The sequence below is a fragment of the Paraburkholderia saeva genome (assembly GCF_907164555.1).
GTDB lineage: Bacteria > Pseudomonadota > Gammaproteobacteria > Burkholderiales > Burkholderiaceae > Paraburkholderia > Paraburkholderia saeva.
In genome coordinates this window covers 113,242-165,632 of sequence record NZ_CAJQZC010000006.1, presented here as the reverse complement: position 1 = coordinate 165,632, position 52,391 = coordinate 113,242, and the positions used below count along the sequence as shown (strand labels likewise).

The window sequence follows — 52,391 nt, the reverse complement described above, 5'->3', positions numbered from 1 at the left end:
AACGAGCATCTGCAGTTCTTTGTAGAACGTCATCTCGTCAGCGTCAGGAAGCTTGGCCCTGAGCTGCTTGGCCGTCATGCAAGTGACGCACTCGTTGAGTATCAGGATCAGGTGCTGCGCGATAGGAGAAAGGTTAGTGCGCATGATGCCTCCGGAAAACGCGGGACAGTCGCGAGCGCAGGAGCGGTCGAGCAAAGCTGAACGCACAGAACGCGGCGACGATAACGACGGCGATCTTGCCGGCGGACACGCCGGCGAAGAGCCAAAGGATGGAATCGGCCAGCCCGAAGAGGGCGCCGAACACGCGCTGGTGGGAGGGGCCGGTCAGGCACCAGACCGCAGCGCACGTTGTGATGGTGACGAGGAGACCGAAGATCATCGCGCCTCCGATGCCGGCACTCGGCACAGTTGCTTTGCGAATTCCTCGCTGCACTCGAGGCTGATCCGGATTCGCGTCTTGGGGCGGCGCAAGAGCACCTTGCTCATTCGGCCGTCGGGCTTTGCCTCGTCGACCACCCAGCCGCGCGCGAGGAATGCGGAGACCATGCGATCGGCGTACTCGCCCCAAAGGCTGTGGCTGATTCGCAGTGCCTTTTTTGCGGTGCTGTCCGTCGATGTGCTCCAGTCGACCAGGTACATTGAGTAGTCCCCGATCGAGTAGTAAATCCCCTGTGCCGCCAGCGCGGCGAGGTCAGGTTCGATCGCGGTGATCATCTTTGACGCGGCATTCAGTTCGGCGATGCGCTTGGCGTGCGCTCGCTTTGCCGCGACGACGATTTCTGCGTACGTCGACGGATGCTTGTATTGGAACGGGGAAGTCGAGCGGCGCGTCATACGGCCTCCTTCGCGCGCGCGGGACACGGCGTGCGCTTCTTCGCCTTCTCGATTGTGTCGACCGCCATCGAGGCGGCCAGTCGGCGTCGGTGCTTGTTGACCGCCGACGCGCAATCGGCCTCACTCGGGTACGAGATCGACGTGCCGACGATCTGCGTACCGTCGAGAATCATGTAGAGCGTGTGAACGCTGCCGTGCAGAGGGCGTCGCGCAACCACGTACTGACCGACCATGATCGGTGTCGTGGGGCGCGGTGCCATCGGGTCGTACGTGACGATGGAGCGCAGGCCAATCGTGTCCCGGCGTGTCGGCTCCGGCGGAGCCTTGAATTTTGGTCTTTGCATTTGGCGTTATTCGGTATCGCCAGCGGCGAGACGCTTGCCGTCTAGCGGTGGTTGGTCTGATTCGGATTGTTTTTTGCGGAGCTCGGCGCACGTGGCGAGACAGATCCGGAGAGCCGGATTGACGATCGCGGCAGACGCGGGGCCGGGAATGCGGCGAAGGCGGTGTTCCTTCGCGATCTCGGCATCCGTGACTGGGATCCGCTCGGCCATGTCGCGCTATACCGTCGCGTGTGCGGAGGCCGGCGAGACAGCGACCGGCGCCGGCGCGAACACGTTGATGCCGATCACGAAGACAGCGACCAGCAGGGTGATGCGCCATACCGGCGACTGTTCAAAGTCACTTTGCAGGGGCGTGAAGCCGTCCTGCATCTCTCGGAGGTAGGCCCGGCGGGCTTCTCCGTTCACATCAGGGATTGATTTCATGGGTTCTCCGTCACACGCAAGGAATTGCGTACGACGGAGAGTAACCAAATTTGGTGATATCAGTCAACCAAGTTAGGTTACTTCGACGCGATGCGATCGTGCCGGGAGCGAGGGAAGTGCGTCCGGATGTCTCGTTCTCGGTTAGTGTTCTGGCCGTCCCGCATCGCTCATCCAGTAAGCAATGGCGTGCGATCCAAGGCAGATAAGGGAATCAAGCCAGGGGAGGGTATTGATGTACGAGGCCGCCATAAGGGTCGCAGGCAACAAGATTGCAAGCGACGCCCAGCCGGATTGGGCTGCGACCCGTCGTCGCTGGGCGTGCCAGCGCGTCAGGCGTGAGAGGCGGTCTAACTCTGTCGCGAAGCGAGCGCATACCGCTGGCTCAATGCCGATTGCGGTCGTCTCAATTGTGCCGTCCGCTCGAAGGAAAACAGTCGCAGCAGCTATGGGGCTGTTTTCACCCAGATTTAGGCTGTCCCTGATCTTTTTCCGTAGATGTGCTTGATCCTGCGATATCTCGTGCGGAGCTGCTGCTGGCGATAGTTTCCGCTTGCGTGGAAAGTTAGTGACGTTTTTGGTGCCTTCTCGGGACGGTTTGGTCTTTGGTCTCATTAGCGGTTAGCGTCTGTTGGTTTAGTCTCTCATTTCCAACAGCGCTCTCGCCTTTCATCTCGTCCTCGGTCAGCCGGCCAATTTGAGTGAATTCCAATGTGTCGCGCTTTGCACCCTTGGCGCTGCTCTCAATGACGAACGCTATGAATGATTCGACCTTCTCCTTATCGGGGGTCGATAGGGCGGCGTATTGCTTCCGGTTGTAATCGATGTAGCTCGCGTCTCTCTCGGTAGTTAAGTCGCCCACGGTTACGCCCAGCGCGCGAGCAACGTCTTCGAGCAGATCAAGACGCGCCTCAACCTCGGCCCGAATTAACCGCCCAATCGAACTCTGCGCAACACCGGCTTTCTTTGACAGTCCCAGTTGCGTGTTTCGCGGCGGCGGTGCCGCCTCCATGAGCCGAAGAATGTTTTCCGCGACGATCAATTTGGTGGGCTTCGTTTTCATGCTTGGAATGTTGCCAAGCATGGTTAAGCAAGTGCGGCGACTTGGCCGGGTTTGTTGCTTGTCAAAGTAACCAAGATTGGATAACATCAGGGCTCATTTCCTCCTTGGAGACGGCGATGCCTGAGCAACGCGAAGAATGGATGGTGGTAGTGCGTCGCCGTCTAGCACACGAAAGAGGCAACCTGCGCACGGTTGCCAGAGAGGCGGGCGTGCCATATCCCACGCTCGCCAAGATTTCGAGCGGTGCGGTAACCGACCCGCGCGTATCCACCGTCCAAACCCTGTTCGATTACTTCGAGAGCCACCCCGAGCATCCGCAGGTGGCGCACTGACGTTTTCTTAAACATGGCGCGTTGCGCCGGAGGAGGGGTGATGAAACGACTGTATGGGCGATTGGTGCTGTGGCTGATTTCGCCTGCGCTCGAAGTAAAAGCGCAGGCCGACCGGATTGCCTCTGAAGAGCGCGCACAGCTGAGCAGGCAATTCCGACGCGAATGGAGACAGCGCTCTGCTGCGATGTGGCGTGAGAGCGAAGCACGTGAGGCTGCTACTGCGGACGAAGCTGCAGCTGGATGAATTCGCTGGTGTTGGCGGAAATCTCTAGGCGCTCCTCGTTGCTGTACTCCGAGTGTTTGCCGGGAGGGCTGCTTTCGAGCGAATCCAGCATCTTGTCGACATGTCCCTTGAAGGCAGATTTGAGTTGATCTGTGTTCACGCATGTACGGACCAACGCGGTGACAAGGATCTCCAGTTCCGCCAATTGCAGCTTTTGATCTTTTTGATTGTCCATGGGTGCCCCTTTCGTGTGGTTGATGGGTGTGGAAGCTGCTGATTCTCTCACGACCGTGGGCACTCACTTTTTGCAGCATGGCGGTAGCAGTAGTGGCGTTGGCGAGCCTGAATAGTAGGGGCGTCGGCGCCGGGTAAACAGAATGAAAAGCCGTATCTACAAAGATAAATTGGGGCGCGAATGACCTGCAGATATAGCGGCACTGACTGGCTCGACGTTCTCTATACGTCGGTCCGTAATACAACCGGGGGCGTTGCGGACGCAGCTGCGTTCCTGACCAATCGGCGCGGTAGGAACATCGGCACGGAATCACTGCGCCTGCGTCTTCGCGGTGAAGGTGAGAACCGCCTCTCGATGGAGATGTTCGAGCTGCTGACCGAGTGGATGGAAGAAAAGCGCGAACCGCACTACCTCGACGCTGTCCATGCGCTGAACGAGCGTTTCGGTTTGCGCGCAACCCGTATCGATGCGGTCATCGAAGATGACACGGTAAATGCGGTTGCGCTCCATGCACTCGATCTGGCTCGACACACGGGCATCGTTGCCGAGCAGGTGCATTCGGCGCTCGACGACGGGCAGATCTCGTCGCAGGAGGCTGACGATATCGTCGCGGCTGCACGTGGCAGTCAACGCATGCTCGACCGGCTCATGCGCACCGTCGTTCGCGTCAGCAACAAGAGCCGACGCTAACCATGCAGTGCCACGAAGGCATGTTCTGCTGCAACCGGTTTCGGGAGGCAGCAGGTCTCTCCTGCAGCCTGGGTCAGCAGATGGCCTGCGCGCAGCACGAGTTGATCCGGCTCGCCGAGCACGCGCCGGCAGGCGTATCGCGGTTTCACCGTGCGCTGCTCGAAACCTTTCCGGTCAATCCTGACTGGGTGGTTATGGCCGCAGCGCATGCCGGCACACTCGACGTCTTCATCAGGGATAGCGCACTTCATTGCGCGGCCCTTTCCACCAAAACCATCCGTAACGAATTCAGGATCCGCATCGCGGGGTATCTGAGTGCCGACCAGCTCGACCAGTTCGACCAGCTGATGTCGGCGGAATGGTCTCGTCTTCGTTCTACATAATTCGGGGATTCAAAGTGACTTTGTCCAATACTGCTTCAGCACTTCGAGCGCGGCATCCGATCGCGCGCAAGCTGGTTGCCGGCGCGGGTCGGTTTGCTGCTGGCCGCGCTCGGTGGCGCCGGCTGTTTGCCCGTGAGTCCGCACTGATCGCGGGTTGACGCATGGCATCACTCGATCAGATTGCAGCGCAGCTCGCGGCTGCGGGGCACCCCAAGTTGCCCGACGGTCATCCCAGGCCGGCTGAAACCGGCAAACCGCATCGCTACGGCCCCGGCAAGAAATTCTGGTACTCAATCCATAAGGTCGAGCGCAACGGTCGGATCATCGGCTATATCGGCGCGTTCGGCCGATGGGTCGGCGACGACAATGGCGCGCAGTCTTTTGCGTGGGAAGGCGAAGCCTTGGCGCCCGAGGATATGGCGGCCACGCGTGAGCGGCAGGCGAAGGCAGAGCGTGAGGAAGAACGTAAGCGCGAGCATGCTGCCCAGATGGCCGCTAACCGCGCGCGCTCGCAGTGGCAGGGCGCGGCAGTCGATGGTGCGTCAGCTTATCTCGACCGTAAGCAGATCACGCCGGAGGGCGTGCGCTTTGACGTCGACAGCACCATATTCGTGCCGATGTATCAATACGGTGGCGACGAAGCCCGCATGGTCGGGCTGCAGAAGATCACACCCGACGGTCAAAAGCGCTTCAACAAGGGCATGGAAAAGAAGGGCGCGAGCCTGCTGATCGGCACGATCGAGAGCGGCGACAAGGTCGCGATGATCTCGGAGGGCTACGCGACCGGCCGCTCAATCCGCATGGCAACAGACGAGCGGATTCCGATGCTCGTGTGCTTCGATGCGGGCGGCATCATGGCCGCAGTGATGTATCTGCGAGCGACGTATCCGGATCTGCATTTGCTGATCTGCGCCGACGACGACTGGAAGATCGAGCAACGCTTGCGCGACTTCCTCGCTGATGAATACGGCTATCAGGGCGAGTTTGTCATCGGGGCCGATGCGATCGAGATCGAGGCGAACAAAACGTCGTACATGATCCATGCGGAGTACAAGCAGATCAACGGCGGCGTCGGCTTCATCGAGCTCGCGGTATGGAACGATGTCATGCCGGAGCGCAAGCGTCGGTTCGAGAACACCGGGCGCAAGCGGGCCGAAGAGGCGATTGCGGCGGTGGGCAACGCCAGCATCGTGTATCCGCGGTTCGCAAACCGTGAAGACCGGAAGCTCACCGATTTCAACGATCTGCATTGCGAGGAAGGACTGCACGTCGTCAAGTCGCAGGTCGAGGCGGCGCTGCTCGCGGCGCTCGCCCCGGCCAATGAAGACATTCCGCCGTTCCCGCATTTGCACGCAGTCGAACCTCTCGTGGATCCGCTCTATGGCGATGCTGTGGCGCTCGTGCGGCAGGGCAAGCGTGCAACGGTGTCAGGCGTGCAACGCGGCCTGCGTATCGGCCTTAACCGCGCCGTGCGCCTCCTCGAGGAGATGGAGAAGGCGGGGGTTGTATCGGCTCCGGGTGTCAACGATGTTCGTGCCGTCATTCAGAAGCATTCCACCGGCGCCGCGACTTCGGCTGTCGCGGATGTAGCAGATGCGCCCGATGACGTCGAGAATGGCGCGCACTCCTGGCGTCGCGATCTGCGGCGCACGGATAAGGGCGCACTGCTGCCAAGCCTCGATAACGTCTTCGCTATCCTCTCGAACGACGAGCAGTGGCGCGGCGTGTTTGGCTTTGAGCAGTTCGCGCTTCGCATCGTCAAACTCAAACCGCCGCCGTTCGAAGGCGGCGAAGCGGGTGAATGGTCTGATCGCGACGATGCACGCTGCGTGCTGTGGCTGGGTCAGCGGTATTCGTTCAGCCCGCGCAGCGACGTCGTTGCCGATGCGGTGTTTCTCGTCGCCGATCGACACCGTTATCACGAAGTGCGGGATTACCTCGATGGTCTGCAGTGGGATGGCACGGAACGGCTGCGCACGTGGCTCATTCGCCATGCGCTCGCTCCCGACACGGAGTATGTGCGCCTCGTCGCGTACAAGTTCCTTCTCGGCGCCGTGGGGCGAGTGATGAAGCCCGGCTGCAAGATGGATAACGTCCTGATTCTTGAAGGCATACAGGACGCTGGCAAGTCTGGTTTGTTTCGCACGTTGTTTGGCGAGCAGTGGTTCACCGACGCTAATATCGTGATCGGCGACAAAGACACGTTTGCCGTCATGGCCGGCAAGTGGCTGATCGAGCTCGCGGAGCTCGACGCACTGAGCAAGAGCGACTCGTCGAACGCAAAGCGCTTTTTTACGACGGCAGTAGACACGTATCGACCGCCCTATGCGAGACGTGCTATCGACGTGCCGCGTCAGAGCGTCTTTGGTGGCACCGTCAACTTCGATACATACCTGAAGGACGAATCGGGCAACCGTCGTTACTGGCCGGTGAAGGCCGGCGCTCCGCTCGATCTTCCTGCGCTTGCTCGTGAGCGCGACCAGATCTGGGCAGAGGCCTATCAGGCGTATCGCGAATGGGAAACGGCGAAGGCGGAAGCGGCTGGTATCCTGCCCGCTCCGTGGCAGGTGTTGTCGCACGAAAAGCCACTGTTCTCCGTCGAGCAGGAAGCGCGGTATGAGGGCGATATTTACGAAACGATGATTGCCAGACACATCGAGATGCTCAGCAAGGTGACGATGGAACAGATCCTCGGCGACTGCCTGAAGCTGGAAATCTCGAAGTGGACGCCAGCGGAGCAGCGCCGGGTCGGTAAGGCAATGAAGTCGCTCGGCTGGGTGCGCAAGCGCGCATCGACCGGTAATCGCGAGTGGTACTACACCCCGCCAGATCCTGTCGACGCGCCAGCACCGACGTCGACGGTCAAGATTTCGCAAGCGGAGCATGACGATGATGCGCCGCTTTGATCGTCGATTCGTCGCGTTATGCTCGCTGTTTGCCGCAGGCTTTGGCGCGCGCGACAGCGTACTACGGCGCGCCTCGTCTTGCATTTCGGCGCGCCGTTATCCGTCCCGTGTCCCGACGTCCCAAGCGCATCGCCTCGCATACGTGCGTGTGATGCGTGCGACATGCGCGACGTGCAGGCGAGGGTGCGCATGTCGCGGGCGCCCGCGCACCGGCACGACCTTTTTTTCTTGGGACATTGGGACAGTAGGACATAGGAAGGGGAAACGATGATCGACCTCAAAGAGCAAGCCGGTGTGGCGATGAATGTTCGTGGTCAATTCTCCGACCCGATCGTCGATCCCAAAGTGACTTTGGGTGCGTTGGCGTTCGCAAACGATCTGGGGCGCGCGTTAGTCCGGATGAAAGCCGGTCAGGACACGCGTCCCGAGATCGTGCGGCGTGCGACGTTGCTACTCGCCCAGATGATTCGACGGTCCGGGAAATTCAATCGCGGAAAATTTACCGGGATGGACAGGGCGACGAAACGTGATCAGCGGGCGGGCCGCGAAGTCGAGCGTTCGAACGTCGATATCGTCGAGCGGTTCGCGTTGCGCCTGATCGTCGAGTGGATCGATGATCAATGTCCGCGATGTGATGGTCGCGGTGTGATCGGCCGCGCTCAAGCGCCGCAACCGGTTGCGGTTGTCTGTTCTAGTTGCAACGGCACGCGTCGAGTGTGCGTTTCGGAAGAGCGAATTCCGTTCGCTGCTGGTCGGAACGGACCTCGTGTGTATCGGGAATTCAGTCGCTGTGAGGCCTGCCTCGGGCGTGGAACGCAGCTCGTGACACCGCCGAAAAGCGAGGGTCGACAGATTTGCCGAAGCTGTGGTGGTGATGGTCGGCGCGCGATCGATGAGGCCGCGCGTGCGCAGGCGCTCGGTGTGCCGTTGCGCATGTATCGGGAACATTGGGTTGAGAGTTTTCAGTCGATGCTCGCGGTGCTCGATCAGGTCGACGGGCGCGTCGTCGACACCATGCGCCGGAAACTGCGTCCATGAAATCCTTGCAAACCAAGAATCGATGGAATATATTTCGGCCATCCTTTACCGAGTCACTGGATATTCGCTGGCACCGCGCGTTAGTCGTGCAAAGCTTTCCCCTTCAGCCATACAATGAGCTCCGCGAGCTGCGGACCCGATAAGATAAACCGGCTGCTGGGATGTGTTGGCGGGCGTGCGCCTTCACGAAACGTAAAACATCGAAGCCCTGAGTGCGAAAGCCTCGGGGCTTTTTGCATTGGAGTTCCCGTGCCGAAGAAAGCGCCGACGCAATGCCGTCACTACGGATGCGGCCGTCTCGTGCAGACACCTGGTTATTGCGAGGAGCATGCGGCCGACGCGATCGGCTGGCAGAGCGATCGCGTTCGTGGTTCGCGTCATCAGCGTGGCTACGGATCGAGATGGGAAAAGCAGCGCGCACGCATCCTCGCGCGAGACAACGGGCTGTGTCAGCCCTGCCTGCGTGATGGTCGCATCACCGCTGCGCGTCACGTCGACCACGTGATCGCGAAGGCGGAAGGCGGCACCGACGTCGACGTGAACCTCCAGTCGATCTGCGTGCGGTGCCACAAGGCGAAGACGGCCGAAGAGAGCGCGCGAGCGCGATCGATCGCGACCTGACCCGAGGTTCCACGGTTTTCCGGTGTTCCGGCGTTTCTGCCCAATTTTTAGGCAGGGGGGGCCGTTTTTTTCGGGCCGAAAGGCTTCCGGACCGTACGCCCAGCTTTATTTTTTGATTTGCACTTTTTGAAGGAGGGGGGGGTAAAAAGGCCGGCTCACAGTGCCTTTTGCGAAGTCCCGGCTCTCTTTTTTGACATGGATGAACAGGGAGCGCCCCTATGGCCTCGAATGACCCGCCCATGACGGTGATTCCCGGCGCGGCAGGCAGTGTCGGGTCGGACGCCGTTGATGATGTTTCCGGCCAGATCCCGGCTCCGCCTGGTGTGAAATTCACGCCGCGCGAGCGCAAGGTCTGGGAATACATCTGCGCGCGCTTGCGCGACGCCCAGCTGGAGCACCAGACGGCGGGCATTGCAATCTCGATGGTAGTGCGAACGTATGTCGGATGGCTCGAAGCGGAGGAGAAACTCCGGGAAGTCGAGGCAGCAAACGACGGTAGCCACTACATCAAAACTCCGAACGGACACGAGCAGCCGCATCAGGCGTTCTACGTGAGCCGGAATCTTCGTGCTGAACTTCTAAAGTGGTTACCTGAATGCTGCCTGACACTCCCGTCGATCGCGTCGGTGCGCTCGAAGCTGGGCGAGCAGGGGCAGCAGGACGACCTGTTCAACGCGCTCGCCGGCCACGCAAGGTCTCACCCCAGCGGCTTAAACAGCTAACGCCGGTCGCGCGACATCCGTGGGACGACTACGGCTTGCGCGTGATGGCGGGTCAGGAGGTCGTGGGTGAGCTGACGTTTCTCGCGGTCGTGCGGCACTACGAGGATCTGCGGCACGGCGCGAAGCGCGGCATCGTGTTCAGCCCGGCTCACGCGTCGCATTGCATCGATTACATCCAGAGTCAGTTCCACCATATCAAGGGAACGCTGGCGGGCAAGCCGCTCGTGCTGGATCCGTGGCAACTCTTCTGGACGGCGGTGCTGATCGGCTGGCGCCGGGTCGACACTGGTTTGCGGCGCTTTCGTACGGGCTACGAGGAGGTCGCTCGCAAGAATGGCAAGTCGACATGGAAAGCGGCGCTGGCCGACTACCTGTTCCTGATGGACGGTGAGGGTGGGCCGGAGGTCTACACGATGGCGACGACACGTGAGCAGGCGATGAGCGTGTTCAAGCCGGCGCTGGAGAATTACAAGCATCGTGTGCGGCGTTCGTCGAAGTTCAAGCGTGCCGTCAAGGTGCATGACGGCACGAATCAGGAGCGCATTGTGTTCGGTGGCGGCACGTTCCGGCCGCTGCCGGCGAACGCCGATTACCTCGACGGCCTGAATCCCTCGGCGGTCATTGTCGACGAGCTGCACGCGCACCCCAGCCGCAAGGTGTGGGACGTGATGGAGTCGGCGCTGGGCGCACGCTCGCAACCGCTGATTGATGCAATCACGACGGCTGGCTACATCCTCGACGGGATCTGCACGGAGATCCGTGGTTACCTCGTGATGATCCTGCGCGGCAAGAAGGTCGACGACGCCTTCTTCGGGTACGTGTACACGCTCGACGAAGGCGACGATCCGTTCGACGAACGGGTGTGGCAGAAGGCGAACCCCGGCCTGGGTAGCGCGAAGACCATCGCGTACATGCGTGCGGTCGCGACGAAAGCGGCAGAGTTGCCCAGCGCGAAGGCCAACTTCCTGACCAAGGATCTGAATGTCTGGGTCAATTCGGCGCTGTCGTGGTTCGACCTCGCCGTGTGGGACAAGTGCGGCAAGCCATTTGAGCGGAACGACCTGCGCGGCCGGCGCTGCTTCGGCGGGCTCGATCTGTCGAGCACGCAGGATCTGACCGCGTTTGTGCTGCTCTTTCCGCCCGATGACGAAGACGGCGAATGGTATTTGCTGGCGTGGATCTTCGTGCCGCGCAGCAAGGTCGAGTTGCAGTCGGAGAGCGACGCGGCGCCGTACGCCGAATGGGAGAAGCAAGGATGGCTCACTGTGACCGATGGGGCGGTGACCGATTACGCCGTGGTTCGTCGGGCAATCGTCGATGCGTGCGCCGTGTATGACGTGCAGGACATCGCATTCGATACGTGGAACGCGACGCACCTGGCCAATGAACTGCTCGACCTCGATGTACCGATGATGCAGCTGCAGCAGAACATGGGCGGCCTGTCGCCGGGCGCAAAGTTACTTGAGCGCATCACCTACGGCAAACGTCTGCGCCACGGCGGCAACCGCGTACTTCGCTGGTGTGCGGGGAACGTCACGTTGCTGCTCGACACGAACGAAAACATCAGGCCGAACAAGAAGACGTCGACCGGTCGCATCGATCCGATTGTGGCGACCTGTATGGCGGCCACGCGCGCGCTGGTCTATCGGCCTGAAGTTGAACCGGAAATCTACAGCCTATGACTCACCCCACAAGCGAGGGCCGGCCCAATCAGTCCGGCTCCGTCATCCTGCGCGAATGGAACGCCACCCGGCAGGCCATGAAAGCGCAGACCGGCGCCGTGCCCGTCAGCGAGATCACGCGCGGCACGGAAGCATTCGGATGGATCACCGGCATGGCCGGCCCCGGCCGGGCGGTCACCGAGCGCAGCGCCATGAGCGTCGCGGCGGTGTACGCCTGCGTGTCGCTCATTGGCGGTGCGATCGCGTCGCTCGTGATGGGCGAATACGAGCGCAATGGCGCCGACAACATGCCGGTCCAGTCGGACCTCTGGTACCTGTTCAATGAGGAGATGCATCCGCGCTGGTCGGCGGCCGTGGGCTGGGAATACGGCGTGCAGTCGCTGCTGCTGCACGGCGATCTCTTCCAGCGGATCCATCGCGTCACGCGGTACTCGTCGGCAATCGAGTCGTTCGAGCCGCTGCACCCGCTGTGCGTGAATCCGATGCGGTACGGCGAGCGCATGGTGTATTCGGTGTGGGACCCAGTGACCGGGCAGGTCGAATATATCGATCAGGATGACATCATTCATGTGCCTGGTCCCGGCTTCGATGGCTATCGCGGGCTGTCGCAAATTCGGCACGTGCTGCGCCTGCCGGTCAGTGCGTCGATCGCGGCGGGCGAGCTATCGGAGGGCATTCTGAACGACGGGTTGCGGCCTGACTTGGTGCTGAAAACCAGCACCAAGCTGGACGAAGCGAAGATCAACAAGCTGCGTAACCAGTGGCTGGAAAAGTACAGCGGCCTGAGGAACAGCGCGGCGCCGGTCGTGCTCGATGGCGACATGGACATCAAGCAGATCAGCATGTCGGCCAGCGACGCGCAGCTGCTGGAAAACAGGAAGCTGACCGCCGACGACATCTGCGGGATCTTCGGCGTGATGCCCTACATGATCGGGCGGCCCGAGAAAACCACGACGCTTGGCAGCAGCGTCGAGCAGTTCGGCATCAGCTTTGTGAAGTACACGCTGCAGCGGCACATCGTGAAGATCGAGCAGGAAGCAAACCGCAAGGTGATCCGCTCGCCGACGAAGTTCGTGAGGTATGACGTGAGCTCGCTGGAGCGGGGCGACACGTCGGCGCGCTTCACCGCATACCGCACGGCGGCGGGTCGGGCCGGGGAGCCGGGCTTCATGACCGTCAATGAAATCCGCCGCAAAGAGAACCTGCCGCCGGTGCCGGACGGCGATCAACTTTTCAAGGGAACCAACGATGCGGCAAAACCGAATCCTCCAGCTGCTGAATGACAACCGGTCCGCACCGCGTGCGTTTCGTGTGCAGGCGTCCGACGATGCGTCGGAGGTCACGGTCTATCTGTATGACGTGATCGTGACCGAAGACTGGTACGGAGGTGTGTCTGCGACGGCGTTTGTTCAGGCGCTGGCTTCCATTACCGCCGACACGATCCATCTGCGCATTAACTCGCCGGGCGGCGATGTGTTCGCGGCGCGAGCGATGGAGACCGCGATTCGCGGTCATTCGGCAAAGGTCGTCGCGCACGTCGACGGCGTCGCGGCGAGCGCGGCCAGCTTCGTGATGCTCGCGGCCGACGAGGTCGAGATCAGCGACGGCGCGTTCGTGATGATTCACAAGGCGTGGTCGTTCGCGATGGGCAATGCGGACGATCTGAAGGAAACCGCGAAGCTCCTCGATGCAGTGGACGCATCGCTGGTGCGGACCTATGCAAAAGAGACCGGACAGGATGAAGCCGACATTGCTGCATGGATGGCTGCCGAGACATGGTTCACGTCCGATGAGGCCGTCACAAATGGATTTGCGGACCGGCTGGCGAACGGCGACGACGCTGCTCAGGCGTCTGCGTGGAACCTGTCGGCATTCAGCAACGCGCCGAAGCCGAAAGCGCAGCCTGGCTCGCAGGAAGCGAATGACCCGGCTTCGGAGCCGGCGCCGGCGGCGACGCCGGTTGCTAACGCAAAACCGGAGCCCGATTTCGCCGCGATGAAGCGGCGGCTCGATCTGCAGCAACGTCTCTGACGCTCTCCCGCGTCGTCGTTTGAAGCCGCTCCCCTGGGCGGCTTTTTTTATTTCTCTCTGGAGTCTTTATGGCAAGCATCCAAGCATTGCGGGAGCGTCGCGACGCACTCGCCAAGAATCTGAACAACCTGCTCGAAAACCACACCGGCGACAAGTGGGCCGCCGAGCAACAAAAGGCCTATGACGAAGGCATGGCGGAGATCGACACGATCAGCGCCGAGATCAAGCGTCACGAAGGACTGATGGCCCGCCTTGCTGCCGATGCGCTCAACGGCAAGACCGATGGTCTCGTCAATGCGACGACCAAGGTGTCGGGTGCGCAAGGCGTCGAATCGGCTGCGTTGCGCGCATACCTGACCGGTGGTATCGCTGCGATGGCGCCCGAAGATGTTACCAACCTGCGTGCGCGTCAGACGCCGGATATTCGCAACGCCATGTCGACGACGACGCCCGGCGAGGGCGGCTATACGGTGGCGACCGAATACTATCGCCAGCTGACCGAGGCGATGAAACAGTACGGCGGCATCCGCGAGCTGGCGACGGCGCTTACCACCGGCACGGGCGCGCAGATGCAGTTCCCGACTGCCGACGCCACGGCGGAGGAGGGCGAGATCGTCGGTCAGAACACGGCCGCCGACGCCGCCGATACGACCTTCGGTAACGCGTCGCTCGACGTCTACAAATATTCGTCGAAGTCGATCGCGATCCCGTTCGAGCTGATTCAGGACAGCATGTTCGACATCGAGGCGTACATTCAGGCGCTGCTCGCGATGCGTATCGGCCGCATCACCAGCCGCCACTTCATGGTAGGCACCGGCGTCAACCAGCCGCGCGGCCTGATGACGGCGGCAGCGGTCGGCGTGACGCTCGCGTCGCCTACGGACATTGGCTATGACGACCTGGTCGATCTGGAGCACAGCGTCGACCCGGCGTACCGCAGTGGCCCGAAGGTCGGCTGGGTTGTCCACGACGACACGCTGCGCCTCTTGCGCAAGGTGAAGGACGACCAAAAGCGTCCGATCTTCGTGCCGGGTTACGAGCAGGGCAATCCGGGCGGCGCACCGGACCGGCTGCTCAATCGTCCGATCAGCATCGTGCAGGAAATGCCGACCGTCGCGGCGGATGCACTGCCGGTCGCGTTCGGCGACGTGTCGAAGTACTTCATCCGCAACGTCATGGATCTGACGGTGTTCCGCATGATCGACTCGGCGTACACGCTGAAGGGTCAGGTCGGTTTCGTCGCCTTCAATCGTCAGGGCGGCAACCTGATTGATGTCGGTGGTGCGGTCAAGACGATGAAGATGGGCCCGGCGGCGTAACGGCGCTGCAGGTCGGTGCGTAGCAGGGCAAGAAGGGCACTCGCGAGGGTGCCCTTCTTTGTTAGTGAGGTAGCAATGCATCCATTCAATTTTCAGCGCGCGCGGGTAGTAGGCGGGGATGTCACGGTCACGACGCCGCCGGAGAACGAGCCGTTCGAAGTTCCGGAAGCGAAGCTGCACCTGCGCGTCGAGAGTGACGAAGGCGACGACAGTGCTGGCGATGAGGATGACGAGATCGGCCAGATGATCGTGTCGGCGCGGGAGCGGCTGGAACACCAGCTGAATCGCCCGCTCTTGCCGCAGACATGCACGGTGCGTGCCGACGGATTTCCGTCTGATCGCATCCTGCTGTGGAACGACGTCACGGAAGTGGTGAGCGTCGACTACACGGATGCCGACGGCGCCGCTCAGGTGCTACCCGCAACCGCTTTCCGGCTCGTCGATCGTGCGTACCTGGTTGCCCGCGCGACGTGGCCAGCCGGTGAAGACATCAGCGTGACGTTTAAGTGTGGCGCGTTCGCGGATCCGGAAGCGGTTCCAAAGTCACTTTGCCAGTGGATGAAGCTGCAGATCGGCACGATGTATGAGCAGCGCGAGTCGGAGACGAACGATCAGGTCTGGTCGATTCCATCGCGCTATGTCGACGGTTTGATCGACCGATACCGGATGTTGACCCTATGAGCGCCGCTCCCGGAAAAATGCGTTCGCGCATCGTGCTGCGTATTCGCACCGACGTGCCGGCCGTCGACATGGGTGTCAGCGCGAGCTATTCAGCGCAGATCAAGCGGTGGGCCGACGTGAAACCCGTCGGTGCGATTGCCTACGCCGCATCCGTGCAATCCGATGAGCGCGTGACGCATCGCATGCGCATGCGGCTCTTCGATGCTGTCACGACGCAATACGAGATCGTGTGGAACGGCTGGGTGTATCGCGTGCGTCGAGCGAAACACGAGCACTTCAAACGGATCACCACACTCGAAGTCGAGGAGCAACGCCGTGACGAATAACGCGGGCATCTATTACCACCTCGAGGGATTCGAGGGGTTCGACAAAAAGATCGACTTCAACAAGGCGAAGATCCGCGGCGCAATGCGCAAGGCCGGCAAAATCGTCCGTAACCGCGCGCGTGATGACCTGTTGAAAGGCACGTCGAATGGCGCGGGTTATCCGGCCGTTCGCAAAGGCACTTTGCGCAACAGCATCGGAATCAAGATCAGCCGTTCGGGCTTCCTCGTTCGTGTGCGGCCGGAAAAGACGCCGGGTATGGGCAAGAGCTTCTACCCCGCGTATCTGCATTACGGGGTCCGCGCGAAGTCGGGCGGGTGGCGTATCGAGCCGCATGAAAACTACATGGTCGATGCGTTGCAGCAGTCCGAGACCGAGATCGAATCGGTGTTGCGATCGGCGTTCGCTGCGGCAATCGACATCAAGTGAGGGACGCGCGATGAAAGTGACGCCTATCGTGCTGCAGCTGCGCACGTATTGCCCGTTCTTTGAGAACCGTGTCGCGGCGGCAATCGAATTTGAAGCCGCTCGCGATGAGGCGCTGCTACCTGCGCCGGCGGCGTTCGTGGTGCCGACGCACGACGATGCCGGCGAAAACCAGACGCAGAACACCACGCGGCAGGACATCACCGACGCGTTCGATGTGGTGGTCGTGATCGCCACGCAGGACGCGCGCGGGCAGTCGCGCATCGATCTGCTGCACGACGTGCGCGCGATGTTGTGGAAAGCGCTGGTTGGCTTCGAGCCGTTGCCGGACTGGAATCGGATCCAGTACGAGGGCGGCAGTCTGCTGATGATGAACCGCGAGCGAATCCTGTATCGCTTCGGCTTCTCGACCGTGTACACGCTCGGCGGCGGCAATGAACCGGAAACGTGGCACGAGCAGTTCCTCGCCGGTCTTCCGGCTTTCGAAGGCTTCACGGTGAACGTCGACTGCATCGATCCGGCCGACGCGAACCTTCATAAACCCGGCCCGGATGGGCGCATCGAGTTCACCTTTAGAGAGGATTTCAACGATGGCTAAGACGATGTATGTCAAGCCGGGCGAAGGTCGGGTCGTGCCCGATCCCGAGCGCGGCGACGAACTGCCCGCCAACGGGCGCACGGTGCCGCGAAATGTCTACTGGCGGCGTCGTGTCGCGGCACTCGACGTGATCGAGTGCGATCCGCCCGCGGTTGTGCCGGCGGCCGCAAGCGTGGTTACTCCGGCGAAGACTGTTACGCCGGTGACCGGTGATACCGACAACAAGGGGGCTCAATAATGCCAGTGAGCTTTAACAACATTCCGGCCTCCGGGTTGTATACGCCGCTTTTCTTCGCGGAGATGGACAACTCACAGGCGAACACGTCGACGGGTTCGGATAACCGGCGGCTCTTGATCGGGCAGGTGAACGACGACTCGACGAGCGAAGTCGGCAAGCTGCAGATCTGCGGCAGCGTGACCGAAGCCAAGTCGATCGGCGGTACCGGCTCGATGCTGGGCACGATGTATCAGGCGATGCGCAAGACGGACCCGGCCGGCGAGATCTGGATCGTGCCGGTGAAGCTCGCAACGGGCAGCGCAGCTGCGGGCGCGGTCGCGTTTGACGGGACCGCAACGGCAGCCGGCGTGCTCAACCTGTATATCGGCGGCAAGCGCCTGCAGGTGACGGTGCCCAAAGGCATGCTGGCGGCAGATCTCGCAAGCGCGGTCGAGACGGCGATTGCTGGCGCCATCGACATTCCGGTCACCGCTGAGGCGACCGAGAAGAGCGTGGCGCTCACGACGCGCTGGAAGGGCGAAACCGGGAACGACATTCGCATCGAGATCAACCGCAAGGGCACGGCGGGCGGCGAACGTACGCCGGCGGGCATTGCGGTCACGATCACGGCGATGGCGGATGGCGCCGGGCAACCGGACGTGGCCGACATTCTGGCCGCCGTGGGCGATGAGCCGTTCGAATTCATCTGTTCTCCGTGGAGCGACGAAAGCTCGCTCGACGATTTCCGCGAGTGGATGAACGATGTGTCGGGACGCTGGGCGTGGTCGTCGATGCTGTACGGGCATGTGTACACCGCGCGTCGAGGCGAGCTGGGCACGCTCGTCTCGGAGGGCAAGGCGCGCAACGATCAGCACGTGACCGTACACGGCTTCGAAACGGGTGTCGGTAATCCGGCGTACGAGGTCGCGGCGGCATGGGTGGGCATGACGGCCGTATTTATTTCTGCCGGCCCCGCGCGACCGACCCAGACCGGCGCGCTGATCGGTATCGATCCGGCGCCGTCCGGTCAACGCTTTCTGTTCACCGAGCGTAACTCCTTGCTGTCATACGGCACGGCGACCGCGTACTACGGGGGCGGCTATTACCGCATCGAGCGTGCGGTGACGACGTACCAGGAGAACGCGTTTGGCCAGCCGGACAACTCGTATCTGGACAGCGAGACGATGCACCAGTCCGCGTACATCATCCGGTATCTGCGCACGCGGGTGACGAGCCAGTATCCGCGTCACAGCGTCGCCGACGACGGCACGGCGTTCGGTCCGGGCGTGGCGATCGTGACGCCGAGCATGGCGCGCGCGGAAATGGTGTCGGCCTACTACGAGCTGGAGGAAGCCGGCATCGTCGAGAACGCAGACATGTTCGCGAAATATCTGATCGTCGAGCGGGATGCGAATGATCCGAACCGGTTCAATTCGCTGTTCCCGCCGGACTACGTGAACCAGTTACGCGTGTTCGCGATGCTCAACCAGTTCCGCCTGCAGTACGCGGCTGAAGCACCGGCAGCGGCCTGATTGCTGCATTGAGCGACAACTGTACGGCCCGCCTGAGTGCGGGCCGTTCTCATTCTGGAGGCCCTCATGGGTAAGAAAGTAGCCGGCACGTGCTACGTCAAGGTGGCGGGTGTGCAGCTGGAGATTACGGGCGGCGTTGAATGTCCGCTGACCGACAAGGAACGCGAGACGATCAAGCCGGGCTTCTATTCCGAAAAGGACAAGACGCCCTACGTGAAGGTCGACGCGCTTTTCACGGACGATTTTCCGATCGACACGATCATGAGCGGCACGAACATGACCGTCACGGCAGAACTGAACAACGGACGGACGTACGTGCTCAGTGGCGCGTACATCGCCGGCGATGCTGCGACGACGGGCGACGACGGCAAGGCGTCGCTCAACTTCGAAGGACGCAAGGGGAGCTGGCAATGAGTGAAAAGGTAATCAAGCTGTCCTCGCCGATTACGGCACACGGCGAGACGCTCAGTGAGCTTTCGTTGCGTGTTCCGACGCCGGCCGACGCGCGCAAGATCAAGTCGCTTCCGTACGTCATGAACGCCGACGAGTCGGTGAATCTGAACGTCGACGTGTGCGCGAAATATGTTGAGCTGCTCGCGCAGATTCCGCCGTCATCGATCGAGCAGCTCGCGATGACCGACCTCAACGCGCTGTGCTGGGAGGTCGCGGGTTTTTTTATGAGCTCGGAATCCGGGGCGTCGACGAGCTGATCGAGCGTGCCTATGACGCCGCGTGGTTCTGGCGTCTGGACCCGGAAGTCGTCATGGAACGATCCATCGTCCGCCTCGCGGAAGTGATGGGTCAGGTGGGGCGGATCATCGAAGAGGCGGGCGATGGCGGATAAATTTCAACTCAAGGCGCTGATCACCGGCGTCGACAAACTGTCGCCTGCCCTCACCGGGATTCGCAAGAATATCGCGAAGTTTCGCAAGGGGCTGAAGGATGACGGGCTGGGCGATCTCGGCTTCAAGGATCTGATCAAGGGCGGTGCGATCGCCGCACCGTTCGTCCTGGCGACGAAGGCGGCGATCGATTTCGAGTCGTCGATGGCCGACGTGCGCAAGGTGGTGAATTTCGATACGCCGAAGCAGTTTGCGCAGATGTCGACGGACATCGTCAATCTCTCGAAGAACCTGCCGATGGCGGCGGCGGATATCGCGAAGATCGTCGCGGCCGGCGGGCAGGCCGGGATCGACAAGAGCGAGCTGCCACGGTTTGCGGAAGACGCGGTCAAGATGGGTGTCGCGTTCGATCAGACCGCCGACGAAGCCGGCCAGATGATGGCGACGTGGCGTACCGCGTTCAAGTTGGGGCAGGACGAGGTTGTCACGCTGGCCGACAAGATCAACTACCTCGGCAACACGGGGCCGGCGACGGCTGCGAAGATCTCGGACGTGGTGACGCGCGTCGGGCCGCTCGGCAAGGTGGCGGGCCTCGCTTCCGGCCAGATTGCCGCGCTCGGCGCGACGTTGATCGGCGTCGGTGTGCAGCAGGACATTGCGTCGACGGGCATCAAGACTTTCATGTTGACGCTCGCGTCGGGTGCCGCTGCGACGAAGCAGCAGCAACAGATGTTCAAGGCGCTGCGGCTGAATTCGAAGTCGGTTGCGGCGGGACTGCAAAAGGATGCGCAGGGCACGATGCTCAAGGTGCTGACCGCGATCAGTAAGGTCAAGCCCGAGAAGCAGGCGGCGGTGCTGCAAACCCTGTTTGGCCGCGAGTCGATCGAGGCGATCGCGCCACTGCTCCTGAATCTGGATCTGCTGAAGAAGAACTTCGGCAAGGTGTCGGACGCGACCCAGTACGCCGGCTCGATGAATCAGGAGTATGCGTCGCGCGCGGCGACGACGGCCAATAACCTGCAGCTGATGCAAAACCGTATGAACGCGGTCGCCATCAGTGTGGGGTCCGTTCTCCTTCCGCCGCTGAATCAGTTCCTCGGCGTTATCGCGCCGCTCACGGAGGGCCTGCAGCAACTCGCGCAGGCACACCCGGGCGTCATCAAGGGTGTGCTCGGTGCCGCTGCGGCGTTCGCTGTTCTGCGGCTCGCCGTGTGGGCGACCACCAGTGGCATGAAGGCGATGATTGCGGTGTCGAATCTCACGCCGCTGGGAATCGCGGTGCGCCTGATCGCGCTCGCGGCCGGCTTCATGATCGCGAACTGGGACAAGGTCGGGCCGTTCTTTTCGAAGCTGTGGGACGGCATCCTGTCTGTGTCGAAAACGGTGTTCGGCTGGCTCACGGATGTGTTTCTCAACTTCTCGCCGCTCGGTCTTGTGATCAAGAATTGGGAGCCGATTGTCGCGTGGTTCAAGGGGATGTGGGATCGCATCAAGCCGTACGTGCAGCCGTTGATCGACGGCGCCGGCTGGGTGGCCGACAAGCTTGGTCTGGGCGGTGGCGGGGCGGGCATGTCAATCGAGACTGCTGCGGCGGCCGGTGGCTTCGACGGCACGGGTCTGGGTAACTGGGGCGCTTCGGTGCCGCAGCGTGCCGGTGCGCAGCAGCGGGTGCAGGGCGACATGGTGGTGCGCTTCGAGAATGCGCCGCCGGGCATGAGCGTCGCCAAGCCGGCCGCGTCGTCGGGGCTGACGATCACGCCGAAGGTGGGTTATCGGTCACTGGCCGGAGGGTAATGATGGGCACATGGCGAGACCGGCTGCAGCCGGCGTCGTTCCGGGGTGTGCCGTTCGACGTGGACGGCGATTCGATCGGTGCGGGGCGTCGCACGCAGACGCACGAATACGTAAAGCGTGACAAGCCGTACGTCGAGGATCTGGGACGGGCCACGCGCGACGTCGACGTGACGGGTTTTCTGATCGGCGACGATTGCTTCGAGCAGGCTGATCGTCTGCTCGAAGCGTTCGAAACCGCCGGGCCGGGCGAGCTGGTGCATCCGTGGCTCGGGCGCATGAAGGTGAGCGCGGTCGGAAAGCCCGTGTTCAAGCGTGACCGGCGAGAGGGCGGTATGGTTCGCTTCGACGTGTCGTTCGTCGAGTCGGGCGACCTGTCGTTTCCGGCGACCACGCTCAACACGTCGCAGCAGCTGGCGAGCGCATCGGACGCACTGGAGACCACGTCGAAAAGTAACTTTGCAACGCTGCTCGATGACGTCAACACGGCGCGTGTGAGCGTCGCATCGTACATGTCGTCGGCCACGAAAATGTACACCGCGTTTAGCAACAATCTGTCGCCGTTCGTGAGTGCTTTTACGGACGCCGCGCAGTTCGCGCAGTGGGTGTTGAACGCGCCCTCGCTGATTTCGGAGGAACTGTTTAGCGCCGTCGACGGAATCACGAGCTCGTTCACGGGCACGGCGAACATGCTGACGTCGGTCACGGGCATATTCGGCTCGATCGGCGATGTTGGATCCGGGTCGGCGCCAACCGGCACGGATGCGGCGGGGTTTCAGTCCGCGCTCGTGCAGGTTTCGCAGGATGCAATGCTGGTCATGGCGATGCGTGATCTGGCGACGATCACGGTGCCGGTGTCCGACGCGGCGGCATCGAGCGCCGGACCGCAGGATCCGGCATCGGTGTCGTCCGTCGATTCACAGACCGGTACCGTGCCCGTCGAGTACGACGAGGCGGGTGACGTCATCTACCCGGTTGATGTGCCGGTGATCGACGACGTGATCGCGCTGCGTGACGGGTTGGCGTCGACGATCTGGGATATGGCGCAAACCGCTTCCTATGATCGATTTCAGGCGCTCACCGCCGCGCGGCAGGCAATCACGCGGCACCTGAACGAAGTCGCCAAAAACGGCGTGCGCATTGTGACGATCCAGCCGATCGAGGCGACTCCGTCGCTGGTTCTCGCGTATCAGCGATACGGCGACGCGACGCGCGCCGATGAGATCGTGACGCGCAACCGCGTGTCGAATCCCGGCTTCGTGCCGCCCGTCGAACTGCAGGTAGCGCAAAGGTAATGCATGGACGACGCAAACAATGCCGTCACGCTGAGCGTGAACGGCAGGAACTATGGCGGGTGGAAATCGGTGTCGATCGGCGCCGGCATCGAGCGCTGCTCGCGTGACTTCAATCTGTCGGTCACGTGGAAATGGCCGGGTCAGTCGACCGCCATCGGCATCCGGCAGGGCGACCGGGCCGAAGTGCGCATTGGCAACGATCTGGTTCTGACCGGCTGGGTATATGCGTCGCCGATCCGGCACGACCGCGCGTCGATCGATCTGTCCGTCTCGGGCCGCTCGCTCACGTCCGATCTCGTCGACTGTGGCGCGAACAACAAACCGAGCCAGTGGCGCAACCAGACCGTCGCGCGCATTGTCACGGCGCTGGTCGCGCCGTACGGCATCAAGGTCATCGACCAGACCGGCGACAGTGTCACGCTTGCCGACCATACGATCCAGCCCGGCGAGACGATTTTCGAATCGATCGACCGGCTGCTGACGCTGTCGCACCTGTTCGCGACGGACGACGGTCGTGGGCGTCTCGTGATCGCGAACCCGGGAAGTGCCGGGCGTGCCGTCGACCAGCTGGTGGTCGGTGAAAACATTCTGGGCGGTGACGCGGCGCTCGACTTTTCGGGCGTGTTCTCCGAATACGTGTGCAAGGGCCAGCACGCCGGCAGTGACGACATGTATGGCGCGGCGACGAGCGAGATCTCGGCGAGCGTGTCGGACTCGCGCATCAAGCGCAAGCGCGTCAAGGTGATCCAGGAGTCGGGGAACATCACGACGGCGATGGCGAATGGACGGGTGAAGTGGGAGCGCGACAACCGCATCAGCAAGGCGCTGGCGACGACGTACAACGTGCAGGGGTGGCGGCAGTCGTCGGGCCGGCTGTGGATCCCGAACCAGATCGTGCATATCGTCGATCCGATTATCGGCTTTGACCGCGACATGCTGATCGTCGAGACGACGTACGTCGAGGGCGATCAGGGCACGACCACGACGCTCAAGGTGGCGCCGCCGGACGGATACATGCCGGAGCCGGATGACCCGCACAAGCGGCGCAAGTTGAAGAAAGGTAAAAAGGGCGACAACTTTGAATATCTGTTGCCCGCAGACTGGGAGTCGAACGGATGAATCCACGCGAGATGGCGCAACGCATTATGGGCATGCTCGTACGGGGCACGGTGTCGCGTGTCAACTCCGCCACGAAGATGCAGACGCTGCAGCTCGGGCTGCTCGCCGATGAACTGAAAGACGGCATGGAGCACTTCGAGCCGTACGGCTTTACGTCGAATCCGAAGGAGGGATCAGAAGGCATTGGCGGGTTCCTCGCTGGCGATCGCTCGCACGGCGTGGTGCTGGTGGTGGCCGATCGTCGATACCGGTTGCCGGGACTGGATGAAGGGGAGGTCGCGATTTACACCCATGAAGGCTCGAAAATCGTGATGAAGAACGGCCGGATCATCGAGGTCGAATGCGACGAATATCGCGTCGTCACGAAGAATTACAGTGTGACCGCGGACGCATACGGCGTGACGGCACAGGCGGTAGCGATCGACGCTGATACGGCACGGTCGACGTGCGCGATCGACGCGCCCGACATGGTTATTAACGGTGTAAGTCACGCCGCTCACCACCATCAGGAACACGATGGCCCGAATACCGGGGGACCGCTATGACGCTGCTGTCTGACGCCGATCGCACCGCGCTGATCGAACGGGCGGTCAATATCAGCCTCTTCACGTGGCGCCGGGCGGAGCCGGCCGACAAGCTCGACGACGACAACCGCGAGGGCTGGTGGGGTGACACCTTTCCGGCGGTCGATAACGATCGCATCGGCTCGCGTCTGTGGTTGCTGCGCCGTCGTTCTCTGGATGCGCAAGCGTTGCTCGATGCGGTTCAGTACGCGAACGAAGCGCTGCAGTGGATGATCGACGACGGGTGGGTGAGCGACGCGGCGGCCGTTGCGACGCGAACCGACACACAATCAATGCGACTTGTGGTCACGCTCGATGAGGCCACGGCATCGCCGCTGCGATTTGCTTTTGACAACGTTTGGAAGGTGATCCATGCCGTTTGACGTTCCAACCCTGCCGACGCTGATCCAGCGTGCGGTATCCGATCTGGCCGGTAGCGCATCCGACGCGTTGCGGCGCTCCGATGCACAGGCGCTCGCGCGCACGCATTCCGGCGCTGCGCACCTGGGATACGGCTATCTGAAGTGGATCTCGAAGCAGCTGTTCTCCGATACCTGCGACGAAGACATGCTGATCCGGCAGGCGAACCTGCGGCTCGATGGCGGCCGCAAGGCTGCGCAGTCGTCGACGGGCAAAGTCACTTTGTCGGGGCGTGCCACGGCGGTGGTCGACGCCGACGTGCAGATGCAGACCGAAGACCTGATCGTCTACGTCACGACCGAGTCCGCGACACTGGATGCGACCGGCGCCGGGACAATCGGAGTCAAGGCGCTGGTGCCTGGCAAATTGGGGGACCTCGACGCCGGCACCGTGCTGACCTTCGTTTCGCCGGTTGATGCCGTGTCCGATACGGCGACCGTCACGGTCGACGGCATCACGGGCGGCAGCGATCAGGAGTCAATCGAAGAGCTGCGCCAGCGTGTCAACGCGTCGTATCGCAAGCAACCCATGGGTGGCAACGTCGACGACTACGAGACGTGGGCACTGGAGGTGCCAGGCGTCACGCGCGCATGGGTGCGGCGCCGCTACATGGGGCCGGGTACCGTCGGGCTGTTCTTCGTGCGCGACGACGATGAGGATCCGTTCCCCGGTGAAGCTGAGATTGCGGCCGTGAAGACCTACGTCGAGGGCAAGCGCCCGCTCGGCGCCGAGCTGTATGTGTTGTCTCCCGTGAACAAGCCCGTGCCGTTCGTGCTGCACATTTCGCCGGATACGGGCGCGGTGCGCGCGGCCGTTAGCGCGTCGCTGCAGGATCTCATCAATAGCGAGGGAGATCTGGGCGTCACGCTGCTGCATACGCATATCGACGATGCGATCAGCCAGGCAACCGGTGAGAACGATCACGAGCTCACGGCGCCGCCCGGCAATGTGACGCTGGCGGTCAACGAATTGCCGACGTTCGGGGGCATTACATGGGAGTGAGAACGGCGGACGACTACCTGAGCGAGTTGCGGCAGTTGCTCCCTCGTGGCCCGGCATGGGATGCCGATCTGGTGCCGGATATCGATGCCGTGCTTCAGGGCCTCGCGCCGGAGTTCGCCCGGCTCGACGCGCGAGCGAATGACATGCTCGATGAAATCGATCCGGCCACGATGCGCGAGCTGGTGCCCGACTACGAGCGTCTCATGCAGCTGCCGGATCCGTGTCTGGGTGACAACCAGACATTCGACGAGCGGAAAACGGCCGTCATCCGGAGGCTGATTGGCATGGGTGGGCAGAACGCCGCGTTTTTTATCGGCGTGGCGGTCGAGCAGGGCTATCCGGCCGCCTCGGTGGTTGAGTATCGCGCGCCCCGGTTTGGGCGCGCACGCTTCGGCCATGCGCATTTCGGCACGTGGGCCGCGCAGTTCTTTTGGGAACTGCGGCTCGGGGCTCGTCTGACGGGCGGTGCGCGCTTTGGGGTGACGCTGTTTGGCGAGCGCTTCGGGCACAACCCGAACAACGGTATCGAGTGTCTTGTGCAGCGCTGGATGCCGGCGCACACGGTGGTGGATTTTGTGTATGCGACCTGACCGTCGCATTTGATCAGACAGGCGGCCTGCGGGCCGCTTTTTTATTGCCAGGAGAGTTATGGATTATCCACAGGATCCCAGCGTAGGACTCGTCGACGGCAAGTTCGTCGATGAAAACGAGGCAACGGCACAAGTCGGGTCGCTTATTCCTTCGAGCTGGGGCAACTCGGTCACCGACGAGATTATCAATGTGCAGAACGCGGCGGGCATCGAGGCCGACGAAGCGGCGCACGATCAGTTGCTGAAGGCACTTCGGAAGCTGTTCCCGGCGGTCTATTCGATCAGTGCGCTGCCCACCGAGAATATCGGCCCTGTCACGGTGATCGAGGCAGGGGAAGTGTGGTTGTGGAGCGCAAGCGCGTTTTTCACTGGATACCGCTCGCCGCTCTGCGGCCGGCCGCTCGATGGTCATACTGTCACGCCGTTGGCAAGCGAGGTCGACGCGGTGGGCGGCAACCTGAGCAAGACGGCCTACGCCGCCCTGTGGGGGTACGCTAACGAGAATAGCCTTGTCGTCACGTCGGCGAACTGGGTGGCGGGCACGCACAACTTTGTAGACAACGGCGACAACACGTTTCGCGGGCCCGATCTGCGCAACATGTTCAGGCGCTACACGGGTACTGACGCTGACACTGCAAATGCAAGAAACATGGGTTCGGCGCAGACGGACACCTTCCAGGGGCACCGGGTCGGTAACGTTCAAACCGCATCTGGCGGTTCGGCACCCACGAACCTGATCACCACCACTGTCTCCAATCAGGGAGGGAGTAATCTCACCAATGCACTCGCGGGCGTCTACGCCCAACTCGTCGCAGACACGCACGGCATGCCACGCACTGGCAATGAGACGCGGCCATTGAACACGGCTTTCCGACCCAGAATTCATATCTAAATCAGACATGAATTCGTGGCGCGTATGCGACGTTGATCGGGCGCGTGACGCCAGCGCCGCCGCTGACAACCACACCGTTTGCCCCGCCCGACGAAATGAATGTGTTTCTTGAGTTGGGGTATGCGGATATGGTCGCGATGTCGAGTCCAATACCTTGAGGTGTATTTGGGTTTGTGCAGCCAAGGACACCCATCGTGGCCGCATCGGATGGTCCGGTGTCGTACCCAGACAGTGAGCCACGCTGCCAAGAACCGAGTGCTCTTGCATTTGCAGTGAGGGCGACTCAGACATGAATTCGTGGCAAAAAGGCCGTGTTTTTCGGTCGCGTTTCGGACGCGGAATTTCCGTTGTATGGCGCGCCGATATAGCCGCTTTGATTCGCGGTCGCCAGTTGATTGTTAGGTATTGAGACCGCGAAAACTGACCCAGGTCCGGTAGAAGTTAAAAGCGCGTGATTGTGGGTCTGAAACGCGTGCGATTGCGCGCTACCAAGCGCTCTCGCATTTGCAGTGCAAATACTTTTAGGAGTTGACTATGAGCAAAACGAAAACCGTCTATCAGACCGCTCCGAACGGAGCTTACCTCTATGAAACGATTGCCAATGAGTTGCCGTTATCGCCGGGAGACTTCAACGTGCCATACGGTGCGGTCGAAGTCGCACCGCCCGTAGCCCCTGCAGGCCAGGTAGCGCAGTGGCAAGGGAACGTCTGGGCCATCGTTGCAGACAACCGTGGCGCAGCGCTGTATCGCGCCGACTCCGGCGAGCAATACGTGATCGATAGTGTGGTCGAGGTCAACGGAAGCGAGACCAGCTACAACGGTCTCGGTGCCATCCCTGCTTGGCTTACGGAAACCGCTCCGGTTACCGCAGAGACGAACTGACGTGCGCGGTCAGGCGTGACTCTCGCAACATCTGCAGCTGACGTTTCCCGAGCGGGCTACGTGCGATCTTCTGCGAAAGTTCCCATCCGTTAGGGTGGTAGTAGCGCAGGAGCATCCGCGTGTCGGTATGGCCTGTGATCTTTGCCAGTTCATGCAATTCGAAAACAGGTGCGAGCGCGCTGGTTGATTCGTGCCGGAGGTCATGGAATCTGAGGTCGTGGAAATACGCGGGATTGGGGCGTCTCGCGTGACGCCGGCAAAGCGCCTCGTAGCACTTTCGTGCGCGGCGTCTCGCGCGAATGAACGCTCTTGTCACAGAGCCAGGCCGCATCGAAAAGATACGGCCACGCAGCGGCTTGCCGACAAGCCAGCGACGCAAGGTTTCCTTCGCCAGTGGCGTTAGCGGCACGTCGCGTGCCGAGCCGTTTTTAGTATCGAGCAGTCGGACAACGCCGTGAACCAGATCAACATGTTCACGCTGGATACCGCATATCTCCGATCGGCGCATGCATGATTCCGATGCAACTGTGACGATAACTGGAAGCTCGACGGATCGGGTCGACTGGATGATCCAGTCGAGCTCTTCGCGCGGGCAGTCCGCTTCGGAGATGCCGCGAAGTTGTATCCGGTCGAACAGCCGGCGGTCACGTGCATCGTTGACAGTCGGCCGTCGCACGAGTTGCACGGGGTTTGCCAGCTCTGTCCAACCCCAGTCTTTGCGCAGCACGGTGTAGACGTGAGACAGAAAGGCGAGTCGCCTGACGACCGTCGAAGCGGCTTTCGTTTCGGCCCATGCGTCGCGGATCTCGATCAGGTCGGTGTTGCGGATGCGATTAATCGGTCGGCCAGCGAGTCTCGTGGCCAGCCATGTCCGCGCGATTGACTGCTCCGCGATCAACCCCTTCTTGAGTACAGACACTTCGCGCAGATAGCGGTCAATGATAGCGGCGAGTGTGGGAACGATGGGGTTGCGCAGGCGAGTCAGTTTCATGACGAAAAGCCGCGATTATGGTTCAGATTTAAAAAAACAGCAGGAGCACAACCAGTCACCCTCGGGTGGCTTTTTTTTGCCGCTCGCAAAGTGGCTTTTCATTCATCGGGGAGGCAAATGCCAGAAGACCAGATGCCGGAGATTCCCAGCGAACTCCTGCAACGCCTGCAGTTGAAACAGGAAGATGTCGAGGATCTCTCGAAATATTTCGCGGCGTCCCTGCGCGCGCACATGCGTAACGATTTCTATCGGGACGTTGGCAAGGGCGCCTTTGGGCTCATCCGCAAGTTCTTCATCGTGATCCTGCTCTATCTCGCGTGGAAGGGCTCAGGCGCTGATCACGGGTGGGTTGAGCCGCTTCGCAAGTTCTTCATGGGGTAGGACATGAAACCGGAAGACTTCATTGCAGCCATTGCTCCGGCTGCGCAGCTGTCCGCCGCCCGCACGCGGATTCCGGTCAGCTTCACCGTCGCGCAGGCTGCGCTCGAATCCAGCTGGGGCGCGTCGCGATCTGCGCAGATCGGCTTCAACCTGTTCGGTATCAAGGCTGACGCGAGCTGGAAAGGCCCGACGTTCACATTGCCGACGACAGAGTATGTCGCCGGCAAGCGCGTGACCGTGCAGGCGAGATGGCGGCAGTACAACAGCTGGTTCGCCAGCATCGAAGACCACGCGCGCTTCCTGCTTGAGAATCCGCGCTACAAGCCGGCGTTTGCCTGCGCGGACGGCCCGTCGTTCGCGCAGGCGGTTCAAGAGGCCGGTTACGCAACCGATCCGCAGTACGCGATGAAGCTCGTCGCGATCATCACAGGCCGGAAGCTGAACCAGTTCGACGAGCCGGTTGTCGCGATCTGAGTTGTCTTGCATCCGGCAGTTACCGATCCGCCTTTGTGCGGATTTTTTTATTTGAGGAGCCCCAGATGAATGAATTGACCAAGCCCATATCGGTGGGTCTGCTGCTCGCGTTTATCGCGGCAATGGACCTGCTGCACATCAACGATCCGGAGCTGCGCTACGCGTGCTTTGGCCTAATCAGCCTGATCACCGGCTGGCATGCGGTCACGAACCGGCGTGCGATCGCGGGCGCGACGCCGGTGCCGTCGGCCGGGTATGTGCCGGTCGCTCGCGCGATGCCGGCTCCCCCGACGCCGTCCGCACAATGATCCGCACCATGTTGTGCCTGTCGCTCGTCTGTGTGTTGTCCGGCTGTATGAACCTGTACGCCGGCATCACGCAGTACGCGGTCAAACCGTTTTACGACACGGCATCGCAATCGGTCATCTGTTGTGAGGCGAAGGTCACGTCTGGCAAGAACGCCGGATCTGTCGTCGCACATATCACGAAGGCCGGAGACACCGTGACCGTCGATCTGACGGAGCAGGGCGTCGACGCTTCATCGAGCATCGCGGCCGCCGGCGCAACGGTGTCCGACGTCGCTGACGCTGTCTCCAATGCGGCCGTCTCGGCCGTGAAAATCCTCCACTAGGGAATCCACTATGAAACGCTCCATCATGCTGCTCGCGGCAGGGCTCGTCGCGTCCATCGCATTCGGCGGCTGCACTTCGCTGCAACAACAAACCGTCGCAACGCTCGCTGCGGGTGCGCAGAAGCACGCGAAGGACGCGTGCGCCATCGTTCAGCCTGTGCTGCTCAACCTGCGGGCGTCGTTGTCAGGCGACGATGCCGTCGCGCAACTCACAGATGACAACGGCGACCTTTGCAAGGCCGTGGCGTCGCTCGATCCAGCGAACGTAAGCTCGCTGGTCAATACGGCGATCCCGGAGATGATTGGTCTCGTCGCGCTACTGCCTGTCGATCCCGGCACGGCGACTACTATCCGGATCTCGCTCGGTGCCGCGTCGCTCGCGCTGTCGAACTGGCTTGTTGTCTATGGCACGCCTGTCGCGCCGATTCCCGCGAGCGAGGCTATTGCGTCGTGAGTGCTTTCCTGACGCGCCTGGCGATGGAAAACGCCACCGGGCTCGACGACGGGAGGTGGGTCCTGACGGCGCCGTTGATCTATCAATCCGACGTGGCCGGCACGACGTTCACCGTGCCCGTCGGCTTCGAGACCGACCTAGCGAGCGTGCCACGGATCCCGTTGGCGTACTGGCTGGCCGGCGGCACGAGCAACGAGGCGAGCGTGGTGCATGACTTCCTCTACACAACGCGGCCGGTGGCGCGCGTGCTCGCCGATGCAGTGCTGAAGGAAGCATCGGCCGTCACGGGTGTGCCGGCGTGGCGCCGATGGTTGATGTGGATTGGGGTGCGTATTGGCGGCGGATCGCATTGGAGGCCCGATCGCGCCACAGCCTGATGCTTGTGGCCCGCGATCGATGCGGGCCACTCGTCCGGCTTTTCACCTTCTCGGAAGCGGCGCGCGCATTTTGCGCTTCGTTTCCTCGCTCATCTCGACCGGCGCATAGATCCGTCCGACGCGCTGTATCTCCTCTTGCAGGCGGCGTCGTAGTGCGCGAAGCAGATCCCGGCGTCTGTCGGGATCGGGGGTGTCTTCTTCCGCTCTCCGGCAAGCCACCTCGACGAGCATTCGCAGCTCCGCGACCGCGTAGCGCTGCGCCTGGACCTCCAGTATGAGCCGCCGGATGTCTTTGTTGCGGTACTGGCGCCACCACGACTGGAGTTCGTCGTAGGCGGGGGGATCAAATTGAGGTAGGGCCATATTGCACCGCTGATACTGTATGAATATACAGTAATACATTACCTCAAAATGCCCATTGAGGTATCGCGGCAGCATCACTTCAGCCGGTCGCGCCGGCTTTCAAAGTTGCTTTGACCGTGCTTTGCGGCGCGGGAGAAGACAGGGCGACGGCGAGTATGTTTGCGCATTCTCGTCGCCGCCTTTCCACTGCTATTGCCAGTGAATTAGCCAAGGCCCTGCTACCTACCGGTAGGCGGGCCGAATTCTATCCTAAAACAGAAAAGGCAATTCCATATATGGCTACACCCATCGTTCCATGGATCGGCGGAAAGCGTCGTCTCGCAGACCATCTGATCCCGCGCTTTCCGGAACATGAATGCTACGTCGAGGTCTTCGCGGGCGGGGCCGCGCTGTACTTCATGCGCCCACCGGCGAAGGTCGAGGTAATCAATGATATCAACGGCGATCTGGTGAACCTGTACCGTGTCGTGCAGCATCACCTCGAGGAGTTCGTTCGCCAGTTCAAATGGGCGCTCACGAGCCGGCAGGTATTCAAGTGGTTGCAAGACACCGTCCCGGAAACGCTTACCGACATCCAGCGCGCAGCACGGTTTTATTACCTGCAGCACAACTGTTTCGGCGCCAAGGTGGAGGGACAGTCGTTCGGGACGGCAACTACGACGCCGCCCGGCCTAAACCTGCTTCGGCTCGAAGAAACGCTGTCTGCTGCACATCTCAGGCTGTCCAACACGTTCGTCGAGAGCTTGGACTGGAAGACATGTGTCGAGCGCTATGATCGGCCGCACACGCTGTTCTATCTGGATCCGCCGTATTGGCAGACAGAAGGCTACGGCGTGCCGTTTCCATACTCTGAATATGTCGAGATGGCTGATCGCCTGCGGAAGCTGAAGGGCAGAGCGATCGTAAGCCTCAACGACCATCCCGAGATCCGGCGGGCATTCGATGGTTTTTACATTGAGACCGTTGACATCAAGTACACCGTCGGCGGCGGAGGTCGCGAAGCACTGCGGAAGGAAGTGATTATTTTCAGCTGGGATGACGCTGCGCAGCCCGCAGGATTGTTCTAAGCCGCAGGGTGGGAGCTCGCTTGAGCGAGCTCTCTTTTTGCTGCGAGGCGGGAAAATACGTTGCTACGGGGATTGCTACAGCAGTGTAGTAGAGCTTGATCTGGTGGCGGTCTGCTTATCATTGCACCCCCTGAACTAAGGGGTGCAATGCGGCCTCGAATTGTTCAAGGCCGCCGTCGCGGCTAACTGCTGCTCAGTTCGCCAAGCGCAAACCCGCCGACTTCCCGAATTCGCCCTCGCCACCATACTCCGCCGTTGCCAGGAATGGGATTGCCGCTGGGGTGAAAGTAGCGACAGTTCTTCAGATGAACGTACGATGGTGCTTCCATGTCTTGCTTGTAAGTCCCGTCAGTGTTGACATAAACGCTGCCGTGAGACGCAAAACCTTCCCGGATGCTGTCCGCTTCGCTCGGATCTTGAATGGCACCTGCAAATGTAGCGGCGAAGCCCTCGAAGTATTGCTTACCCCCGACGAGCTGGCCGCTTATTAGCATGCCACTGACGTTCAGAGTAATGCCAAAGGTCGTATCGGAACTATTCACCATGCTCACCAACGATCGAAGAAACCAATCATTTTCTGCCGCAGTAACGACATACTGGGGAAGCGATGGTTGGCCGGCAGGTTCGGCGTTCTGAGTACTCATGTGCAGGCCTCTCTCGGGTTTGGGAGATTGGATAATATCCGAAAGCACGGTTTGAACGTTGCAAAGAGGTGTGGTTAGGTTTCGCGGTTAAATCTCATAACATATTGAAAATAATAAGTATGCAGCGGCCTGCAAAGCCGTTTAGGCCGGTTCGACTCCGGCTCGCGCCTCCAGCAGTGAAAGAAAAGCCCCGAAAAATCGGGGCTTTTCTTTTTTCTGCCGCCACGCCTTCAACGCAGATCAATCCCAGGCAGTACGACGCGATCGCTAGCCCTTCGCGCGCGCGCCAAAGGCCCCTTTGTCGTACGCAGCCGAGTACGCTTGCCAGTCGGTCATCACTTGAGCTTCGCATTGCACGGCGAGCTGGATGAGCGGCATGTGCCAGTCGGTACCGTTGCCGAACGCGATCAGCTCGTCGGCGATCGCAGAGCCTTCTCGACCACCGCTGCGCAACTGTGACCACGCGCTCAATTCGGCCATGTTGTTCACGACCGATTCGAGCCGCGAGAGCTTGCCGTTCCAGTTCGCGAGCGTCACACGATCTTCCGAGGGTTGCAGGCTTCGCAACACGTACGGCTTTCCATTGAATTCGACCGCGTGCAGGAACGCCTGCGACACCGCCTGCGCGCGCTGCTGGATCGCGACGACACGCTGCGCCTCGCTACCCCAGGCGGGCTGCTTCGTTTTCACGTACGGTGCGACCGAAGAAGGTAACGCCTCTTTCAGATCGATCAGATAGTTGCCATCCGGCGAGCCTTTGCCTTCCACGAGCATCACATATCGATCGACGCCCAGGCTGCCCGTTCCAGCGATGCGTCGCGCGACGTCGATCATCCTGTAGAACGACGGGTCTGGCTCGCTCGCTGCGAACGCGCTCATGAACGCGGTGACGGCGGCGCGCGTTTTATCGTCGACGGGCAACGCTTTTTTCCCGTCGACCTTTAACGTCCGCTTCTTGCCTTTCAGTTCCGTGCGCCGGTTCAGATGATCGACGCGCGTGCGCTCGTGCAACGTGTCGAACAATTCGCGCACCATGCCGGTCGCAAGTTCCTCTTCGATCCAGCGTGCCTTGCCTAAGCGCAGTGCGGCGCTGTATGCGTCGATCGCGGTATGGCAGAGCGCTAGCGCTTCCGCGCGGCTGACGCGCAGGCCGTCTGCGGCGGCGAGCACGCTCGCGAGCAGACGTGCGAGTTCCGCGAGGCACGGCGCGAGGCAGGCTTCGTCGAAATCGTTGATGTCGAAATAGATGAGCCGGTTGTCGGCCTTGTAGCTGCCGAAATTTTCCAGATGCATGTCGCCGCAAATCCACGTCTGCGGGATGCCGTCGAGGATCCCGCCCGTTGGCATGCGCGCGTAGAACAGGTGACAGGTGCCGCGCAGGAAGACAAACGCCGAAGTACGCATCGCGGCGTACTTCATGGCAAGCCGTTCTGGATCGCGCCCGGCGTTAAAGCGCGTGATTTCAGTGATGACGTCGGTCATGGCGACTCCCGCTTCAACACGGTGGGCGGGTGGCCGCGCTCAAACGCCATACTGGCCGTCCGCACGCGGTCGCCTGAAACAGGTTGCAGGAGTGGGGCGCGCCCACTCCGTGTCGCGAACCATCGGGTCCGCGGCGATACGTCAATGATGTTCCTTATAGTCGGTCCGCGGTTCCGGCGTGGCGCGCACCTTCGCATACTGAAACTCCGGCAACGCCTTGATCGCGGCCTTTGTTGCGCCGGCCAGCGTCAGCTTGCCATCGACGAAATCGAGCTGTTCGATCGGAATTGCCACGTCGTGATGCGACACGCCAAGGAATTGCTGGGCTGCGATGATCGCGAACGAAACCGACGCATCCGGTGCGACGATGATGTCGTGAATCACGCCGACGCGCTGTCCCTGTTCGTTATAGACCGGTTTGTTCAGGATCGACTTGCGCACGCTCCAGCCCTCCAGAATGGCCTGCGAGACTTCCACGCTGATACCGATCTGCTGTGTGCCGGCCACCTGCGCCTGCGCCTGCGTGGCAGCGAATCCGAGTGACGACACGATCAATGCGGCGATGAGTTTCGATTTCATGTTCTTCCTTGTCGAGGGAATTGGACAATCAGGGACCGTTCAGGCCTTCAAGGATTCTGCCGCGTTTCTTTACAGGCTGCAGTTTGCCGACCAGGCACACAACAGCCCGGCGGCGCACGGGACGAGCGTGCATCGGATTGGCCTTCACGGGCGCGGCGCGGCATAATTCGGCTTTGATGTGCGCGCAAGCGCTTCCCCGAAGCAGATTGATATGGATCAGCCCTTGATGATCGAATGGCGCTGGAAAGCCTTCGACGACCTGACCCCCGCCGAGGTCTATGACATGCTGGCGGCGCGCAGCGCGGTCTTTGTCGTCGAGCAGAACTGCCTGTATGGCGACATCGACGGCCTCGACACGGAGGCGTGGCACCTGTTTGCGTACGGCCAGAGCGAGCCGCGCGCGAAGCTTGCCGGATACCTGCGTGTGCTCCTGCCGGACGAGAGCGAAACCGATATCCGCATCGGCCGTGTGCTGACGACCGCGGATTTTCGCGGTCAGGGGCTGGGCACCCAAATGCTCGAACGCGCGCTCGGACATATCGCTACGCAATGGCCGACCACGCCGATCCGTCTGCATGCGCAGGCGCATCTGCAACCGTTTTACGGCGCGTTCGGTTTTGAAGCGATTTCAGATATCCACGAAGAGGACGGCATCCCGCACGTCTGGATGCGTTCCGCCTGAGCGGCGCGCGATACGTATCGCGTCCGTCAGTTCAGGGGTGACGAACCGGCGACGGGCGCGCATTCGCCGCACTCACTGCCTTCGCAGGCGACGTATGTTCCTCGCGCAGCCGCGCCCGGCCCGAGAGCCGCATCCAGTGGCGCAGCGCGATGAGCGCGCCGATCACACTCATCATCGAACCTGGAATCCACAGCAGCAGGCCGCCGATCTGCTGGTCGCGCATCGGGCTCAGCCATGTGAATGCCCGTCCGCAAATCGAATAAACTGGATACAGTTCGCGCGGCGAAAAGAAGATGAACGCGCCAAGCACAAGTTGCGGTGGAATTGCCGCGATCACCACGAGCACGCGCCGGCCGGGTGAAAGACGCGCCGGCGGCGCCGGGCGCGAATCGAGGACGAGCCACCAGAACAGCAGGCCGTCGATCACCATGCTCCAGTTCATCACGCGATAAAGCCGCCAGTCGAGCATCGCGACGAAATGCACGGGCGAGAGCAGCCAGAAATAAATCAGACCGACGAACAGCACGACCGCGACCACCGGATGCATGACCACGTCGAGCGTTGCGCGCACGGCGCGTGTTTGCAACATGGGCCGCACGAAGCGCTGCCGCCAGCTGAACGGAATGCCCGCGCGGATCGCGGCGCCCGGATACGACAGCGCGATGAAGAACGGCCCAAGATGGTGCAGCACGAGGTGCTGCGCGCGATGCATGAAAAACTCATGCTCGAAGAAATAGTCGAGCCGCGTATGAAGCGCGATGTATAGCGCCACCAGCCCGAACCAGAACGACAGTTGCCGCGCGATCGATACCTTCGCCTTGCTCACGCCGCGAGCGAACAGCACGGCCGCCGCGACAATCGCGATGACGACTGTCGGAGAGAACTCCCAGGGTTCGAGCCAGACGAGCAGGTTCATCGTACGGGGTTACTTCGTCTGCGAGGGCGACTTGACGGCGAACGGCGTGTCGAGCGTTTCGCCGTCGGAGAATTTCAGTTTCAGATGCACCGTGTCGCCCGGCGCGATCTTGTGCTTCGGCTCTTCGAGCATCACGTGATAGCCCCCGGGCGCAATCTTCGCCTGACCGTGCGCCGGTACGGTGAGCTTGTCCGCCATCACCATCTTTTGTGTCGAGCCGTTCGAGATGGTCTGGTGCAGCATCGCGCTGCCGTAGTCGTCGCTCGACACATCGACGAGATCGATGGGTTTGTCGCTCGCGTTCATGAGCGTCACATAACCGCCGGCGGGCAGGTTGTTCGGCAGCCAGCGAACCCACGCATCCTGCGTCGTGATGGCTTGCGCGCCGGCCGCGTGGGCGGTGGCGCCAAAGAGCGTGGCGGCCGTGAAAATCGCGGCCATTGCGGTCGAAGAAGAGAGCTTGATCGGCATAAGTGTCAGGGTTGGCGTGAATCAGGAACGGGTGTCGATGATACGGCGCAGATCGTGGGCGATCACGTCGGGTGAATCGTGATCGGTGGCGAGGAGGCGCGCGTGGCCCGCTGCGTCGAACACGTAGATGGCGGAACTGTGGGTGACTTCGTAGTTGCCTTTCGGCTCGCGCTTTTCCATCTGGTAGGCGACACGATAGCGTTTTGCGAGGCCTTCGATTTCGGCGTCGCTGCCCGTCAGCCCGTATGCATGCTTCGCATCGAACGCGCCCACGTAGTCATGCAGTGCCTGTGCCGAATCGCGGGCGGGGTCGACGGTCACGAACAGGATGCGCACCTTTTGCGCGTCCGGGCCGAGCCGGTCGATGACCTGCATCAGCCGGCCCATCGTTTCAGGGCAGACATCCGGACAGTGCGTGTAACCGAAGTAGACGAGCGCGGCACGACCCTTGAAGCTGTCGCCGGTGACGGCTTTGCCGTCGTCGCCGGTCAGCGCGAACTGGAGGTCGGGGAGGTGACCGCTGACATTCGTCAGTTGCCACGGCGCGTCGTCGTGCGAGCAGGCGGTGAGCGCACCGCTGGCAAGTGTGGCGAACGCGGCGGTCAGCAACGCAAGCAGGCTACGCGACGTGCCACGCTGCGCGCGCGGCCGGTTTTCAGCCTTGCGGGACGGTCGACGCAGTTGTTGTGTCTGACGGCGGAACGGGACGGGCGGGAACAAATGGGTTCTCGATGACTCGATTAAACAATGCGGGTATGACCGCCGTTGCTGCAGTTTCCGGAACAACGGCGGCGTTCCATGCAACGCGGCGGTGGCTGCGACTTTAGCGCAATTCGTCGGACGATGTGCCTGCACGCCCGCCAGCATCAGGTGACCGGGGCAAAATGTCACACGCGACTGAAAGCTGCGTGAAACCGGATTGTTCTGTTTCCGGATGGAATCGGGTTGACCGGAGGGGGCGGATGTCCGGCCAGTCAACGCGCCAGCCTTACTTTCTCGAAAAATTGGCGGATGCGCGGTAAGATGCGCACACTTTTCCGGCTGCAAGCGGCTGAAAGGCAAGACAAAACGATGCGAGCACTTCCGGCTGTTCTGTCTCCGAGCGAGACGGCTTTTTTCTTCGACTTCGACGGCACGCTCGTCGAGCTCGCGCCGACGCCCGACGGCGTGCTGGTGCAACCCCGGGTCATCGAGTTGCTGGGCGCGCTGCGCGGCCTCACGAACGGCGCGGTTGCGATCGTTTCGGGGCGCGGCATCGACAGCATCGACTCGTTTCTCGGTATGCCTGACATGCCGATTGCGGGTCTGCACGGCGCCGAGCGGCGCGACGCGAACGGCGATACGCAGCGCACCGGCTTTAACGACGACCGCCTGCTGCGCATGGAGCAGGAACTTGCCGCCGTCGTTCGCACGAATCCCGGCATGCTGCTCGAGATCAAGGGCGCGGCCGTCGCGCTGCACTATCGCAATGCGCCCGAGCGCGAAGCCGTCGCACGTGAGTCCACCAGCCGTCTCGTCGCGGAATATCCGGAAGCGTATGTGCTGCAGCCGGGCAAGATGGTCTATGAAATCAAGCCGAAGGACGTCGACAAGGGGCGTGCGCTGCGGGCCTTCCTCGACGAGCCGCCGTTCACCGGCCGCACGCCTGTTTTCGCCGGCGACGACCTGACCGACGAAAAAGGCTTCGCCGTCGTCAACGAACGCGGTGGTGTGTCGATCAAGGTCGGCGGCGGCGATTCGGTCGCGAGAACGCGGCTCGATTCCGTCAGCGCGCTGATCGACTGGCTCGCCGCCGTTGTCGCGGCCGCCGGCAAGGCGTGACGTCCATGCGGCCCATCCTTCGCAGTGCCTCTTTTTTTCAGCGTGAGAATTGCGCTTCATGAGTCGACTGATCATCGTATCGAACCGGGTCGCACCGATCTCGGAAGGCGGCCCCGCGGCGGGCGGACTGGCAGTCGGCGTTTATGACGCGTTGAAGGAAACCGGCGGCATGTGGTTCGGCTGGAGCGGCGACGTGCTGTCGTCCGGGCAGCCGCAGATCAGCGTCGAGGAACGCGGGCCGGTGACGTTCGCGACCATCGGCCTCGTGCGGCGCGATTACGACCAGTACTACCGCGGCTTTTCGAACGCGACGCTGTGGCCCGCGTTCCACTATCGCGCGGACCTCGTGCAGTACGACCGGCACGATTTCGAAGGCTATTGCCGCGTCAATACGTGGCTCGCCCAGCAACTCGTGCCGCTGCTGCGTCCGGATGACGTCATCTGGGTACACGACTACCATTTGATCCCGTTCGCGAAGGCGCTGCGCGCCGCGGGCGTGAAGAATCGCATCGGCTTTTTCCTGCACATTCCCTTTCCCGCCTCGCAGGTGCTGCTCGCGGTGCCACCGCATCGCGAACTCGTCGAGTCGCTGTGTTCGTTCGATCTGCTCGGCTTCCAGACGGAACCCGACCTGCGCTCCTTTTGCGATTACGTCGTGCACGAGGCGAACGGCACGATCGACGCCCCGGTCAACGGCCGTCCGACGACGGTGCACGCCTTCGGCCGCACGCTGCATGCGGCGGCTTATCCGATCGGCGTCTATCCGGATGAGATCGCCGAGCTGGCGAGAGCCGGCGAGAGCGGCAAGCCCGTGCGCACCATGCGCGCAACGCTGCACTCGCGCAAGCTGATCATGAGTGTCGACCGGCTCGATTATTCGAAGGGACTGGTCGAGCGTTTCCGCGCGTTCGAGCGTCTGCTGGAGCATTCGCCGGCGCAACGCAACAAGGTGTCGTTCGTGCAGATCGCACCGCCGACGCGCGCCGACATGCATGCGTACCAGGACATCCGTCTGCAGCTGGAAGGTGAATCGGGGCGCATCAATGGCCGTTTCGCCGAGCTGGACTGGACGCCGATCCGCTATATCCACCGGCAGTACGAGCGGCAGGTGCTGGCGGCGCTGTTTCGCGCGTCGCACGTCGGCTACGTGACGCCGCTGCGCGACGGCATGAACCTCGTCGCGAAAGAGTACGTATCGGCGCAGGACCCGGACGATCCTGGCGTGCTGGTACTCTCGCGTTTCGCGGGCGCGGCGCAGGAACTGAATGGCGCGCTGATCGTGAACCCCGTCGATATCGACGGCATGGCCGAAGCGCTGGCGACCGCGCTCGCGATGCCGCTTGTCGAGCGCCAGTCGCGCTACCGGGAAATGATGGCGCAGCTGCGTGAGAACAACGTTTCCGTGTGGCGCGACAATTTCATGCGCGACCTGCAGGCAGCCGGTCCGGTGCAGCGCGTGCGAAAGCGGGCAGGGGTTTCGCTCGCCGATTGACGTGTGAAGCAGCGCGCGGTTTGCGCCGTACGTCTGCCCGCATCGTGCCAGACGTAAAAAGGCCGCTTCGGACTGAAGCGGCCTTTTTACCATATACGAGGTTCTGCGGCCTTGTACGTTTCTCAGGCCACGTGCTGTTCGTCGACCTTCTTGCCGCCGACGTGAAGCGTCGTTCCCTTGCCGTACTGCTTCGATAGCAGATCGCGATAGAGCCCCGGCCGGTTGCGCAGTTCTTCCGGTGTGCCGTCGTCGATGACCTTGCCTGCGCTCATCACGATGATGCGGTCGAAGTTGTGCAGCGTCGACAGACGGTGCGCAATTGCGATCACCGTGCGACCTACCATCAGCCGGTCGAGCGCCTTCTGGATCGCTTCTTCCGATGCGCTGTCGAGTGCCGACGTCGCCTCGTCGAGCAGCAGGATCGGCGCGTTCTTCAGGATCGCCCGAGCGATCGCAATGCGTTGACGCTGACCGCCCGACAGTTTCACGCCGCGATCGCCGACGATCGTGTCGTAGCCTTCCGGCATCGCCTCGATGAAATCCGAGCAGCGCGCTTCACGTGCGGCGGCCATCACCTCGTCTCGGGTTGCTTCGGGGCGGCCGTACGCAATGTTTTCGTACACCGAACGATGGAACAGCGAAATATCCTGCGGCACGAGCGCAATCGAATGGCGCAGGCTGTCCTGCGAGATCCCGCCGATGTCCTGGCCGTCGATCCTGATCTGCCCGCCCTGCGTGTCGTAGAAACGCTGCAGCAGAGCAAGCACGGTAGATTTGCCTGCCCCCGACTTGCCGATCAGGCCCACACGCTGACCGGCTTCGATATGCAGATCGAAGTGATCGAGAATCGGCCGGCGGCGCGGATACGCGAACGTCACGCTTTCGAAGTCGACGCGGCCACCCTGCGGCACGAGTTCCACGGCGTCCTTGCGATCGGGCATGCCGTGCGGTTCGAGCAGCGTCTTCACGGCTTCGGCGAGACGCGCCACGTGCTGCGTGACGTCGACGAGCGCGACGGCGAGATCTCGCGTGCCGTGCAGGATCGTGAAACCGAGCGAACTCACAAGAACGATGTCGCCGGACGTGGCGCGGCCCTGATCCCACAGCCACAGTGCCCAGCCGAGCAGTCCGGCCGAGAGCAGCGCCGTGATGACCGCGTGCAGCAGGCGCAGCTTTTCGAGGTAGAGCAGGCTTTGCTGGCGCGCGTCCATCTCGGCCTTCACCGTATCGCCGAAGCGCTTCTGCTCGCGCAGCGTCATGCCGAAGGCGCGCACGAGGCCCATGTTGCTGATCACGTCGACGAGCTCGCCGTCGACCGAGGCCGCCTTCGATGCGAAGTGATGGTGACGCGCCGAACCGCGTCCGGCGAGCTTGTAGAGCACGATCGAAAGGATCGCCGAGCAGAGCATCAGACCACCCGCCATCAGCGGGTTGACCGCGATGATCATGACGATTGCGCCGAGCACGGCGATGCACGGCGGCAACACGTTCCAGGCTGTGGTGTTTTCAGCGGTATAGACCGCATTCGAGGTTGCCGTGATCCGGCTCGCCAGCATGCCTGGCTGTTTTTCCGAGTAGTAGGTGGGCGAATGGCCGCTCAGATACTGGAACAGGTCACGCCGCAGGTCGCCCGTGACCGCGACGAACGTGTGCGCGGCGACCCAGCCGCCAATGCGCCACAGCAGGTTGTCGGCGGCAATCAGGCCGACCAGGATCGCGAATGCGCCCCACAACGGGCCCGGATGATGACGGCCTTCGCCAAGCACGTCGATGAGATGCTTGATCGCGTACTGCGACGCGAGCGCACATCCGACAGCCGCAAACACGCTGCACAGTACGATCGCATGCGCGAGCGGATGGCGGCGGATAAAGCGGAAAAGGAACGCAAGCGGCCGGTTCGCATAGCTCGCGAGCTTTGCGTTGTGGGCGTTACGCTGGGCGATGGTCAGATGTTCCAATGTGTTCGTGTGTTGGTAGTCGATAAAGTGACGGCGAGTGGCAGGCCGTCCGTGCCTGTCGCCTGGTCGCGACAAAAACGCGCACGTTCTCGCATTGTAAACATGCAGAGAACTTTCTGAGACTGCAAAAAAGGAAAACGGCGGGCAGTGAAGGGCAATAAAGCGGCGCCGGCCGCTCGACTTCGCGCAATAAAGTTCGCGAGCTATGTGTTAGCGAGACCCGCCCGGAGAGCGGTGGTTCATCTCGGCACGGGAAAAATTTCGAGATATAATTACAAATTGCATTCAGTCGCGTCGCGGCGCGCTGGCGAACGGTTCAACAATCCGGTCCAGACGTTGCTGCGAAGGCATCGCCGGATACAGTGACCGGGCGCTCGAGCGCTACTGTCACCGCAGGCCTTTCAATGTAAAACTGTCTTGTAAAACAAGGGTTTGCAAAGTGTTTCGCCTTTGTAACAACATAAAGACTTTGAAAGGTAGTACGTCGCGCGCGCGCCCCGGCACTGATAATGCACGCTCGGTTCGGCTCACTAAAATCTGACAGTTTGTCAACGAGTGTGCAGCCCGCGCGTTTTAAGCCGGATGCAGCAGCTGGGGTCGATGACCAGTCTGGGCAATCCAACCAGCGTTCAATCGCAGAATTTCCCGAATGAATAAGGCCAGCGCCACCGGTGCGAGCCGCACGGGGTGGGCGGGCGAGTCGCTTTTAACAAACTTGTAGTCTTGATCTTTACCAGGAGTTCACCATTATGCGAATCGCTCAAATCGCTCCGTTACACGAGGCGGTTCCTCCCAAGCTGTATGGCGGCACGGAACGTGTGGTTTCGTACCTGACCGAAGCACTGGTCGAGCTGGGACATGACGTTACGCTTTTCGCGAGCGGTGATTCGCAGACTTCGGCGAAACTCGAAGCCTTCTGGCCGCAGGCACTGCGCCTCGACCCGACCATCCGCGACACGATGGCGCCGCACATGCTGCTGCTCGAAGAAGTGCGCCGCCGCGCGGACGAATTCGATGTGCTGCATTTCCACATCGACTATTACCCGTTCTCGCTGTTCTCGCGCCAGCCGACGCCGCATCTGACCACGCTGCATGGCCGCCTCGACCTGCCAGAATTGCAACCCATCTTCAACACGTTCAACGATGTGCCGGTCGTCTCGATCTCGGACAACCAGCGCTCGCCGCTGCAACAGGCGAACTGGCTGTCGACGGTGTATCACGGCCTGCCGGAAAACCTGCTGAAGCCGATCCCGAACGTGAAGCCGGGCTACCTCGCATTCCTCGGCCGTATTTCGCCGGAGAAGCGTCTCGACACCGCGATCCGTATTGCCGAACAGGCCGGTATGCCGATCAAGGTTGCCGCGAAGCTCGACAAGGCTGACCGCGCGTACTACGAAGAAGTCATCAAGCCGCTGATGTCGCTGCCGCACGTCGAATACATCGGCGAAATCAGCGAAGCCGAAAAGACCGAATTCCTCGGCAACGCGCACGCGCTACTGTTCCCGATCGACTGGCCGGAGCCGTTTGGTCTCGTGATGATCGAGGCCATGGCATGCGGTACACCGGTTATCGCGTTCAAGCGCGGTTCGGTGCCGGAAGTGATCGAAAACGGCGTGTCGGGTTTCGTCGTCGAAGACGAAATCAGCGCAGTCGCCGCTGTGAAGCGTCTGCACACGCTGCCGCGGGAAAACGTCCGCAAGGCGTTTGAATCGCGCTTCTCGTCGAAGGTGATGGCGCAGAACTACCTCGCTTCGTACGAAGAACTGCTGCGCCGCAAGCGCCGCACCGTGCTGCGCGAAGTCAACGCGAGCTAAAAACGGCTGAACGCGGGCCAGATCCCTTCGGGATCGCGCCTGCTGGCAGCGCGCTTTCCCGCTTGCCGCAGTCATCCAACGCCCCGCATGCAAACTGCATGCGGGGCGTTGTTGCATGTGCGCCGCGTCGGGCACGAATGAGCGTGGTTTCAGTGCTGCGGAGCGTGAGGCGCCGCAGCAATATCCCTATAATGGCCGTGCCGCAAAATTACCCCGCGGCGCTGCCGACGACAGGAGGATGCCTTGGCGAGAACGAAAGAAACGCGTGCGAACGCGGCGCCTGGCGCCGGGACGGTTTTCGCGCTGCGCGCCATCGGTCTCGTGATTCTGGCCCGGTGGCTCTTTTCGATGTCCGACATGGGTTTCGGGCTTGCCACGCTGCGCGCGATGGCGTCGTCGCCGTGGGTCTGCATCAACCTCGTATTCCTGTTCCTGATCATTTTCCTGCCGGGCGCGCGCGCCCGCGCCGAGCGGCCGTTTCATCCGCTGCCGCAGTGGCTGCGTCAGGCGTTGCGGCTCTTCGCGCTGCTGGGCTTCGTGTTCGCGGTCTGGTCCGTCGGCGCGTTTGTATGGGTTGCTGGCTGGCGGCGTGCCGTCGGCGCAATTGCCGCGACAAACGGCTGGCTCGTGGCCGCGCCGGCCCTGTATGCCGCTGTGATGTGGATCTGCCGTCCGCGCGCGCTGTGGCGCACGAATACCGCCGCACGGCGCTATGCGATCGGCCGTTACGCAGTCGCGCTCGATCTGGTGACGCGTACTGCCGTCGTCTGGGTCGAAAGCCGCAAGCTCGGTCAGTACGATTCGCGCGAACTGTCAGTGCGCTGGCCTGACGTTGCCGGAGCGGACGCCGGTCAGCCGCCGGCGGGCGTCGCGGCGCTCGCTACCGAACCGTCTGTCGCCGGCGTCACGCATGCGGCGGTGGCCACGCCAGTGCCGCGCATGCGCGTTGCGGCGTGGTGGCATCGTCCGAAGGTCGAGCTGTTGTGGGATTCGCCGGCCGCAGCCGGACACAACCGGCAGACCGTATTCCGTGCGCCGCTTCTTACGGAAGGTGATCGCGTGGCCGCCCGCGCGCTCGATTCGATGTTGCGGCAAGTCTGATTTCGCAGGAAACACGTCGATTGAATCGGGCGGGCCGCCCGCCCGCAAGGAGTCGCCATGCTGTTTCGCTGGTTGCTTGCCGCCATTCATCTGCTTGGCTTCGGTTACGCGCTCGCGTCGATTCTGGGCCGCTCGCGCCTGCTGCGCCGTTGCACGACGACCGTTGATCTGCCGGCTATTTTCCGTGCCGATGCTGGCTGGGGAGTGTCCGCGCTGGTGCTCATCATCACCGGCGGCATGCGGGCGTTCGGCGGCTTCGAGAAGGGCGGCGACTACTACCTGCATGCGCCGCTGTTTCATCTCAAGATGACCGCGCTCGTGCTGATTCTTCTGCTGGAAATCGCACCGATGATGGCGCTCATCCGCTGGCGCATCGCGCTCAAGGCTGGTACGACGCCCGACCTGACCCGTGCGGGCCGTTTCGCGCGCATCGGCACGCTTCAGACGGTGCTTCTCGTCGTGATGGTGTTTGCCGCCTCAGGCATGGCGCGCGGGATCATGCTGGCCGCCGGCGCGGATTGAGCCGTCAGGGATGCGCAATGCGTGGCCGCATCCCGATGGGCCGCGCGGCGGATCAGGGCGCCTCTTCGCGCCGCGCCGTCGACTCGCGCACGACAAGGCGCGGTTCGAGCGTAACGTGACCGGCGTCGGGCTTGCCGGCAAGCGCGTCGATCAGTTTGAGCATCGCGGTTTCGCCCATTTTCTCGCTTTGCAGGTCGACGGTAGTGAGCGCCGGAACGGCGTATTCGCCGTAGGGCACGTTGTCGAAGCCCGTCACCGAGAGGTCCTGCGGCAGCCTGAAGCCGAGCGTCAGCGCCTCTTTCATGAAGCCAAGCGCGATCAGGTCGTTGTAGCAGATGAGCGCCTCTGGCCGGTCCGGCCCCAGCATGACGGAAGAGCAGGCGGCCTTGCCGGCGAGCGTCGACGGCGCGTGCGCGTCGTGCACGTCGAGCTTCAGGCCGGCCTCCGAGAGGCACGTGTGCGCGCCGCGGATGCGCTCGGCGTCCCAGCGGGACGCGGCGAACCCCAGATACGCGATGCGGCGGTGCCCCTGATTCAGCAGGTGTCGGGCGAGCATGTATCCGGCGAGATAGCTGTCGTTGCTCACGCTCGGAATCGGACACTGTTCATTGCGGCCGAGCAGGACAACGGGCTTGTTCAGCTTCGTCATCCATTCCATGGCGTCTTCCTGCATCCGCGAGCTGATGATGACGCCGTCCACCCGTTGCGCAAGCGCCTCGATCAGCGGCTGTTCACGCTCCTGATTTTCCTCGGTATCCACCAGCAGCAGCGTGTAGTCGTGGCGCAGCGCGATGCGGTTCGCGCCCTTGACGATATTGGTGAAATACGGATTGCGGATATCGAGGATCGCGAGGCCAATCGTGCGCGTCTCGCCGGTGATCATCGAGCGGGCAAGCGGGTTCGAACGATAGCCGAGCTGCTCGATCGCCTCTTTCAGACGGGCTTCGACGGGCGCGGAGAAGCGTTGCGCGCCGTTCATGTACTTCGACACGGTCGCCACCGAGACACCCGCAGCAGCAGCGACATCGCGAATCGTGGGTGTGGTTCTTTTCATTTTAGGTAAACGTTTTTTATATAATCCGGTCCGGATCTCAGGCAAATTTCTTGACGCAACGGCGCCTGAAAAACTATAGTAGGAAAACGTTTTCGCGTGCCAGCTTTTTTGCTGGCTGACCACCGATCATACGCAATCACAGGACACTGAAACATGAGCAATCTATCAGGCGCAGCGCGCAAGCCATTTCACCGGATTCTGCTGACGGGTGCCGCGGGCAACCTCGGCGTCCAGATGCGCGGACCGCTGGCAGACTGGGCCGATATCGTGCGTGTGACCGATATTGCGCCGATGGGCGAAGCGGCAGCGCACGAAGAAGTGGTCGTGCTGGATCTGGCTGACCGTGCGGGCGTCGATGCGCTGGTGGAAGGCGTGGATGCGATTGTGCATCTGGGTGGCATTTCGGTGGATGCTCCGTTCGACGACCTGATCGAAGCCAATATCCGCGGGCTCTACAACCTGTACGCAGCCGCGCACAAGTATGGCGTGAAGCGCATTGTCTTCGCCAGCTCGAACCATACGATCGGCTTCCACCCGACCACGACGGTCATCGACGCCGATTCGCCGATGCGCCCCGACAGCCTTTACGGCGTGACGAAATGCTTCGGCGAATCGCTGTCGCGCTACTACTACGACCGCTTCGGGCTGGAAACCGTGTGCGTGCGGATCGGTTCATCGTTCGAGGAGCCGCGCAATCCGCGCATGCTCGTCACCTACCTGAGCTATCGCGATTTCATCGAACTGGTGCGCTGCTCGCTGTTCACGAACCGCGTCGGTCACGCGATCGTCTACGGTGCCTCGAATAATCCGGTGAAGTGGTGGGACAACACGAAGGCAGCGTTCCTCGGTTTCAATCCGCAGGACAGCTCGGTGCAGTTCGAGTCCCGTTTCCCGCTGGCAGCCCCGACAGACAACCGCGACGATCCTGCGCAGCTGTATCAGGGCGGTGCATTCGTGCTCGGCGAGCCGATGGAGCGCAAGTGATGTCGGTGGGCGTACCGGTTGAAAGAATCGACGCGGCGGGACAGGCATCGGTTGGCGAAAGCCCTGTGTGGCGCGCTGCGGAAGAGGCGTTTTACTGGGTCGATATCCCCGCGCAGAAGATTGTGCGGCTGCACGTCGGCACCGGCGTGCGTTCGGAGTGGGTGTTGCCCGAGAAGGTCGCATGCATTGCATTCGATCGGGCGGGCCGCGTGCTTGCGGGCATGGAGACCGGGCTCTTTTCGGTGACGCTGCCTGAAGCCGGCGGTGCGGCCGGCGCGAGTGTGACCGTTCCGTCGTCGCAGGTCAGGAAGCTGGCTGCGCCGGTGTTTCCCGCCGAAGGCATGCGTTTTAACGATGGACGCTGCGATCGTCAGGGCCGCTTCTGGGCCGGGACGATGGTGCAGGACATGTCGCTCGCGAGCCCGCTCGGCGCGTTGTTCTGCTTCGACGCGGCGGGCGCGCTCTCGGCGCCGGTGGTCGACGCATTGATCACGCAGAACGGTCTCGCGTGGTCGCCGGATGGCACGACGATGTACCTGTCGGACTCGCATCCGTTGAAGCGGCTCATCTGGGCGTTCGATTTCGACGTCGAAAGCGGTACGCCGCGAAACCGTCGCGTGTTCGCTGACCTGCATGATTACGCGGGGCGTCCCGACGGGGCGGCGGTGGACGCGGACGGCTGTTACTGGACCTGTGCCAACGATGCGGGTCTGCTCCTTCGTTTCACCCCGGAAGGCAAGCTCGACCGGCAGATCGCAGTGCCGGCCGTGAAGCCTTCGATGTGTGCGTTCGGCGGGCGCAATCTCGATACGCTGTTCGTGGCATCGATCCGTCCAGGCGCGGGCGCAACGGACGATGACGGTGCGGTGTTCGCGATCCGGGCTGGCGTGCGTGGATTGCCTGAGCCGGAGTATGCCGGCGCGCTGTGAGTGTGTGAGCGTGTGAGTGACAGGGCGACTTTTGTAGTTGCCCTGATTCGCTCCTCATGCCGGCGTCATCGGAGGCGGTTAACGGAAAAAGCCCAGGTCGTGAGACCTGGGCTTTTCGCGCACATTCTGGTGGGTAGTACTGGGATCGAACCAGTGACCCCTGCCGTGTGAAGGGTCGGCGTCGCGCAGGACTGACGCAAGTATAGCGCAGCACGAACACAGTTAGGCCGCAGATGGCGGCAATTAGGCGCAAGTTAGTGAATCGGGCTTTCTGGCGTAAACCCAGGTAGTGCATTCGCGGCGCGTCGTTTGGTATGGCGGTTTGCCTACTAGGTGGGCAAAAAGCCGCACCTCGTTTGAGGGTGTGCGGCGAACGACTAAGGGCCGTCAATGAGGGTTTTTCGTATGCCAGTGCTCGGGGTATGCGCTCCGGCCGTCGCCGACGGCGATTTTTTGGGGTAGGTCTGGTCTGCTACTATCGCTCCGCGAAGCAGAGGACAAGCAGACAAACCTTGTGAGCGGGGCACAACGACATGCTCAAAAAAATCCACGAAAGAATCAAAGACTTCTACGTCGGTCGCACGCCGGTCGGCGGCCTTTTTCTATTAGCTTTGATCGCAATCGCGGGACTTGCAGCTCTGGCGTTTTATTGGAGCTTCATGGATGTGATCCTTCCGGTTCCTCGTTGGGTCGAGAAGGTAGCGTTGCTTGTGTTCGCTGCGTTCCTCTATGGACGCTACTCTCTCCCTGAGAAGAAAGAGATCAGTTGGTTGAAGACGCGTGACTACTATCCTGTCCGAGTTGAACTCGAACACTCTGATCTCGGGCTTGTCGCTGGTGAGGTGTTGTTCGGCATGATTGGAAGGACCGGTGACAATAACCATCGCTATGTGGAATTGTCAGGCACCGTAGAGACCGTCGGGAAGTGGCGCGATGCATTGAAAGCGGCAAAACGACCTTACAGATACGTAACGGCGGCGGGCTGGGAGACAGGAAACGACCCGAAATGGGTGAGCTTGGCGAGCATGACAGATTTTTACGGAAACAAGGTCCTATGACCGTTCCAACAGTGACCGAAAAGAGCAAGAGCCTGATCCGCCGCGGCGAATGACGGTTGCTGGCCGTCGGCCAGTCCAGATCCTAAAGCCTCACGACCTTCGCGTAATCCTTCGGCCGCGTGGCGTGCTCGTGCCGTGCTTGGTCGATCACTCGTTGCACCTGGGCTTCGGTGCCGGTCACGACCGTGATTCGCGCCGTAGGATTCGCGCCTTGGCGGCAAATCGACAATTCGCGGAGTGTCCAGCGTCTTGCATTCCAGCCTTTGCCATACGGGCCGTATCCGTTTGGCTCGCCGCCTCCGGGGAGCACGTCATAAGCGCCGGATACGCAGGCGAGTTCGCCGGACAACACGCTCTTCCATATGCGATCAATGCGCCGCTTCGCGGCTGGGTCTGCCGGACTGGCGAACACGGCCCGCAAGTGCAGACCGGCCTTCGTGATCGTTGCATGGGTCACGGCTCCGAGCGGTTCGTCGAGGTGGTGGGCATGCAATAGCGGCCGGGGCAGGTTGGTGATCTCGCAGCCGGACGGATAAACGAGACTGCCGTGACTGTCGCGGGCCATGCCGATCACGGCAATGATGCTGCGGGCGTCGCCTTCGATCGGCACATCAGGCAGACCGGCTGAGAGCTCGCGGAACGTGCGCGGCTTCCACGGTGCGGCGTTTTTCATCTGATACCTCGCTCGGCACGGTAGGCGATCAGGTCGTCATACAGCGCGAAGTACAGCGCCGGAAACTTGCGAAAGAGCGGTTGCTGGTGCTTGATCCGGCCGCCGTCAACGGTGCCGCTGCGTTCAGCCTTGAGCCGTGACAGCGGCACGCCAGCGACCAGCAGATCGTCAAACACCCTGAACTCAACCGGCACGGCTTCGCGTTGCTTGTTGCGCGCGTCAGCCTGGCTCAGACCCAGCTTTGAACTCAGCCGGGTCGATTGCTGTTCAAGCCGGTTGATGGTTCGCAGCGTCGGATTCTCGCGAACGCCGTCGCGGCCAGTCACGGTCAAACCGTCGATTGCTACCTGCGCATGTGCCGCGATCAGCAGCAGGGTTGTTTTCACGAGCGAGCGCAGCATGTGCGAATGCGACTCGTCGAATTTGCCCGGCGGGTGCGCGCTCACGATCGACGCCCACTCACGCCGTTCGGCCTCGTCAAAGTCAGCAGGCGCGACAAGACGGCCGAAACGGTCACGGGTCCGGGGTGGTCGCGGCTTGCGTGTGGTCATGTCTGACTCCGTGTAGAAGGGGTGTCGTAAACTTTTCAAACCGGGAACGGCCGCCATACAAAGGTATCAGGGGGGTGCCCGCTCGGCACTCCTCCAACAAAATGACCGCGCCCCACGGGGTATCCCGCGCGTTAAATGCCGGTGCGGCTCGCGTACTGACCGCGTGACGGGAACACGTGTGGGCGGCGATGGTGCGAGCAGGGCAGGCGGGCGGGCGGCATGGCGGCGCTGCAATCCGGTCACTGCAAAATGATCCATTCGCCACCTTGAGCACTCGCGACCAGCACTTCGGGATCGGTGAGCAGGCGTGCGACGTGAAGCTCACGAATGTCGCCGCGCTTGCGCGCCTCTCTCACGACTCGCCACAAGGGCATGGCGAGCCGGTCGCCCACGAGTGAGCGTGCGTCGTCAGCACTGGCGATGTCGGCAATCGCGCTCGCGTCGATCAGTCTGATTCCTGGCATGTTCGTGTCCTCGGGTCTCAGGCGGCCAGCTTGAGCGCTGCTCGCGCGTCGATACTGGCCTCGTATTGCATGCCGTCGCGGTCCCACCAGAAGACGCGCGGGCCGCACGTCATCAGGTCGGGCACATTCTCGCCAGCGAGCAGCGCGGCGAATGCCATAGCGCGGTCTGAGGCGGTCGTGATGCGGCCAGTGAGCAGGTCCAGTACTTCCCGGTCGGTCGCGCTGTCGGCCGCGATGCGCGCGTTTTCCTCGCGCCATTCGGCCTCGGTGCGATGGCAGGCGCAATACTCGCTCGTGTGACAGATACACATGATGGGCCTCATGGGATAGGCGTTGGCGTGACATTCACGCATGGCACGGGGAGCGAACAGTGACCGCCATGACGCAGCACGACGACGACAAGCCAGCGAGCGTTACGGCCGTCCGTGTCGATCAGGATTC

The 52,391-nt window shown here is 61.9% G+C and carries 66 protein-coding genes (2 of these 66 only partly in view); 44 read left to right on the top strand and 22 right to left on the bottom strand.

All coding sequences use genetic code 11. The features are described from left to right. The 6 genes from LPA36_RS17795 to LPA36_RS17770 all read right to left on the bottom strand — a co-directional run. A protein-coding gene (locus LPA36_RS17795) for a hypothetical protein (RefSeq protein WP_228879362.1) crosses the window boundary here: on the bottom strand, positions 1-144 show its start. It extends 531 nt beyond the left edge of the window; only the first 144 of its 675 coding nucleotides appear in the window; it begins with the start codon at positions 142-144; its stop codon lies beyond the left edge, outside the window. Then, positions 134-379, bottom strand: coding sequence for a hypothetical protein (locus tag LPA36_RS17790; RefSeq protein WP_228879359.1), 246 nt, complete (start codon positions 377-379; stop codon positions 134-136). The genes LPA36_RS17795 and LPA36_RS17790 overlap by 11 nt, the downstream gene beginning before the upstream one ends. Then, positions 376-834, bottom strand: coding sequence for an ACP synthase (locus tag LPA36_RS17785; RefSeq protein WP_228879357.1), 459 nt, complete (start codon positions 832-834; stop codon positions 376-378). Before LPA36_RS17785 ends, LPA36_RS17790 begins: the two co-directional genes overlap by 4 nt. After that, positions 831-1,178, bottom strand: coding sequence for a beta-hexosaminidase (locus tag LPA36_RS17780; protein ID WP_228879354.1), 348 nt, complete (start codon positions 1,176-1,178; stop codon positions 831-833). The genes LPA36_RS17785 and LPA36_RS17780 overlap by 4 nt, the downstream gene beginning before the upstream one ends. 216 nt (positions 1,179-1,394) lie before the next feature. Continuing rightward, positions 1,395-1,601: a hypothetical protein gene (locus LPA36_RS17775; protein WP_228879350.1), complete on the bottom strand. Its 207-nt coding sequence runs from the start codon at positions 1,599-1,601 to the stop codon at positions 1,395-1,397. A 562-nt stretch (positions 1,602-2,163) separates the two neighbouring features. Continuing rightward, a complete protein-coding gene (locus LPA36_RS17770) occupies positions 2,164-2,748 on the bottom strand; it encodes a helix-turn-helix domain-containing protein (RefSeq protein ID WP_228879348.1) in 585 nt (194 codons plus the stop codon). Positions 2,749-2,777: 29 nt separating this feature from the next. Here LPA36_RS17770 and LPA36_RS17765 point away from each other — a divergent pair, with 29 nt between their 5' ends. Continuing rightward, positions 2,778-2,993: a helix-turn-helix domain-containing protein gene (locus LPA36_RS17765; RefSeq protein ID WP_228879346.1), complete on the top strand. Its 216-nt coding sequence runs from the start codon at positions 2,778-2,780 to the stop codon at positions 2,991-2,993. Positions 2,994-3,208: 215 nt separating this feature from the next. On the opposite strand, the gene LPA36_RS17760 is transcribed toward LPA36_RS17765, so the two are convergent. Beyond that, entirely contained in the window at positions 3,209-3,451 is a 243-nt protein-coding gene (locus tag LPA36_RS17760; protein WP_228879344.1) for a hypothetical protein, read from the bottom strand. A 180-nt stretch (positions 3,452-3,631) separates the two neighbouring features. On the opposite strand from LPA36_RS17760, the gene LPA36_RS17755 reads away from it, so the two are divergent. The 27 genes from LPA36_RS17755 to LPA36_RS17625 all read left to right on the top strand — a co-directional run bounded on the left by LPA36_RS17755 (position 3,632) and on the right by LPA36_RS17625 (position 28,017). After that, positions 3,632-4,141 carry a phage regulatory CII family protein gene (locus LPA36_RS17755; RefSeq protein WP_228879341.1) on the top strand — a complete coding sequence of 170 codons (510 nt, stop codon included), beginning with the start codon at positions 3,632-3,634 and terminating at the stop codon, positions 4,139-4,141. Positions 4,142-4,161: 20 nt separating this feature from the next. Then, a complete protein-coding gene (locus LPA36_RS17750) occupies positions 4,162-4,524 on the top strand; it encodes a hypothetical protein (RefSeq protein ID WP_228879338.1) in 363 nt (120 codons plus the stop codon). 161 nt (positions 4,525-4,685) lie between these two features. Then, positions 4,686-7,430, top strand: a complete 2,745-nt coding sequence (locus LPA36_RS17745; protein WP_228879335.1) for a VapE domain-containing protein — start codon at positions 4,686-4,688, stop codon at positions 7,428-7,430. A gap of 267 nt (positions 7,431-7,697) precedes the next feature. Continuing rightward, on the top strand, positions 7,698-8,468 hold the full coding sequence (locus LPA36_RS17740; RefSeq protein ID WP_228879332.1) for a hypothetical protein: 771 nt from the start codon (positions 7,698-7,700) through the stop codon (positions 8,466-8,468). Between the two features lie 249 nt (positions 8,469-8,717). Next, a complete protein-coding gene (locus LPA36_RS17735; RefSeq protein ID WP_228879329.1) occupies positions 8,718-9,089 on the top strand; it encodes an HNH endonuclease in 372 nt (123 codons plus the stop codon). Between the two features lie 218 nt (positions 9,090-9,307). Beyond that, entirely contained in the window at positions 9,308-9,811 is a 504-nt protein-coding gene (locus LPA36_RS17730) for a P27 family phage terminase small subunit (protein WP_228879326.1), read from the top strand. A gap of 62 nt (positions 9,812-9,873) precedes the next feature. After that, positions 9,874-11,493: a terminase large subunit gene (locus tag LPA36_RS17725; protein ID WP_228879323.1), complete on the top strand. Its 1,620-nt coding sequence runs from the start codon at positions 9,874-9,876 to the stop codon at positions 11,491-11,493. Then, entirely contained in the window at positions 11,490-12,776 is a 1,287-nt protein-coding gene (locus LPA36_RS17720) for a phage portal protein (RefSeq protein ID WP_228879319.1), read from the top strand. Before LPA36_RS17725 ends, LPA36_RS17720 begins: the two co-directional genes overlap by 4 nt. Further along, positions 12,742-13,524 (top strand): head maturation protease, ClpP-related, encoded by a 783-nt coding sequence (locus tag LPA36_RS17715; RefSeq protein ID WP_228879318.1) that lies wholly within the window; start codon positions 12,742-12,744, stop codon positions 13,522-13,524. Before LPA36_RS17720 ends, LPA36_RS17715 begins: the two co-directional genes overlap by 35 nt. Positions 13,525-13,592: 68 nt before the next feature. Then, positions 13,593-14,843 (top strand): phage major capsid protein, encoded by a 1,251-nt coding sequence (locus LPA36_RS17710; protein ID WP_228879312.1) that lies wholly within the window; start codon positions 13,593-13,595, stop codon positions 14,841-14,843. A 75-nt stretch (positions 14,844-14,918) separates the two neighbouring features. Continuing rightward, positions 14,919-15,524 carry a head-tail connector protein gene (locus LPA36_RS17705; RefSeq protein ID WP_228879309.1) on the top strand — a complete coding sequence of 202 codons (606 nt, stop codon included), beginning with the start codon at positions 14,919-14,921 and terminating at the stop codon, positions 15,522-15,524. Further along, positions 15,521-15,850: a phage head completion protein gene (locus LPA36_RS17700; RefSeq protein ID WP_228879306.1), complete on the top strand. Its 330-nt coding sequence runs from the start codon at positions 15,521-15,523 to the stop codon at positions 15,848-15,850. The genes LPA36_RS17705 and LPA36_RS17700 overlap by 4 nt, the downstream gene beginning before the upstream one ends. Next, on the top strand, positions 15,840-16,277 hold the full coding sequence (locus LPA36_RS17695) for a hypothetical protein (RefSeq protein WP_228879297.1): 438 nt from the start codon (positions 15,840-15,842) through the stop codon (positions 16,275-16,277). The genes LPA36_RS17700 and LPA36_RS17695 overlap by 11 nt, the downstream gene beginning before the upstream one ends. Before the next feature lie 10 nt (positions 16,278-16,287). Then, positions 16,288-16,872: a phage tail terminator protein gene (locus tag LPA36_RS17690; protein ID WP_228879295.1), complete on the top strand. Its 585-nt coding sequence runs from the start codon at positions 16,288-16,290 to the stop codon at positions 16,870-16,872. Then, positions 16,865-17,110, top strand: a complete 246-nt coding sequence (locus LPA36_RS17685) for a DUF2635 domain-containing protein (protein WP_228879294.1) — start codon at positions 16,865-16,867, stop codon at positions 17,108-17,110. Before LPA36_RS17690 ends, LPA36_RS17685 begins: the two co-directional genes overlap by 8 nt. After that, positions 17,110-18,621 carry a phage tail sheath subtilisin-like domain-containing protein gene (locus tag LPA36_RS17680; RefSeq protein ID WP_228879292.1) on the top strand — a complete coding sequence of 504 codons (1,512 nt, stop codon included), beginning with the start codon at positions 17,110-17,112 and terminating at the stop codon, positions 18,619-18,621. Before LPA36_RS17685 ends, LPA36_RS17680 begins: the two co-directional genes overlap by 1 nt. 66 nt (positions 18,622-18,687) lie before the next feature. Continuing rightward, the gene (locus LPA36_RS17675; RefSeq protein WP_228879289.1) at positions 18,688-19,035 is read left to right on the top strand and encodes a phage tail tube protein; all 348 of its coding nucleotides are present in this window, start codon (positions 18,688-18,690) and stop codon (positions 19,033-19,035) included. Next, positions 19,032-19,331 (top strand): phage tail assembly protein, encoded by a 300-nt coding sequence (locus tag LPA36_RS17670; RefSeq protein WP_228879286.1) that lies wholly within the window; start codon positions 19,032-19,034, stop codon positions 19,329-19,331. Before LPA36_RS17675 ends, LPA36_RS17670 begins: the two co-directional genes overlap by 4 nt. Positions 19,332-19,454: 123 nt before the next feature. Further along, positions 19,455-21,257, top strand: a complete 1,803-nt coding sequence (locus LPA36_RS17665) for a phage tail tape measure protein (protein WP_228879284.1) — start codon at positions 19,455-19,457, stop codon at positions 21,255-21,257. Then, complete coding sequence (locus LPA36_RS17660; protein WP_228879282.1) at positions 21,257-22,549, top strand: DNA circularization protein; 1,293 nt, start codon at positions 21,257-21,259, stop codon at positions 22,547-22,549. Before LPA36_RS17665 ends, LPA36_RS17660 begins: the two co-directional genes overlap by 1 nt. A 3-nt stretch (positions 22,550-22,552) precedes the next feature. Next, positions 22,553-23,668: a phage baseplate assembly protein gene (locus LPA36_RS17655; protein WP_228879279.1), complete on the top strand. Its 1,116-nt coding sequence runs from the start codon at positions 22,553-22,555 to the stop codon at positions 23,666-23,668. Beyond that, on the top strand, positions 23,665-24,213 hold the full coding sequence (locus LPA36_RS17650; protein ID WP_228879277.1) for a phage baseplate assembly protein V: 549 nt from the start codon (positions 23,665-23,667) through the stop codon (positions 24,211-24,213). The genes LPA36_RS17655 and LPA36_RS17650 overlap by 4 nt, the downstream gene beginning before the upstream one ends. Next, positions 24,210-24,614 (top strand): phage GP46 family protein, encoded by a 405-nt coding sequence (locus LPA36_RS17645; protein ID WP_228879274.1) that lies wholly within the window; start codon positions 24,210-24,212, stop codon positions 24,612-24,614. The genes LPA36_RS17650 and LPA36_RS17645 overlap by 4 nt, the downstream gene beginning before the upstream one ends. Continuing rightward, positions 24,604-25,653, top strand: coding sequence for a baseplate J/gp47 family protein (locus tag LPA36_RS17640; protein WP_228879272.1), 1,050 nt, complete (start codon positions 24,604-24,606; stop codon positions 25,651-25,653). Before LPA36_RS17645 ends, LPA36_RS17640 begins: the two co-directional genes overlap by 11 nt. Then, complete coding sequence (locus LPA36_RS17635) at positions 25,644-26,243, top strand: YmfQ family protein (RefSeq protein ID WP_228879269.1); 600 nt, start codon at positions 25,644-25,646, stop codon at positions 26,241-26,243. The genes LPA36_RS17640 and LPA36_RS17635 overlap by 10 nt, the downstream gene beginning before the upstream one ends. Positions 26,244-26,301: 58 nt before the next feature. Further along, on the top strand, positions 26,302-27,135 hold the full coding sequence (locus tag LPA36_RS17630) for a phage tail protein (RefSeq protein ID WP_228879266.1): 834 nt from the start codon (positions 26,302-26,304) through the stop codon (positions 27,133-27,135). 534 nt (positions 27,136-27,669) lie between these two features. Then, on the top strand, positions 27,670-28,017 hold the full coding sequence (locus LPA36_RS17625) for a phage tail protein (RefSeq protein WP_228879263.1): 348 nt from the start codon (positions 27,670-27,672) through the stop codon (positions 28,015-28,017). Here the strand turns inward: LPA36_RS17625 and LPA36_RS17620 are convergent. Next, on the bottom strand, positions 27,998-29,008 hold the full coding sequence (locus tag LPA36_RS17620) for a tyrosine-type recombinase/integrase (protein ID WP_228879262.1): 1,011 nt from the start codon (positions 29,006-29,008) through the stop codon (positions 27,998-28,000). The two genes, LPA36_RS17625 and LPA36_RS17620, sit on opposite strands and share 20 nt — an antisense overlap. Positions 29,009-29,125: 117 nt before the next feature. On the opposite strand from LPA36_RS17620, the gene LPA36_RS17615 reads away from it, so the two are divergent. From LPA36_RS17615 to LPA36_RS17590, 6 genes are all read left to right on the top strand, one after another. Then, positions 29,126-29,389, top strand: a complete 264-nt coding sequence (locus LPA36_RS17615; protein ID WP_228879259.1) for a hypothetical protein — start codon at positions 29,126-29,128, stop codon at positions 29,387-29,389. A 3-nt stretch (positions 29,390-29,392) separates the two neighbouring features. Beyond that, a complete protein-coding gene (locus LPA36_RS17610; RefSeq protein WP_228879255.1) occupies positions 29,393-29,863 on the top strand; it encodes a glycoside hydrolase family 73 protein in 471 nt (156 codons plus the stop codon). Positions 29,864-29,928: 65 nt separating this feature from the next. After that, complete coding sequence (locus LPA36_RS17605; protein WP_228879253.1) at positions 29,929-30,171, top strand: hypothetical protein; 243 nt, start codon at positions 29,929-29,931, stop codon at positions 30,169-30,171. A gap of 8 nt (positions 30,172-30,179) precedes the next feature. Next, positions 30,180-30,494: a hypothetical protein gene (locus LPA36_RS17600; RefSeq protein ID WP_228879250.1), complete on the top strand. Its 315-nt coding sequence runs from the start codon at positions 30,180-30,182 to the stop codon at positions 30,492-30,494. A 10-nt stretch (positions 30,495-30,504) separates the two neighbouring features. After that, positions 30,505-30,948: a hypothetical protein gene (locus LPA36_RS17595; protein ID WP_228879247.1), complete on the top strand. Its 444-nt coding sequence runs from the start codon at positions 30,505-30,507 to the stop codon at positions 30,946-30,948. Continuing rightward, positions 30,945-31,325: a DUF1353 domain-containing protein gene (locus tag LPA36_RS17590; protein WP_228879245.1), complete on the top strand. Its 381-nt coding sequence runs from the start codon at positions 30,945-30,947 to the stop codon at positions 31,323-31,325. Before LPA36_RS17595 ends, LPA36_RS17590 begins: the two co-directional genes overlap by 4 nt. Positions 31,326-31,367: 42 nt before the next feature. Here the strand turns inward: LPA36_RS17590 and LPA36_RS17585 are convergent, their stop codons facing one another. Next, positions 31,368-31,688: a hypothetical protein gene (locus tag LPA36_RS17585; RefSeq protein ID WP_228879241.1), complete on the bottom strand. Its 321-nt coding sequence runs from the start codon at positions 31,686-31,688 to the stop codon at positions 31,368-31,370. Between the two features lie 275 nt (positions 31,689-31,963). Here LPA36_RS17585 and LPA36_RS17580 point away from each other — a divergent pair, with 275 nt between their 5' ends. Next, on the top strand, positions 31,964-32,755 hold the full coding sequence (locus LPA36_RS17580; protein WP_228879238.1) for a DNA adenine methylase: 792 nt from the start codon (positions 31,964-31,966) through the stop codon (positions 32,753-32,755). 182 nt (positions 32,756-32,937) lie between these two features. On the opposite strand, the gene gvpU is transcribed toward LPA36_RS17580, so the two are convergent. From gvpU to LPA36_RS17565, 3 genes are all read right to left on the bottom strand, one after another. Continuing rightward, entirely contained in the window at positions 32,938-33,399 is a 462-nt protein-coding gene (gene gvpU, locus LPA36_RS17575; RefSeq protein WP_228879236.1) for a gas vesicle accessory protein GvpU, read from the bottom strand. Positions 33,400-33,666: 267 nt separating this feature from the next. Further along, positions 33,667-34,881, bottom strand: coding sequence for a DUF2252 domain-containing protein (locus tag LPA36_RS17570; protein ID WP_228879233.1), 1,215 nt, complete (start codon positions 34,879-34,881; stop codon positions 33,667-33,669). Positions 34,882-35,022: 141 nt separating this feature from the next. Next, a complete protein-coding gene (locus LPA36_RS17565) occupies positions 35,023-35,460 on the bottom strand; it encodes a PRC-barrel domain-containing protein (RefSeq protein ID WP_228879230.1) in 438 nt (145 codons plus the stop codon). A 211-nt stretch (positions 35,461-35,671) separates the two neighbouring features. Here LPA36_RS17565 and LPA36_RS17560 point away from each other — a divergent pair, with 211 nt between their 5' ends. Further along, entirely contained in the window at positions 35,672-36,142 is a 471-nt protein-coding gene (locus LPA36_RS17560; RefSeq protein ID WP_228879228.1) for a GNAT family N-acetyltransferase, read from the top strand. A 31-nt stretch (positions 36,143-36,173) separates the two neighbouring features. Here the strand turns inward: LPA36_RS17560 and LPA36_RS17555 are convergent, their stop codons facing one another. The 3 genes from LPA36_RS17555 to LPA36_RS17545 are packed head-to-tail and all read right to left on the bottom strand — an operon-like array spanning position 36,174 to position 38,249. Further along, a complete protein-coding gene (locus tag LPA36_RS17555) occupies positions 36,174-37,058 on the bottom strand; it encodes a cytochrome c oxidase assembly protein (RefSeq protein WP_228879226.1) in 885 nt (294 codons plus the stop codon). Between the two features lie 9 nt (positions 37,059-37,067). Beyond that, entirely contained in the window at positions 37,068-37,499 is a 432-nt protein-coding gene (locus LPA36_RS17550) for a copper chaperone PCu(A)C (RefSeq protein ID WP_407674304.1), read from the bottom strand. A 51-nt stretch (positions 37,500-37,550) separates the two neighbouring features. Next, entirely contained in the window at positions 37,551-38,249 is a 699-nt protein-coding gene (locus LPA36_RS17545; RefSeq protein WP_407674299.1) for an SCO family protein, read from the bottom strand. Positions 38,250-38,600: 351 nt separating this feature from the next. On the opposite strand from LPA36_RS17545, the gene otsB reads away from it, so the two are divergent. After that, positions 38,601-39,350 carry a trehalose-phosphatase gene (gene otsB / locus LPA36_RS17540; protein ID WP_228879221.1) on the top strand — a complete coding sequence of 250 codons (750 nt, stop codon included), beginning with the start codon at positions 38,601-38,603 and terminating at the stop codon, positions 39,348-39,350. 58 nt (positions 39,351-39,408) lie between these two features. Further along, entirely contained in the window at positions 39,409-40,842 is a 1,434-nt protein-coding gene (otsA, locus tag LPA36_RS17535; protein ID WP_228879217.1) for an alpha,alpha-trehalose-phosphate synthase (UDP-forming), read from the top strand. 122 nt (positions 40,843-40,964) lie between these two features. On the opposite strand, the gene LPA36_RS17530 is transcribed toward otsA, so the two are convergent. Then, positions 40,965-42,800 (bottom strand): ABC transporter ATP-binding protein, encoded by a 1,836-nt coding sequence (locus LPA36_RS17530; RefSeq protein ID WP_228879214.1) that lies wholly within the window; start codon positions 42,798-42,800, stop codon positions 40,965-40,967. Positions 42,801-43,549: 749 nt separating this feature from the next. Here LPA36_RS17530 and LPA36_RS17525 point away from each other — a divergent pair. The 3 genes from LPA36_RS17525 (at position 43,550) to LPA36_RS17515 (ending at position 46,237) form a co-directional block, all read left to right on the top strand. Next, complete coding sequence (locus tag LPA36_RS17525; protein WP_228879211.1) at positions 43,550-44,614, top strand: glycosyltransferase family 4 protein; 1,065 nt, start codon at positions 43,550-43,552, stop codon at positions 44,612-44,614. Positions 44,615-44,857: 243 nt separating this feature from the next. Continuing rightward, entirely contained in the window at positions 44,858-45,715 is an 858-nt protein-coding gene (locus tag LPA36_RS17520; protein WP_228879209.1) for a hypothetical protein, read from the top strand. Positions 45,716-45,772: 57 nt separating this feature from the next. Next, positions 45,773-46,237 carry a DUF2214 family protein gene (locus tag LPA36_RS17515; RefSeq protein ID WP_228879206.1) on the top strand — a complete coding sequence of 155 codons (465 nt, stop codon included), beginning with the start codon at positions 45,773-45,775 and terminating at the stop codon, positions 46,235-46,237. 52 nt (positions 46,238-46,289) lie between these two features. On the opposite strand, the gene LPA36_RS17510 is transcribed toward LPA36_RS17515, so the two are convergent. Continuing rightward, positions 46,290-47,291 carry a LacI family DNA-binding transcriptional regulator gene (locus tag LPA36_RS17510; protein WP_228879203.1) on the bottom strand — a complete coding sequence of 334 codons (1,002 nt, stop codon included), beginning with the start codon at positions 47,289-47,291 and terminating at the stop codon, positions 46,290-46,292. Between the two features lie 153 nt (positions 47,292-47,444). Between LPA36_RS17510 and LPA36_RS17505 the strand changes: the two genes are divergently transcribed. The 3 genes from LPA36_RS17505 (at position 47,445) to LPA36_RS17495 (ending at position 50,262) form a co-directional block, all read left to right on the top strand. After that, a complete protein-coding gene (locus tag LPA36_RS17505) occupies positions 47,445-48,275 on the top strand; it encodes an NAD-dependent epimerase/dehydratase family protein (protein WP_228879200.1) in 831 nt (276 codons plus the stop codon). Next, positions 48,275-49,204 carry an SMP-30/gluconolactonase/LRE family protein gene (locus tag LPA36_RS17500; RefSeq protein ID WP_228879198.1) on the top strand — a complete coding sequence of 310 codons (930 nt, stop codon included), beginning with the start codon at positions 48,275-48,277 and terminating at the stop codon, positions 49,202-49,204. Before LPA36_RS17505 ends, LPA36_RS17500 begins: the two co-directional genes overlap by 1 nt. 533 nt (positions 49,205-49,737) lie before the next feature. Beyond that, positions 49,738-50,262 (top strand): hypothetical protein, encoded by a 525-nt coding sequence (locus LPA36_RS17495; RefSeq protein ID WP_228879196.1) that lies wholly within the window; start codon positions 49,738-49,740, stop codon positions 50,260-50,262. 82 nt (positions 50,263-50,344) lie between these two features. On the opposite strand, the gene LPA36_RS17490 is transcribed toward LPA36_RS17495, so the two are convergent. The 5 genes from LPA36_RS17490 to LPA36_RS17470 form a co-directional block, all read right to left on the bottom strand. Further along, entirely contained in the window at positions 50,345-50,935 is a 591-nt protein-coding gene (locus LPA36_RS17490) for an HK97 family phage prohead protease (protein WP_228879193.1), read from the bottom strand. Then, a complete protein-coding gene (locus LPA36_RS17485; RefSeq protein ID WP_228879192.1) occupies positions 50,932-51,486 on the bottom strand; it encodes a P27 family phage terminase small subunit in 555 nt (184 codons plus the stop codon). Before LPA36_RS17485 ends, LPA36_RS17490 begins: the two co-directional genes overlap by 4 nt. Positions 51,487-51,725: 239 nt before the next feature. Further along, positions 51,726-51,950: a hypothetical protein gene (locus tag LPA36_RS17480; protein ID WP_228879190.1), complete on the bottom strand. Its 225-nt coding sequence runs from the start codon at positions 51,948-51,950 to the stop codon at positions 51,726-51,728. A gap of 17 nt (positions 51,951-51,967) precedes the next feature. Beyond that, on the bottom strand, positions 51,968-52,261 hold the full coding sequence (locus LPA36_RS17475; RefSeq protein ID WP_228879187.1) for a hypothetical protein: 294 nt from the start codon (positions 52,259-52,261) through the stop codon (positions 51,968-51,970). Positions 52,262-52,269: 8 nt separating this feature from the next. Next, a protein-coding gene (locus LPA36_RS17470) for a hypothetical protein (RefSeq protein ID WP_228879184.1) crosses the window boundary here: on the bottom strand, positions 52,270-52,391 show its 3' portion. 241 nt of this gene lie beyond the right edge of the window; 122 of the gene's 363 nt are visible here — the last part of the coding sequence; the start codon falls outside the window, past its right edge; it ends in the stop codon at positions 52,270-52,272.

What these genes read in the sequence shown, in the direction of transcription:
- LPA36_RS17790 (WP_228879359.1), bottom strand. Translation starts at nt 379, where the DNA reads ATGATCTTCGGTCTCCTCGTCACCATCACAACGTGCGCTGCGGTCTGG.
- LPA36_RS17785 (WP_228879357.1), bottom strand. Translation starts at nt 834, where the DNA reads ATGACGCGCCGCTCGACTTCCCCGTTCCAATACAAGCATCCGTCGACG.
- LPA36_RS17780 (WP_228879354.1), bottom strand. Translation starts at nt 1,178, where the DNA reads ATGCAAAGACCAAAATTCAAGGCTCCGCCGGAGCCGACACGCCGGGAC.
- LPA36_RS17775 (WP_228879350.1), bottom strand. Translation starts at nt 1,601, where the DNA reads ATGAAATCAATCCCTGATGTGAACGGAGAAGCCCGCCGGGCCTACCTC.
- LPA36_RS17770 (WP_228879348.1), bottom strand. Translation starts at nt 2,748, where the DNA reads ATGTTATCCAATCTTGGTTACTTTGACAAGCAACAAACCCGGCCAAGT.
- LPA36_RS17765 (WP_228879346.1), top strand. Translation starts at nt 2,778, where the DNA reads ATGCCTGAGCAACGCGAAGAATGGATGGTGGTAGTGCGTCGCCGTCTA.
- LPA36_RS17760 (WP_228879344.1), bottom strand. Translation starts at nt 3,451, where the DNA reads ATGGACAATCAAAAAGATCAAAAGCTGCAATTGGCGGAACTGGAGATC.
- LPA36_RS17755 (WP_228879341.1), top strand. Translation starts at nt 3,632, where the DNA reads ATGACCTGCAGATATAGCGGCACTGACTGGCTCGACGTTCTCTATACG.
- LPA36_RS17750 (WP_228879338.1), top strand. Translation starts at nt 4,162, where the DNA reads ATGTTCTGCTGCAACCGGTTTCGGGAGGCAGCAGGTCTCTCCTGCAGC.
- LPA36_RS17745 (WP_228879335.1), top strand. Translation starts at nt 4,686, where the DNA reads ATGGCATCACTCGATCAGATTGCAGCGCAGCTCGCGGCTGCGGGGCAC.
- LPA36_RS17740 (WP_228879332.1), top strand. Translation starts at nt 7,698, where the DNA reads ATGATCGACCTCAAAGAGCAAGCCGGTGTGGCGATGAATGTTCGTGGT.
- LPA36_RS17730 (WP_228879326.1), top strand. Translation starts at nt 9,308, where the DNA reads ATGGCCTCGAATGACCCGCCCATGACGGTGATTCCCGGCGCGGCAGGC.
- LPA36_RS17720 (WP_228879319.1), top strand. Translation starts at nt 11,490, where the DNA reads ATGACTCACCCCACAAGCGAGGGCCGGCCCAATCAGTCCGGCTCCGTC.
- LPA36_RS17715 (WP_228879318.1), top strand. Translation starts at nt 12,742, where the DNA reads ATGCGGCAAAACCGAATCCTCCAGCTGCTGAATGACAACCGGTCCGCA.
- LPA36_RS17710 (WP_228879312.1), top strand. Translation starts at nt 13,593, where the DNA reads ATGGCAAGCATCCAAGCATTGCGGGAGCGTCGCGACGCACTCGCCAAG.
- LPA36_RS17705 (WP_228879309.1), top strand. Translation starts at nt 14,919, where the DNA reads ATGCATCCATTCAATTTTCAGCGCGCGCGGGTAGTAGGCGGGGATGTC.
- LPA36_RS17700 (WP_228879306.1), top strand. Translation starts at nt 15,521, where the DNA reads ATGAGCGCCGCTCCCGGAAAAATGCGTTCGCGCATCGTGCTGCGTATT.
- LPA36_RS17690 (WP_228879295.1), top strand. Translation starts at nt 16,288, where the DNA reads ATGAAAGTGACGCCTATCGTGCTGCAGCTGCGCACGTATTGCCCGTTC.
- LPA36_RS17685 (WP_228879294.1), top strand. Translation starts at nt 16,865, where the DNA reads ATGGCTAAGACGATGTATGTCAAGCCGGGCGAAGGTCGGGTCGTGCCC.
- LPA36_RS17680 (WP_228879292.1), top strand. Translation starts at nt 17,110, where the DNA reads ATGCCAGTGAGCTTTAACAACATTCCGGCCTCCGGGTTGTATACGCCG.
- LPA36_RS17675 (WP_228879289.1), top strand. Translation starts at nt 18,688, where the DNA reads ATGGGTAAGAAAGTAGCCGGCACGTGCTACGTCAAGGTGGCGGGTGTG.
- LPA36_RS17670 (WP_228879286.1), top strand. Translation starts at nt 19,032, where the DNA reads ATGAGTGAAAAGGTAATCAAGCTGTCCTCGCCGATTACGGCACACGGC.
- LPA36_RS17665 (WP_228879284.1), top strand. Translation starts at nt 19,455, where the DNA reads ATGGCGGATAAATTTCAACTCAAGGCGCTGATCACCGGCGTCGACAAA.
- LPA36_RS17660 (WP_228879282.1), top strand. Translation starts at nt 21,257, where the DNA reads ATGATGGGCACATGGCGAGACCGGCTGCAGCCGGCGTCGTTCCGGGGT.
- LPA36_RS17655 (WP_228879279.1), top strand. Translation starts at nt 22,553, where the DNA reads ATGGACGACGCAAACAATGCCGTCACGCTGAGCGTGAACGGCAGGAAC.
- LPA36_RS17650 (WP_228879277.1), top strand. Translation starts at nt 23,665, where the DNA reads ATGAATCCACGCGAGATGGCGCAACGCATTATGGGCATGCTCGTACGG.
- LPA36_RS17645 (WP_228879274.1), top strand. Translation starts at nt 24,210, where the DNA reads ATGACGCTGCTGTCTGACGCCGATCGCACCGCGCTGATCGAACGGGCG.
- LPA36_RS17640 (WP_228879272.1), top strand. Translation starts at nt 24,604, where the DNA reads ATGCCGTTTGACGTTCCAACCCTGCCGACGCTGATCCAGCGTGCGGTA.
- LPA36_RS17635 (WP_228879269.1), top strand. Translation starts at nt 25,644, where the DNA reads ATGGGAGTGAGAACGGCGGACGACTACCTGAGCGAGTTGCGGCAGTTG.
- LPA36_RS17630 (WP_228879266.1), top strand. Translation starts at nt 26,302, where the DNA reads ATGGATTATCCACAGGATCCCAGCGTAGGACTCGTCGACGGCAAGTTC.
- LPA36_RS17625 (WP_228879263.1), top strand. Translation starts at nt 27,670, where the DNA reads ATGAGCAAAACGAAAACCGTCTATCAGACCGCTCCGAACGGAGCTTAC.
- LPA36_RS17620 (WP_228879262.1), bottom strand. Translation starts at nt 29,008, where the DNA reads ATGAAACTGACTCGCCTGCGCAACCCCATCGTTCCCACACTCGCCGCT.
- LPA36_RS17615 (WP_228879259.1), top strand. Translation starts at nt 29,126, where the DNA reads ATGCCAGAAGACCAGATGCCGGAGATTCCCAGCGAACTCCTGCAACGC.
- LPA36_RS17610 (WP_228879255.1), top strand. Translation starts at nt 29,393, where the DNA reads ATGAAACCGGAAGACTTCATTGCAGCCATTGCTCCGGCTGCGCAGCTG.
- LPA36_RS17605 (WP_228879253.1), top strand. Translation starts at nt 29,929, where the DNA reads ATGAATGAATTGACCAAGCCCATATCGGTGGGTCTGCTGCTCGCGTTT.
- LPA36_RS17600 (WP_228879250.1), top strand. Translation starts at nt 30,180, where the DNA reads ATGTTGTGCCTGTCGCTCGTCTGTGTGTTGTCCGGCTGTATGAACCTG.
- LPA36_RS17595 (WP_228879247.1), top strand. Translation starts at nt 30,505, where the DNA reads ATGAAACGCTCCATCATGCTGCTCGCGGCAGGGCTCGTCGCGTCCATC.
- LPA36_RS17585 (WP_228879241.1), bottom strand. Translation starts at nt 31,688, where the DNA reads ATGGCCCTACCTCAATTTGATCCCCCCGCCTACGACGAACTCCAGTCG.
- LPA36_RS17580 (WP_228879238.1), top strand. Translation starts at nt 31,964, where the DNA reads ATGGCTACACCCATCGTTCCATGGATCGGCGGAAAGCGTCGTCTCGCA.
- gvpU (WP_228879236.1), bottom strand. Translation starts at nt 33,399, where the DNA reads ATGAGTACTCAGAACGCCGAACCTGCCGGCCAACCATCGCTTCCCCAG.
- LPA36_RS17570 (WP_228879233.1), bottom strand. Translation starts at nt 34,881, where the DNA reads ATGACCGACGTCATCACTGAAATCACGCGCTTTAACGCCGGGCGCGAT.
- LPA36_RS17565 (WP_228879230.1), bottom strand. Translation starts at nt 35,460, where the DNA reads ATGAAATCGAAACTCATCGCCGCATTGATCGTGTCGTCACTCGGATTC.
- LPA36_RS17560 (WP_228879228.1), top strand. Translation starts at nt 35,672, where the DNA reads ATGGATCAGCCCTTGATGATCGAATGGCGCTGGAAAGCCTTCGACGAC.
- LPA36_RS17555 (WP_228879226.1), bottom strand. Translation starts at nt 37,058, where the DNA reads ATGAACCTGCTCGTCTGGCTCGAACCCTGGGAGTTCTCTCCGACAGTC.
- LPA36_RS17550 (WP_407674304.1), bottom strand. Translation starts at nt 37,499, where the DNA reads ATGGCCGCGATTTTCACGGCCGCCACGCTCTTTGGCGCCACCGCCCAC.
- otsB (WP_228879221.1), top strand. Translation starts at nt 38,601, where the DNA reads ATGCGAGCACTTCCGGCTGTTCTGTCTCCGAGCGAGACGGCTTTTTTC.
- otsA (WP_228879217.1), top strand. Translation starts at nt 39,409, where the DNA reads ATGAGTCGACTGATCATCGTATCGAACCGGGTCGCACCGATCTCGGAA.
- LPA36_RS17525 (WP_228879211.1), top strand. Translation starts at nt 43,550, where the DNA reads ATGCGAATCGCTCAAATCGCTCCGTTACACGAGGCGGTTCCTCCCAAG.
- LPA36_RS17515 (WP_228879206.1), top strand. Translation starts at nt 45,773, where the DNA reads ATGCTGTTTCGCTGGTTGCTTGCCGCCATTCATCTGCTTGGCTTCGGT.
- LPA36_RS17510 (WP_228879203.1), bottom strand. Translation starts at nt 47,291, where the DNA reads ATGAAAAGAACCACACCCACGATTCGCGATGTCGCTGCTGCTGCGGGT.
- LPA36_RS17505 (WP_228879200.1), top strand. Translation starts at nt 47,445, where the DNA reads ATGAGCAATCTATCAGGCGCAGCGCGCAAGCCATTTCACCGGATTCTG.
- LPA36_RS17500 (WP_228879198.1), top strand. Translation starts at nt 48,275, where the DNA reads ATGTCGGTGGGCGTACCGGTTGAAAGAATCGACGCGGCGGGACAGGCA.
- LPA36_RS17495 (WP_228879196.1), top strand. Translation starts at nt 49,738, where the DNA reads ATGCTCAAAAAAATCCACGAAAGAATCAAAGACTTCTACGTCGGTCGC.
- LPA36_RS17490 (WP_228879193.1), bottom strand. Translation starts at nt 50,935, where the DNA reads ATGAAAAACGCCGCACCGTGGAAGCCGCGCACGTTCCGCGAGCTCTCA.
- LPA36_RS17485 (WP_228879192.1), bottom strand. Translation starts at nt 51,486, where the DNA reads ATGACCACACGCAAGCCGCGACCACCCCGGACCCGTGACCGTTTCGGC.
- LPA36_RS17480 (WP_228879190.1), bottom strand. Translation starts at nt 51,950, where the DNA reads ATGCCAGGAATCAGACTGATCGACGCGAGCGCGATTGCCGACATCGCC.
- LPA36_RS17475 (WP_228879187.1), bottom strand. Translation starts at nt 52,261, where the DNA reads ATGTGTATCTGTCACACGAGCGAGTATTGCGCCTGCCATCGCACCGAG.